Raw genomic sequence first — 57,671 nt, 5'->3', positions numbered from 1 at the left:
CTTCGACGTCTCCGTGTGGGAGCTGTTCTGGCCGCTCCTGGAGGGCGCGGCGGTGGTGCTCGCCAGGCCGGACGGGCACCGTGACCCGGCGTATCTGGCGGAGCTGATCCGGGCGGAGCGGATCACCACCCTGCATTTCGTCCCCTCCATGCTGGAGGGTTTCCTGCTGTCGGACGAGGTGACCGCCGACCCGTCCTGGGCGGCGGGCCTGCGCCGGGCCTTCAGCAGCGGCGAGGCGCTGACCGGCGCCGCCGCGGCGGGCTGGCATGCGCTGACCGGGGTGCCGCTGCACAATTTGTACGGTCCCACCGAGGCAGCCGTCGATGTCACCCATCACACCTGTGACGAGGCGGACCGGAGCGCGCTCACCGTGCCGATCGGACGCCCGGTGTGGAACACCGGGCTCCGGGTGCTGGACGGGGCGCTGCGGCCGGTCCCGCCGGGGGTCCCGGGCGAGCTCCATCTCTGTGGTGTCCAGCTGGCCCGGGGCTATCACGGCCGTCCGGGGCTGACCGCCGAGAGGTTCACCGCCGATCCGTACGGGCCGCCCGGCAGCCGGATGTACCGCACCGGCGACCTGGTGCGGCAGCGCGCCGACGGGGATATCGAGTATCTCGGCCGCACCGACCGGCAGATCAAGCTGCGCGGCAACCGGATCGAACTCGGTGAGATCGAGGCGGCGCTGCTGCGGCTGCCGCAGGTGGCCCAGTCGGCCGTCACCGTGCGGGAGAACGCCCTGGTGGCGTATGTGGTGGCCCGGGAAACCCCGGAAGCCCCGGACACCGCCGGCACCGCGGACACCGGGGACACCGCCCCGGAGCCGGACGCGCTGCGCGCCGCACTCGCCGGGAGCCTTCCCGCGCCGATGGTGCCCACGTCCTTCGTCCTTCTCGACGCGCTGCCGCTGACCCCGAGCGGCAAGCTAGACCGGTCCGCTCTCCCGGCGCCGGAGGCGGTACGGGCGCGGGCCCGCGCGCCGCGGACCGCCCGCGAGCGGGTGCTCACCGAGATCTTCGCCGCCGTGCTGAAGACCGGTGACATCTCGGCCGATGACGACTTCTTCCTGCTCGGCGGCGACAGCATCAGCTCCATCGGGGTCTCCGGCCGGGCGCGCCGCGCCGGTCTCGTGCTGAGCCCGCGCGATGTCTTCGAGCACCGCACCCCGGCGGCGCTGGCCGCCGTCGCGGCGGAGCCGGCGGCGCCGGAGCGGAGCGAGCCGGACGCCGGCTTCCGGCTCACCCCGGAGGAGCGGGCCCGGGTGGAGCGGTTCGCCCCCGGCCGGGTGGAGGACATCTGGCCGCTCGCCCCGCTCCAGGAGGGCCTGTTCTTCCACTCCACGTACGACAGCGGTGCGCTGGATGTCTACACGGTCCACGAGTCGTTCGACTTCTCGGACCGGGTGGACACCGGACGGCTGCGCGACGCGGTGCGGGTGCTGCTGGAGCGGCACACCGGGCTGCGGGCCGGATTCACCAGTGAAGGGCTCAGCCGGCCCGTGCAGTTCATCGTCCGCGATCCGGAGATCCCGCTCGACGAGGTCGACCTCTCCGCTCTCGCGGCCGGCGAGCAGGACGAACGTCTGCGGGAGCTGATGGACGCGGAGCGCTCGCGGCGCTTCGACCTGACCCGGCCGCTGCTCTTCCGGATGCTGCTGGTCCGGCTCGGCCGGGAGCGCGGCGACCGGCTGGTCATCGGCCGTCATCTGATTCTGTGGGACGGCTGGTCGGCCTGGCTCTTCCTGGACCAGCTCTTCGCGCTCTACGAGAACGGGGGCGACCCGTCGGCGCTGGAGCGGCCCGGTTCGTACCGCGACTATCTGAGCTGGCTGGAGCGGCAGGACGACGGCGAGGCCACCGGTGTGTGGCGGGCCGCGCTCGACGGTCTGGAGGAGCCGACCCTGCTGGTGCCGGCCGCCGGTGACCGGGGTCTTGAGCCCGTCATCCCGGAGCGGCTCGACGCCGTGCTGACGGCGGAGACGGGAGAGCTGCTGCGGGAGGCCGCGCGCGGTCACGGTCTGACCCTCAACACCCTGCTGACCGCGGCCTGGGGGCTGACCCTGGCGAGTGCCACCGGGCGCACCGATGTGGTCTTCGGCACGACGGTGGCGGGCCGGCCGAGCGAGGTGCCGGATGTCGAGAGTGTGATCGGCATGTTCCTCAACACGGTGCCGACCCGGATCGCCTTCGATCCGGCGGAGCCCCTGCCGGAACTGCTGCACCGGATCCAGGCCGAGCGCATGGAGCTGATGGCCCATGACCACCTGAGTCTGGGTGTGCTCCAGGCGGAGACGGGCCACCGCAGGCTCTTCGACACCCTGTTCGTCCTGCGCAACGCGGACACCGGGGAACGCCTCGCCGAACTGGAGGAGAAGCACGGCGCCCGCGCGGTGGCCAATGTGGACGCCACGCACTATCCGGTGAATCTGATCATCACCCCGGGGCACCGGATCGCCGTCACCCTCGCCCATCGGCCGGATGTGATCACCGAGGCGTACGCGACCGGCCTGTTGGAGCGCTTCGTTCTGCTGCTGGAACAGCTGGCGGCGGATCCGCGGGCGCGGGTCGGGTCGCTGGACCCGCTGCTTCCGGCGGAGCGCGAGACCCTGCGCCGCCGGGACACCGAGGGCCGGGCGGATGTTCCACGTGAAACCGTGGCGGACATGCTGGCCGCGCAGGCCGCCCGCACCCCGGACGCCACGGCGCTCGTCTTCGGCGAACAGACCCTCACCTATGCCGAACTGGACGCCCGGTGCGACCGGTTCGCACATCTGCTGCTGGCCCGGGGGGCGGCACCGGAGACGGTGATCGCGCTCGGCCTGCCGCGCTCGGTGGACATGGTGGTGGCGCTCTTCGCGGTGCTGCGCACGGGGGCGGCGTATCTGCCGCTGGAGCTGGACCACCCGGCCGACCGGCTCTCCCTGATGCTGGCCGACGCCCGGCCGCTGCTGCTGCTCTCCACCACGGCGGTCTCGGCGACACTGGAGTGCGCGGCTCCCCGGGTGCTGCTGGACGATCCGGCGGTCGCGGCGGAGCTGGCGGGCCTGCCGGCGGAGCCGGTGCGGGTGGAGTTCAGCCTGGATCACCCGGCGTATGTCATCTACACCTCGGGCTCCACCGGCCGCCCCAAGGGGGTGGTCACGCCCTATCTGGGCCTGACGAATATGCAGCTCAACCACCAGAAGGAGATCTTCGCCCCGGCCATCGCCTCGGCGGGCGGCCGGCGGCTGCGGATCGCCCACACGGTCTCCTTCGCCTTCGACATGTCCTGGGAGGAGCTGCTCTGGCTCGTCGAGGGCCATGAGGTGCACATCTGCGACGAGGAGCTGCGCCGCGACGCCACCGCGCTGGTGGCGTACTGCGAGGCCCACCGGGTCGATGTGGTCAATGTGACGCCCACCTACGCCCATCTGCTGATCGAGGAGGGGCTGCTGGAGGGGCACCGTCCGCCGCTGGTGCTGCTGGGCGGCGAGGCGGTGACCGAGGCGGTCTGGAACCGGCTGCGGGACACCGAGGGCACCTACGGTTACAACCTGTACGGCCCGACCGAGTACACCATCAACACCCTCGGCGGCGGTACGCACGACAGCGCCACCCCGACCGTGGGCCGGCCGATCCGGGGAACCCGGGCCCATGTCCTGGACACCTGGCTGCGGCCGGTGCCGGACGGGGTGCCGGGTGAGCTCTACATCGCGGGTGTCGGTCTCGCCCGGGGCTATCTCGACCGGTACGGGCTGACCGCCGGGCGGTTCACGGCCGATCCCTTCGGGCGGCCGGGTGAGCGGATGTACCGCACCGGCGACCTGGTGCGGCGGCGCCCGGACGGCATTCTCGACTTCCTGGGCCGGACCGACGACCAGGTGAAGATCCGGGGCCACCGGGTGGAGCCGGGCGAGATCGAGACCGTGCTCGCCCAGCATCCGCGGGTGGCGCAGGCGGCCGTCGTCCCCCGTGACGACACCTCGGCGCCGGGCACCCAGCGGCTGGTGGGGTATGTCGTGCCCGCCGAAGCCGACGAGGAGACCCGGGACGCGGCCGAGCGGGAGCAGATCGGGGAGTGGCGGGAGATCTACTCGGCGGAGTACGCCGAGATCCCGACCGCCGTCTTCACCGAGGACTTCGCTGGCTGGGACAGCTCGTACGACGGCTCCCCCATTCCGGTGGAGGAGATGCGCGAGTGGCGGGCGGCGACCGTCGCCCGGATCCGGGAGCTGCGTCCCCGGCGGATTCTGGAGATCGGTGTGGGGTCGGGGCTGCTGCTGTCGCAGCTGGCCCCGGAGGCCGAGGCGTACTGGGCGACGGACTTCGCCGAGCCGGTGATCCGGAAGATCGGGGAGGATCTGCGGCGCGATCCCGGGCTCGCCGCCCGGGTCGAACTGCGCTGCCGGGCAGCCCATGAGACGGAGGGGCTGCCGGCCGGGTCGTTCGACACGGTCGTCATCAACTCGGTGGTCCAGTACTTCCCGAGCCTGGACTATCTGCGGCAGGTGGTCACCGGCGCGATGGAGCTGCTGGCTCCCGGGGGCGCGCTCTTCGTGGGCGATGTGCGCAATCTGCGGCTGGCGCGGGCCTTCCAGACCGGTATTCAGCTGGCCAGGGCGGGTGCGGACGCGGAACCGGCGGCGATCCGCCGGGCGGTGGACCGGGGCATCGCGCTGGAGAAGGAACTGCTGGTCGACCCGGACTGGTTCGGCACGCTGGGCTTCGGTCTCGATCTGCGGACGAAGGAGGGCCGGTTCCACAATGAGCTGACCCGGCACCGCTATGACGCGGTGCTCTACCGGGACGCGGCCGGCGCGGCGGATGTCGCGGACGCTCCCGTGACCCCGTGGGCGGGGACGGCCGCGCTCGCGGAACTGCTGGCGGCGGGCCCGGAGACGGTCCGTCTGGTGCGGGTCCCCGATCCCCGTGCCTCGGGTGAGCTGGCCGCGGTGCGGGACCTCGCCGCGGGGCGGCTGCCGCAGGGGGATCCGGGCGGAGTGGAGCCCGAGGATCTGCGGGAGCTCGGAGCGGCCCGGGGATACCGGCTGCTGACCACCTGGTCGGCCGAGCCGGGGTCGTACGAGGCGGTGTTCGTGCGCGGCGGGTCGTTCCGGTTCACCTCCGGTCTGCACCGGGCGGCGGGGACGTCCTCGTACGCCAACACACCGACGCTCAACCGCGGTGCCGGGGATCTGGTGCGCACGCTCCGGGAGGATCTGGGGCGGCGGCTGCCCGGCTACATGGTGCCCGGCGCCTTCGTCGTGGTGCCCCGGCTGCCGATGAACGCCAATGGCAAGCTCGATGTGAGCGCGCTGCCCGAGCCCGATCCGGCGGTGGCGCTCTCCTCGGGGCGCGGCCCGGCGAACCGGCGGGAGGAGATTCTCTGCGGGCTCTTCGCCGAGGTGCTGGGGCTCCCCCGGACGGGTGCCGAGGACAACTTCTTCGATCTGGGCGGGCATTCGCTGCTGGCCACCCGGCTGATCAGCCGGGCGCGCACCGAGCTCGGCGCCGAACTGGCGATCCGCGATCTCTTCGAGGCGCCGACGCCGGAGCTGCTGGCGGTGCGCGCGGAGTCGGGCGCACCGGCGCGGCCCGCGCTGACGGCCGCCGCGGTGCGCCCCGAGCGGGTCCCGCTGTCGGCGGCGCAGCGGCGGCTCTGGCTGGTGGAGCGGATCACCGGCGGCGGTGTGGCGTACAACTTCCCGCTGGTGTTCCGGCTGCGCGGCGGGCTCGACACCGGGGCGCTGCGGGCCGCGCTGCGCGATGTGGCCGGGCGGCACGAATCACTGCGGACCCTGGTCGGTGAGGCCGGGGGCGAGCCGTATCAGCGGATCGTCCCGGCCGGTGAGGCCGACCCCGGGTTCACGGTGCGGGAGTGCGCCGAGGACGAGCTCGCGGCGCTGATCGAGGAGGCGCAGCGGCGTCCGTTCGATCTGTCGGCGCGGCTGCCGCTGCGGGCCGAGGTGCTGCGGCTGGGACCGGACGATCATGTGGTGGCGGTGGTGCTGCACCACATCACCACCGACGAGTGGTCGGACCGGCCCTTCCTGGCCGATCTGAACACGGCGTACGCGGCGCGTTCGGCGGGCCGGGCACCGGAGTGGGAGCCGCTGCCGGTGCAGTACGCCGACTACACGCTCTGGCAGGAGCGGCTGCTGGATCAGGTGGGCGAGCGGCAGCTCGGGTACTGGTCCCGGGCGCTGCACGGACTGCCGGAGGAGGTGCCGCTGCCGCTGGACCGGACGCGTTCGCGGGGCACCACCCCGGCCACCGGGCGCAGCGGCATGGTGCGGGCGGAGGTGCCGGCCGGGACGGGCGGTGCGCTGCGGGCGCTCTGCGCCGAGCGCGGGGTGAGTATGTTCATGCTCTTCCAGGCGGTGACGGCGACGCTGCTGCACCGGATGGGGGCCGGGGACGACATCCCGCTGGGCGCGCCGATCGCGGGCCGCACCGACGCGGCGGCCGATGATCTGGTCGGCTTCTTCGTCAATACGCTGGTGCTGCGGACGGATCTGTCGGGCGACCCCTCCTTCGGTGAGCTGCTGTCCCGGGTCCGGGAGTCGGCGCTGGCCGCCTTCGAGCACCAGGACGTGCCGTTCGACCGGGTGGTGGAGGCGGTCAATCCGGTGCGGGTGGCGGACCGCAATCCGCTCTTCCAGGTGATGCTGGGATACCACCTGCGCCCGGACGGTGATCCGGAGCTGCTGGGGCTGGCCACCGAGTGGTTCGAGATGGACACCGGGATGGCCAAGTTCGATCTCGACTTCACCTTTGTCGACCACGGTGAGGGGCGGCCCCTGGCGCTGTTGCTGGAGTACGCGGCGGATCTCGCCGACGCGGGGACGGCGCAGGCGCTGGCCTCCCGGATGGTGTCGCTGCTGGAGCAGATCGCGGCCGGACCGGATCGCCGGGTCGGCGCGCTGCGGGTGCTCACGCCCGCGGAGGAGTCCGCGGCGGCGGAGTGGAACGACACCGCGCGGCCGGGCGGAGACCGCTCCGTGCCGGAGCTCTTCGCGGACGCGGTACGGAGCCGGCCCGGCGCGGTGGCCCTGGTCACCGGGGACGGCGCGCGGCTGACCTTCGCGGAGCTGGCGGCCCGGGCCGGGTCGGTCGCCGCGCTGCTGCGGGAGCGCGGGGCCGGTCCGGAGACGGTGGTGGCGCTGGCGCTGCCCCGCCGGGAGATGGTGCCGGCGATTCTGGGGGTGCTGGCGTCGGGGGCGGCCTATCTGCCGCTGGATCCGGAGTATCCGCCGGACCGGCTGGAGTTCATGCTGGAGGACGCGGCGCCGCTCTGTGTGCTGACGACGCGGGCACTGGCGCCGGAACTGCCGGGGACGGGGCATGCGCGGGTGCTCCTCGACGCGGTACCGGAGGAGGGCGCGGTACCGGAGACGTATCCGGTGCCGGAGGACGGGGCCGCCCCGTGGACGTACCCGGCGCCGGACAGCGCCGCGTATGTCATCTTCACCTCGGGTTCCACCGGCCGCCCCAAGGGAGTGATCGGCACCCATCGCGGGCTGGGCAATCTCTTCGGCTCGCACTTGGCGGATCTCATCGAGCCCGCCGAACGCGCCGGTGACGGATCGCCCCTGCGGGCCGTGCACGCGGCCTCGTTCAGCTTCGACGGCTCCTGGGAGCCGCTGCTCTGGCTGCTCGCCGGGCACGAACTCCATGTCACCGACGAGGCCACCATGGCCGATCCGGCCGCGGTGCTCGGATATCTGGAGCGGGAGCGGATCGACTTCGCCGATGTCACCCCGACCTATCTGCGGGAACTGATCCACCACGGCTTCCTCGATCCGGGCCGGCACCTGCCGGGGACCATCGCGGTCGGCGGCGAGGCCACTCCCGCGCCCCTGTGGGAGCGGCTGTGCGCCCTGCCCGGCGTCCGGGCGCACGATCTCTACGGGCCGACCGAGTGCGCGGTCGACGCGTACGGCTGGCACGGCGGTACGGAGTCGGAGCGCGGCCGGTGGGCCGCGCCGGTCGGCAACATCCGCGCGCATGTGCTGGACGGGCGGCTGCGGCCGGTCCCCGCCGGGGTGGCCGGTGAGCTGTATCTGGCCGGGGCCGGTCTGGCCCGGGGCTATCTGGGCAGGCCGGGACTTACCGCCGAGCGGTTCACGGCCGATCCCTCCGGGGCGCCGGGTGAGCGGATGTACCGCACCGGCGACCTGGTGCGGCGGCGCGCGGACGGTGTCCTGGAGTTCCTGGGCCGGGCCGACGACCAGGTGAAGATCCGGGGCTTCCGGATCGAGCGGGGCGAGATCGAGTCGCTGCTGGCGGCCCACCCCGATGTGGCGTCGGCCGCGGTGGTGGTGCGGGAGGACACCCCCGGGATCAGCCGGCTGGTGGCGTACACCGTGCCGGTGCCGGGGCGGGTTCCCGATCCGGCCGTGCTGCGGAGCCACGCCGCGGCCGCGCTGCCCGCGCCGATGGTCCCGGGCGCCTTCGTGGTGGTGGACGCACTGCCGAGGTCGGTGAGCGGCAAGCTCGACCAGGCGGCGCTCCCGGCACCGGACTTCGCCGCGGCGGCGGGCGGGCGGGCGCCGCGCACGCCCCGTGAGGAGCTGCTGTGCGCGGAGTTCGCCGCGGTGCTCGGGGTGGAACGGGTCGGGGTCGACGACGACTTCTTCGCGCTCGGCGGTCATTCGCTGCTGGCGATGCGGCTGGTGGCCCGGATCCGTGCGGCGCTGTCGGCGGAGGTGTCGCTGCGGGAGGTGTTCGACTCCCCCACGGCCGCCCGGCTGGCCGGCCGGCTGGAGGGGGCGGCCCGTGCGGCGCGGCCCGCGCTGACGGAGCGGGTGCGCCCGGAGCGGCTGCCGCTCTCCTCGGCGCAGCGGCGCCTGTGGGTCCTCCACCAGGTGGAGGGGCCGAGTTCCACGTACAACATTCCCTCGGCCTGGCGGCTGTCGGGCGATCTCGACCTCGGGGCGCTGCGGGCGGCCGTGCGGGATGTGGCGGAGCGGCACGAGACGCTGCGCACGGTCTTCCCGGACGAGAACGGGCAGGCGTACCAGCTGATCCTGAGCCCCGAGACGGCCGCGATCCCGGTGGTGGTGACGGACGCCGGGCCGGACACGGAGGACGAGCTCGCGGCGCGGCTGGGCCGGGCGGCGGAGTACGGCTTCGCGCTGGACCGGGAGGCGCCGCTGCGGGTGGAGGTCTTCCGGCGCGGTGCCGGGGAGTGGGTGCTGCTGGTACTGCTGCATCACATCGCCGGTGACGAGTGGTCGGACCTGCCGCTCCAGCGCGACTTGGCGGAGGCGTACGCGGCGCGCTCGGCGGGCCGGGCACCGGAGTGGGAGCCGCTGCCGGTGCAGTACGCCGACTACACGCTCTGGCACCGCGAGGTGCTGGGCGACGAGAGCGATCCGGAGAGCCTGCTCGCCCGGCAGATCGCCTTCTGGCGGGATGCCCTGGCGGGACTCCCGGAGGAGCTGGCGCTGCCGGTGGACCGGCAGCGTCCGCTGGAGTCCACCTATGGGGGCGGCACCGCCGATCTCTCGCTCGACGCCGAACTGACCGCCGGGCTGCGGCGGGTGGCGCGCTCCTGTGATGTCTCGATGTTCATGGTGATGCAGGCGGCGGTGGCCACGCTGCTGACCCGGCTCGGCGCGGGGAGCGACATCCCGATCGGCAGCCCGATCTCGGGGCGCACGGACGAGGCGCTGGAGGATCTGGTCGGTTTCTTCCTCAATACGCTGGTGCTGCGGACGGACACCTCGGGCGATCCGGCCTTCCATGAGCTGCTGGCCCGGGTCCGGGAGGCAGATCTGGCCGCCTTCGACCATCAGGAGGTGCCGTTCGAGCGGCTGGTGGAGGTGATCAATCCGGCGCGTTCGCTCGCCCGCCATCCGCTGTTCCAGGTGATGGTGGTCCATCTGGCCGCCGGCGGTGAGGAGATCGGGCTGCCCGGACTCGCGGCCGGGCGGATGGACACCGGCCAGACCACCGCGAAGTTCGATCTCTCCTTCGACTTCGCGGAGCGGGCGGACGGATCGGGGGTGGACGGGGTGCTGGAGTACAGCACCGATCTCTTCGACCACACCACCGCGGTCTCCTTCGCCGCCCGGCTGCGGCAGATCCTGCGGGCCGTGGCGGCTGATCCGGGTGTGCGGATCGGCCGGATCGAGATCCTCGGCGAAGAGGAGCGCGAGCGGATTCTCGGGGAGTGGAACGCCCGGGGGCGGATCGCCGGACCCACCACCGTACCGGCGCTGTTCGAGCGGCAGGTGCGGCTCACTCCGGACGCTCCCGCCGTCGCGTCCGACGGTCTGGCGCTGTCGTTCGCCGAGCTCAACACGGCGGCGAACCGGCTGGCCCGGCTGCTGATGGCCGAGGGCGCGGGTCCGGAGGGGATCGTGGCGCTGGCGCTGCCGCGTTCGGCGCGCACGCTGCTGGCGATCCTCGCGGTGCAGAAGGCCGGGGCCGCCTATCTGCCGCTCGACCCGGACGGGCCGGGCGGGCGGACGGCCGACATGCTGCTCGACGCGCGGCCGGTGGCCGTGCTGACCACCGCGGAGCTGGCGGGGACGCTGCCGGCGGGGGTTCCGGTGCTGCTCATCGACGATCCCCGGATCGCGGGGATGGACGGCGCGGACCCGGTGGACGCCGAGCGGAGCGCACCGCTCACCCCGGGACACCCCGCGCATGTCATCTACACCTCCGGCTCCACGGGGCGGCCGAAGGGGGTGGTGGTCACCCATGAGAGCGTCGGCCATCTCTTCCACAGCCACCGCGAGACGCTGTACGGGCCGGCGAGGGCCGCCGCCGGGCGGGAGCGGCTGACGGCCGGTCACGCCTGGTCGTTCTCCTTCGACGCCTCCTGGCAGCCGCAGCTGTGGCTGCTGGACGGGCACTGTGTGCATGTGGTGTCCGAGGAGACCCGGCGCGACCCGGAGCTGCTGGCGGCCGAGGTCGTGACGCACGGTTTCGACTTCCTGGAGGTCACTCCGTCGTTCTTCGCGCAGATGGCCGGGGCCGGTCTGGTACGGGACGGGCACTGCCCGCTCACGGTGGTCGGTGTCGGCGGCGAGGCGGTGCCCCTGGCCCTGTGGGAGCTGCTGGGATCGCTGCGCGGAACGGAGGCGTTCAATCTCTACGGTCCGACGGAATCGACCGTGGACGCCCTGGTGGCGCGGGTGCGGGACAGCGAACGGCCGCTGGTCGGCCGGCCGGTGGCGGGTACCCGGGCGTATGTGCTCGACGATCTGCTGCGGCCGGTGCCGCCGGGTGTCACGGGTGAGCTGTATCTGGCGGGCGACGGCCTGGCGCGCGGCTATCTCGGCGCTCCGGCGCTGACGGCCGGGCGGTTTGTCGCCGACCCGTTCGGTCCGCCGGGCGGCCGGCTCTACCGGACCGGCGATCTGGCCCGCTGGACCGCCGAGGGGTGGCTCGACTATCTGGGCCGGGCCGACGACCAGGTCAAGATCCGCGGCTTCCGGATCGAGCCGGCCGAGATCGAGTCGGCGCTGGGATCGCATCCCTCGGTCGGCCAGTGTGTGGTGACGGTCCGCCGCGACGGCGCGCTCACCCGGCTGGTGGCCCACGCGGTCCCGGTCGCGGGCGGCTCGGCGGACCCGGCCGAGCTCCGTGCCCATCTCGCCGCCGGGCTGCCGGACTACATGGTCCCCGCCGCGGTGGTGGTGCTGGAGCGCCTGCCCCGGCTCGCCAACGGCAAGCTGGACCGGGCCGCCCTGCCCGAGCCCGACTTCGCGGCCATCGCCGCGGGCCGGGAGCCGGCGACCCCGCTGGAGCGGACGCTCTGCGCGGTCATCGGCGAGGTGCTGGGGCTGCCGCGGGTCGGCGCGGACGACGACTTCTTCGCCCTCGGCGGGGACAGCATCGTGGCGATGCAAGTGGTCGCCCGGGCGCGGGCGGCGGGCGTGCGGATCACTCCGCGCCTGGTCTTCCGGCACCGCAGCGCCGCCGGGCTGGCCGCGGTGGCGACCGCCGCGGACACCGTGCGGATCTCCGACGACGGCACGGGCACGGTGCCGCTGACCCCGGTGATGCACTGGCTGCGCGAGCTGGGCGGCCCGATCGGCGGCTACCACCAGGCGGCTCTGGTGCGGACCCCGGCCGCGCTGGACCGGGCCGGGCTGGCCGCGGTGCTCCAGGCCCTGGCCGACCGGCACGATCTGCTCCGGGCCACCCTGGTGCGGACATCGGACGAGGAGTGGTCGCTCAGGGTCCCGGCGGCCGGTGCGGTGGACGCGGCCGGCTGGATCGACCGGGTGGACGCGCGCGGGCTGAACTCCGGTGCGCTGCGCACGGTGATCGCCGACGAGGCGCGCCGGGCCCGGGCGGTGCTGGATCCGGACGCCGGTGAGATGGTCCGGGCGGTGTGGTTCGACGCCGGACCGGAGCCGGGGCGGCTGCTGCTGATGGCCCACCACCTGGTGGTGGACGGTGTCTCCTGGCGGATCCTGCTGCCGGATCTCGCGGCGGCCTGGCAGGATGTGTCGGCCGGCCGGCCGGCGTCGCTCGAACCGGTGGAGACGTCCTTCGCCCGCTGGTCCCGGAATCTGGCCGAGCTGGCGCTGGATCCGGCCCGGGAGGCGGAACTGCCGGTGTGGACGGCCGTGCTCGACGGCGGTTCGGAACCCTTCCCGCTGGCCCGGCCGCTGGATCCGGACCGGGACACCGCCGGCACCCTGCGTGAACTGGCACTCAGGATGGAGCCGGAGCGGACCGGTCCGCTGCTCTCGGCCGTGCCCGCCGCGCTCGGTGCGAACGTCAATGAGGTACTGCTCGCGGGGCTCGCCGTGGCGGTGGCCGACTGGCGGAGGCGGCACGGCGGCAGTGACAGCTCGGTCCTGGTCGATCTGGAGGGCCACGGCCGCGAGGAGGAGCTGGCCGGGGCGAGCGCCGATCTCTCCCGTACGGTGGGCTGGTTCACCAGCGTCCATCCGGTACGGCTGGACCCGGGCCCGGTCGATCCGGCGGAGGCGTTCGCGGGCGGTCCGGCGGCCGCCGAGGCGGTGCGGCGGGTCAGGGAGCATCTGGCGTCGCTGCCCGCGAACGGCGTCGGCTACGGCATGCTGCGGTATCTCAACCCGCGTACCCGTGAGGTGCTGGCCGCGCGGGAGGCGCCCCGGATCGAGTTCAACTATCTGGGACGTTTCTCCATCCCGGACGCGACCGACTGGTCGTACGCCCCCGAGGAGGATGTCGCCGACATCGGCGCGGAGGACGCGATGCGGGAGGGCCATGCGCTGGGCATCAGTGTGGTGACCGAGGACCGGGCGGACGGGCCGGTGCTGGCCGCCCACTGGTCCTGGCCGGAGGGGCTGCTCCCCCGGGACGCCGTGCAGGATCTCGCGGAGACCTGGTTCCGTGCCCTGGAGGGCCTGGTGAAGCGGGCCGGCGGCTGAGCGGCGGAAACGGGCGGGTGACCGGGGGTGTTCCCGGTCACCCGCCCGTTCGCGGCGGTGTGCGGTCAGGGGGCGGGCTGCTCCACCTTGGTCGCCGGCTTGCCGTCGACGGCGGCGGCGAGCTGGGGCACCAGGCGCTCGACGACATAGGGGATGCTGAGGACGGAGGTCATGGAGGTGGCGTTGCCGTAGTCGCTGGTCTCGTGGATGAAGACCTCGCGGCCCTCACCGACCACCTTCAGATCACCGTACGAGGCGTCCTTGTGGAGCTTCGCGGAGTCCTTGGCGACATCGCCGACCATCCACACGACGGCGTCCTGGTCGAGCAGATCGGTGCGCTCCTTGCTGATGTTGGCGCCGAACTTGTCGCCGATCGACTGGTCGAGATCCTTGGGGAGCTCGAATCCGAGCTGGGCCAGCAGGCGGGAGCGCGGGTCCTGGCTGCCGAAGACGAACATGCCCTCGTACGGGGTGGCCATCAGCGCGCCCCGGCCCTTGAACTCGGGCTTGGCCGCGGCCGCGATCTGCCCCTCCACCTCGGCGATGAGCTTCTCGGCCTCGGGCTGCTTGCCCAGGACGGCGCCGACCTTGGTCGTCAGCTCCTGCCAGGGGATGCCGTAGTCGTTGTACTCCTTGGGGTGGGCGACGACCTTGGCGACCGCGGAGAGGGACTTGTACTGCTCCTTGGTGAGGCCGCCGTAGAGCGCCAGGATCAGGTCCGGCTTGAGCGCGGCGATGCGCTCCACCTGCGGTCCGGTGCCGGTGTCCTTGAGCACGGTGGGCACGGCGGCACCGCCGAGCCGGTCCTTCGCCCAGGGGCCGATGGCGCCCTTGTACCCGCCGAGCCATTCGGTGGTGCCGACCGGGACGGTGCCGAGCGCGAGCACGGCGTCGTGGTCGGTGAGGCCGACGGTGACGATCCGCTTGGGCGCGGAGGTGATCTCGGTGGTGCCGTACTTGTGCGGGATCTCCACCGGGAAGGCGGAGCCCGCGGCGGAGTCCTTGCCGGATTCCGGCTTCTCGCCGCCGTCGCCGGCGCCGTCGTTGCCGCCGCAGGCCGCGGTGGCGAGGAGCAGGAGTGCGGATGCGAGCGCGGTGGCGAGTCGTGAAGCTCGCGATGAGCGGGCCATCGGTGGTCCTTCTGTCGGTTACCTGTGCGTGATGAGGCTGTGGGGGGTGGAGTCGTGAGGGACGCGGTCAGGACGTGGTGTCCCCCGGGCCGGCGGCCGTCGCGGGTGACGTGCTGTCGCGGGTGTCCGCCGGGCCGGCCGCGGGCGGGGGCGGGGCGCTGTCACGGTTGTCCGCCGGATCGGCCGCCGTCACGGACGGGGCGCTGTCGCGGTGGTCCGACCAGGCGTCCCAGAGGGCGGCGTACGGACCCTTGGCGGTGCGGAGTTCGTCGTGGGTGCCGCTCTCGGCGATCCGCCCGGCCTCCATCACCACGACCCGGTCGGCGCCGGCCGCCTGGGTGAGCCGGTGCGCGACGATCAGTACGGTGCGGCCCTCCACCGCCCGGTCGACCGCCTTCTCCAGCGCGCGGGCGCCCGCCGAACCGGCTTCGGCGGTGGCCTCGTCGAGGATGACGACGGGCGGATCCGCGAGGATCAGCCGTGCCAGGGCGAGGGCCTGGACCCGGTCGCCGCTGAGCCGGTGGCCGCCGTCGCCGACGACGGTCGCGAGGCCCTCGGGCAGTGCCTCGGCCCAGCCGAGCGCGTCGACCCGGTCGAGCGCGGCGCGCAGTTCCGCGTCGGTGGCGCCGGGTCCGGCGAGGCGGAGGTCATCGGCGAGCGGTCCGGCGAAGACATGGGTCTCCTGGGTGATGAGGGCGACCGTGCGGCGGAGTGCGGCGGGGCCGAGCTCGTCCGGCCGGGCGCCCCCGACGCGCAGTTCACCGGCGGACGGTGTGTGGATGCCGGCGATCAGTTTGGCGAGTGTGGTCTTGCCGGCACCGCTGGCGCCGACGAGGGCGACCCGCTCGCCGGGCCGGAGGGTGAGCGCGACCTCGTGCAGTACGGGCTTCCCGCCCGGGTAGGTGTGGCTCAGTCCGGTGACGGTGACGGACGCGTCGCGCGGCTCGGCGGCGTGTTCCGGTTCCCGCTCCGGCGGCTGGTCGGCGACGCCGATGATCCGGGCGAGGCTCGCGATCGCGGACTGGGCGTCGTCCAGGAGCACCAGCGCGGAGTTGACCGGGGTGAAGAGGCTGTGGAAGTAGAGGGCGGCGGCGGTCGCCGTGCCGAGGGACGCGGAGCCGGACCGCACCAGCAGGAATCCGGTGGTCAGCACCGCGGCGAGACCGATGAACTCGGCGATGTGGAGTCTGCTGTAGAAGCCGAGGACCAGCCGGACGCCGCGCATGGTGAGCTCGACCATGGACCGGGAGCGCTCGGCGACCCGCTCGGTGTGCTCGCGCTCCAGCCGGAAGGCGCGGACGGTCGCGCCGCCGCCGATGGTGTCCAGGAGCTGCTGCTGCTGTGCGCCGCCGGCGACCCGCTGCCGGGCGTAGAGCGGCACGGCCTGCCGGACGTACCAGCGGGCGGTGTGGGCCTGTACGGGTACGGCGAGCAGGGCGGCCAGCAGGAACCGCCAGTCGAGCAGGGCGAGCGCGCCGAGGGTGAGGAGGATGGCGAGAAGCGAACGGGCCAGCTCGGGGAGGGCGTTGCGGACGGCGTCGGCGACGAGGGAGACATCGCCGGTGACGCGTACGGTCAGATCGCCCGATCCGGCCTGTTCCACGCGTTCCAGCGGCAGCCCGAGGGCGCGCTCCACGAACCGTTCGCGCAGCCGGGCGAGGACGGTCTCGCCGAGCCGGGAGATCAGGCTGAGCCCGAGGCCGGTGGTGAGGCCCTGGGCGACGGCGACGGCCACCAGCAGCAGGATGACGGTGGTGATGGTGTCAACGGGCCGCCGGCCGGCGGCGAGGTCGACGATGCGGCCGAGGAGCGGCTGGGTGAGGAGTCCGATGGCGGTGGCCGCGACCATGACGGTGAAGCCGGTGAGGGCGAGCCGCCGGTGGGGGCGGAGGAGCTCGGCGACGGCCGCCCGGGTGCGGGCGCCCGTGGCGATGGGCAGCAGGACGCGGCGCGGTTCCTCCGCACCGGCGCCCGTGCCGGTGTCAGGGAAGCCGGTGCCGGTGTCCGGAAGGCCGGTGCCGGTGTCCGGGAAGCCCGTGCCGGTGTCCTTCCCCGCGCCGGTGTCCTTGTTTCCGTCCGCTCCGGTCATGAGAGCACCGCCGTCCGGTAGTCGGCCCGGTCTCGTACCAGCCGGGCGTGCGGGGCGTCCGCGGTCACGCGGCCGTTCTCGACGAGGACGACCCGGTCGGCCACCGCGAGCAGGGCGGGGCTCGCGGTGACCACGATGGTGGTACGCCCCCGGCGGATCTCGCGGATTCCCGCGGCGATCCGGGCCTCGGTGACGGCGTCGACGGCGGTGGCGGGGTCGTGCAGTACGAGGACCGGGGGGTCCGCCGCGAGAGCCCGGGCGAGGGCGACGCGCTGGCGCTGCCCGCCGGAGAGCGAACGTCCGCGTTCGGTGATCACCGTGGCGGCGCCGCGGGGCAGGGCCCGCGCCACGTCGTCCGCTCCCGACGCGGCCATCGCGGGACCGGTGCCCGCGGAGCCGGGCGCCGCGGAGACATTGGACTCCAGGGTGCCCTCGAAGAGATCGGCGTCGTGCTCGGCGACGAGGATCGCGGTGCGGATGTCGGCCGGGTCGAGGGTGTCGAGCGGCAGTCCGTCCAGTTCGGCCGTGCCGCTCTCCGGGTCGTGCCGCCGGCCGAGGCAGTTGAGCAGGGCCGCGGCGTCGGCGGGGTCGGTGGTGACGACACCGACGAGCTGGCCGGGTGCGATGTCGAGATCGATGCCCTTGAGCCCGGCGAGGGAGAGGCGGTTCAGCCGCACCCGGCCCGCGACGGGCCGGGGCAGGGTGCCCGAACCGGGGAGCACGGTCTCCTCGGCGGCCAGGACCTGGGCGATCCGTCCGGCGGAGGCGCGGCCCTGGGCGAGTTCGGCGGTGACCCAGGAGACCTCGGAGAGCGGTCCGATGAGGAAGAGGGCGAGGCCGACGGCGGAGACGAGTTCGCCGATGCTGATGTCCCCCCGGGTGGCGAGACGTCCGCCGATCAGGGCAACCACGGCGATGAACACACCGGTGAGGGCGAGCACGATCCCGTTCTGCCATGCCTGGGCGCGGGCGGCGCGGAGGGTGGCGGTCAGGGAGGCGCGGCTGGTGGCGCGGTAGCGGGAGACGGCGGCCGGTTCGGCGCCGATGCCCTTCAGGACGCGGAGTCCGGTGACCAGGTCGGCGGCGATGCCGGAGGCATGCGCGGCGCGTTCCTGTTCGGCCTCGCTGCGCCGCTCCAGCGGCTTGCTGAGGAGGTGGCCCAGCCACAGGAGCAGCGGGGTGCCGAGGAGGACGAGCAGTCCGAGTACGAGGGAGATGCGCAGCAGCACGACGGCGCTGACCAGGAGGCCCATGAGGGAGGCGACCCCGACGATCAGGGCCATGGTGACCGCGCCGACCCGCTTGGCGTCCTGGGTGGCGATGCTGGTCAGTTCGCCGGGCAGCCGTCCGTCGCCGGCGCCGCCGCCGGGTGCCAGGACCCGGGTGACGAGCTCGCACCGGAGCCGGTGGGCGGCGGTCTCGGCGGCGCGTTCCCCGGCCCGGGCGCTGAAGCGGAAACTGAAGGAGAGTCCGATGTAGACGGCGGCGAGGGCGGCGAGGCCGAGCAGCAGTCCGGAGGTGTCGCCCCGGGCGACTCCCCGGTCGATCACCACGCCGATGAGTACCGGGACCGCGACCTCACCGGCCTGATGACCCGCGCCCAGCACGGAGCCGATGACGACATCGCGGCGCTGCCCCGTGACCGAGCGTCGGAGCACCTGTTGTCCCGACAGGGCTTCCGACCCCATGCACACCCCTTCGGACCTGCCCGCAGCGCCCGGAGAAGCGGGCACGAGAATCAGGTAAGGCTAGACTAACTTCGGGTCATTGGACCACCCCGGCAACGGTGTTGGCCATCCGGGGAGGCCGGGGGCCGCGATGTGGCCGCCGTACGGGGGAGGTTGAGCAGCCGGGGCCGCACACCGCGCGGGCCGGCCGGCGGTCGCGGGGCCGGTGTGTACGGGAGGCGTCCGCGCGGGCCCGGCCGGCGCCCATGCGGCGGGAGACGAACATCCTTGTGCGGTGCGGCGCTTGAGGGGCCGGGCTCCGCGGCTTGTGCCGTACGGGGACTCGGTGGGGGGTGCTCGCGTCGCCGGGGAGGCACACCGAGCACACGGGGGCGGGCCGGCCTCCGGGCTGTCCGCCGGACGGACTGGAGGCGCGGATCCCTCCCCGGGCGGGGGGAGGAGGCACACCCCGGCCGTACTCCCCCGCCGGCGCCGCGCGGATCACCGGACCGGGCCCGGGCGCACCCGCGCCTGCCGGCGTTCGGGTCAGTCCGACGCCGCGCGGTCCGGGGGCGGCGGAACAGGACCCGGGGCCGGGTCCGCCGGCGGTACGGGGCAGGGCGCGGCGGGCGGCGGGGATGTGTCGACGCGCACGAGCCGGTAGCGCCAGTGCTCTTCGTGGCCCGGCCGGCCGCGCCGGCCGGACTTCTTCGGACGGGAGCGCCTGGCCGCCGCCACCAGTGCGGCGATCTCCGGGCTGTCCCGGCGGAGCCGGTAGAACGCCCGGCCGGACATCCCGATCAGCGCGGCGGCCGAGCCGTGGAGGGCGCCGCCGCGGACCGCTCTCAGCAGGACCCGCAGGGCGAGAGGGCTGAGCGGCGGCCGGCCGTTCTCACCGGCCGGAGCGAGCTCCGCGGCGGCGGCCATGGCTGCCGCGAACGCGGCGTCCTGCCGCTGCCAGTTGAGGAGCAGCCGCTCGGAGACCCTGGCCGCGACCGCGCAGCCCGCCGGCCCGAGGCCGAGCGCGGCGGCCCGCAGCGCGTCCGCCATCCGCGCGGTGGTCTCCTCGCGCAGGGTCGGTTCTCTCGGCAGGGCGTGAAGCAGGGAGCGATCGGCTTCCTCTTGCGCGTCGAGGCGTCCGAGCACACCATCGGCCCACGCCTCCAACCGGTTCGCGGAGATCGCCCCTCGTTCGTCCACGCATCAACACCACCTTAGGCTAGCCTCACCTAAGCATAGTCCGGGCTGTGATGACATCGATCCGGGGCGCGGGAGTTCCCCGCGTGAAGGAGCCGGCGGGGGGCGATCCCAGCCATCGCCGAAGGGACGCCTGTGCTCTGCACCAGATTCACCAACGCCAACATCATCACCATGGACCCGGCCCGGCCCGCCGCCCGTCAACTGGGCATCTGGCGGGGTCTGATCGTCGGAGTCGACGATCAGGTGTCCGGACTCCCGGCGCGCCGGACCGTCGATCTCGGCGGTGCGACCGTGCTGCCGGGGTTCATCGACAGCCATGTGCACACCGTCTGGACGGGTCTGAAGGCGCGGACACCCTCGGTGGCGCCGTCCGCGCGGGCGGCCGGCATCCTCGCGGCGGTGGCGGGCGCCGTCGCGGCGTCGGCCCCGGGAGCCTGGGTGGATCTGGCGGGATACGACCAGCGTCCGCTCGGCCGGCATCTCACCGCCGCGGAGCTGGATTCGGTGAGCGCGGGCCGCAGGGTGTTCCTCGCACACGACTCGGGCCACGGCTGTGTGGTCAACACCGCCGTGCTCGACGCGCTGCCCGCCGGGATCCGCACCGAGGGGTTCCTCGCGGAGGAGGCGATGAGCGAGGCCCGGCGGCTGCGGCCCGCGCGCACCCTGGAGGAGCTGGCGGACGCCATCGGCGAGGCCGGGCGGCAGTGCCGCCGCGAGGGGGTGACCGGCTGCGCCGAAGCGGGCATCGGCAGTGAACTACTCGTCCACAGCCCCATCGAGGCGGCCGGCCATCAGCTCGCCCTGGAGACGGGGCGGCTCCCCGTGCGCCTCCAGCTGATGGTGGCGGCCGACGCGCTGCGCCCGGTCGGGGCGGCTCCGGAGGACACCACCCCGTACGCCTTCGGTCTCGGGCTGCGGACCGGCTTCGGCGCCGGGTCCGGACGGCTCTCGCTCGGGGCGCTCAAGATCTTCCTGGACGGCGGCATGATGGCCCGTACCGCCGCGCTGAGCAGCCCCTACGAGGGAACGGAGAGTGCCGGACAACTCCAGCGGCCGGCACGGCCGGCGGCGGAGACCATCATCGCGGGCCATCTCGCGGGGTGGCAGCTCGCGGTGCATGCCATCGGGGACCGCGCGGTGGACATCGCCCTGGACGCGCTGGAGGAAGCCCAGCGGATACGCCCGAGGCCCGACGCCCGGCACCGGATCGAGCATGCGGGACTGGTCCGGCCCGACCAGCTGCCCCGGTTCGCCTCGGTGGGCGCCATCGCGGTGATACAGCCGTCCTTCCTGCGGTACTTCGGGGACGACTACGCCGGGATCATGGGTGCGCACCGGGCGCCGTGGCTCTACCGGGGCCGGGGCTTTCTCGACCACGGGATCCGGGTGGCCGGCAGTTCGGACCGGCCGGTCACCGAGGGGTCACCGCTGCGGGCGATCCAGTTCATGGTGGAGCGGGCCTCGGTGTCGGGGCGGATCATCGGCCCGGCCGAGGGAATCACGGTGGACGAGGCGCTGCGCGCGTACACGGCGGACGCGGCGTACGCCTGCCGCTGGGAGGAGAGCGCGGGGAGCGTCACCGCGGGCAAGCGGGCCGACCTGGTGGTGCTCGGCGACGATCCGCGGCGGGTGGAGACCGGCCGGATCGGGGAGATCGAGGTGGTGCGGACCTTCCTGGAGGGCGACGACACCCTCTGACGCCGTCTTCCGACGTCCCCGCCCGGCGACTTCCTCTGACGCCGGGACCGTCCGGGCGGTCCACGCGGGGCCCGCGCCGCCGGTGACCGGGATGACCCGGTGGCTCCCGCACCCCCGTGACGGGGGCCACCGGGCACCCCCGGCCCGGGGCTCAGCGGCCGGGCGCGGATTCGCGGGGCAGCGCGGCCCAGACCGTCTTGCCGCGCGGCGGGGTCAGCGACCAGGACCAGTTGCGGCTCACCGCCTGGATGAGGGCGAGCCCCCGGCCGCCGAGGGCGGAGAACTCGGCGTCGCGCGGGCGCGGGGGCACCGGGCTGGGATCGGTGACCGCACAGACGACGTCATGGGGGTGGAGGAAGATCCCCAGCCAGACCGGGTACTCGCCGTTGTCGGGCGCGGCCGGGTCCACGGCGTGCTGGACCGCGTTGGTGACCAGCTCGCTGACGACCAGCCCGGCGTCGTCGGCGAGCCCGCGCAGCGCCCATCCGTCGAGGGTGGCGGCGACGAACCGCCGCGCCTGGGGGGCGTTCCGCAGATTCCCGTCCAGACCGCAGGCGGCGAACCCCGTCGCGCCGAGGCCCTGACCGGCGCCCCACGGCGGCCGGATCGCTTCGGCGGCGCGCAGCGGCCATCCGGCGACCGGGCCGGGGACGGCGGCACGGCCGCCGCTGCCCTCCCTGACACTCGTGCTCGATGAGGCTGACACATGGGTCGTCACGGGTCATGTCCCCCTGGAGGATTCGGAGTTCGACGCTGCCGCAGCTGCCTGGGAACGAGTATGGTCGAGCATCCCGCGAGAATGCAATTGCATCTGGGATTGCAAATGGGATTGCATACGCCGGAGTCGAGGCGATCGACCGGACACCACGAGAGGCAAGGGGCTGTTGCAGTGAAGCGATTCTTCAACGGCATGGGCGCGGACACCGTCGGCTCGGTGACGTGGACCAAGAGCAGTCACAGCAATGCGACGGGCAACTGCGTGGAACTGGCCGAACTGCCCGACGGATCCGTGGCGATCCGCAACTCCCGCGATCCGCTGGGCCCGGCGCTGGTCTACACACGCGACGAGATAGCGGCATTCGTCGCCGGGGCCCGCAGTGGCGACTTCGATGCTGTCATTGGCTGAAATCCGCTGAACCGGCTGTCCACCCCTGTGCCCGGTGTGGACGACTGGTGAATACTGGCACTTCCCCAGCGTCCGCGAGGAGCGCCCGATGGCTGCGACCGACCCGCACGAGTCGTTGTTTCCGCGACCGCTGGGGGCAGTGGAGAACAACCCCACGGCACTGAAGCTGATCCTCGGCGGCAAGCTGCGCGAACTGCGCGTCGCCGCCGGGCTCGACCCCGCCCATGTGGACGGCCGGCTCGGTTTCTCACGATCCAAAACGAGCCGAATCGAACTGGGGCGCCATGGCTGCAAGCGGGACGACGCTCTCGCGCTGCTGGCGCTCTACGGCGTCGGGAGCGAGGAGCGGGTCGAGGAGTTCCTGCGGCTGGTGGACCAGTCCCGGCGCTCCGACTGGTGGCGCTCGTTCAGCGATGTGCTCTCGGACTTCTTCACCCCGCTGGTCGCGCTGGAGAGCGCGGCCGAGCGGATCCGCACCTACGAGCCGTTCTATGTGCCGGGGCTGCTCCAGACTCCCGCCTACACCCGCGCCGTGATCAAGGCCGGGCCCGGGCAGCTGCTCCAGCACGATGTCATGCGGCGGGTGGAGCTGCGGCAGGAGCGGCAGCGCCATCTCGACGAGCCCGGCGCGCCGCATCTGTGGGCGATGATCGACGAGTCCGTACTGCTGCGGACGGTCGGCGGCCGGGATGTGATGCGCGCTCAGCTGGAGCATCTGATCGCCATGATGGAGCGCCCCCGGGTCACCCTCCAGATCGCGCCGCTCGATGTGTCGGCGGCGGTGGGGGTCGGTACCGGTGTCACCTATCTGCGGTTCGCGCTCGGTGATCTCAAGGACGCCGTCTACATCGAGCATCTGACGGATTCGACGTTCAGTCAGAAGCCGCAGATCGTGGAGGAGTACCGGAACATGCTCGACCGGATGGGCGCCTGCGCGCTCACCCCGGCGGAGTCGATGACGGTGCTGCGGAAGCGGCTGGCGGAGTTCTGACGCGGTCCCGGCCACGCCCGGGACCGCGTTACGCACGGCGGAGAAGCCCGGCCGGAGCGCGTCCGCTGAGATGCGCTCCGGCCGGGCTTCTCCGTCTCCGCAGGCCGGCGCGGAAGGCCCGCGAAAACGGTCCGGCCCGGGCGGGGAACGTCTCCCCGCCCGGGCCGGCGGCCGTCGCGGCTACCTCAGCCGGGCCACGCCGCCCCACTCGATCCACTCGTCGGTCTGCTGCACCGGGGCCAGCTCGGTGTCCGGACGCCAGGTCGACACCTCCACCAGACCGGGCTCCAGGATCTCCAGGCCCTCGAAGTACTCGGTGACCTCGCGCTCCTCCCGCACCCTGCCCCAGTGGCCGCCGGTGGCCTCGGCCATGAAGTCGGTGACGAACTTCCGGATCTCCGGACGCTCGCTGACCAGCTGGCACACCACCAGGAAGCTCCCCGGGGCGAGCCGCCCGGCGACCGTGCGGATCAGGCCCGCCGGGTCGCTCTCGTCCGGGATGCAGTGCAGCACGGAGACGAAGAGCGCCGCGACCGGCTGATCGAAGTCGATGAGCCTGGTGGTCTCGGCGTGCCCGAAGATGTGGTCGGTGTCGCGCATGTCGGCCTGGATGACCGCCGTGCGGTCGTTCTCCTCCAGCAGCGCCCGGCCGTGCGCCAGCACGATGGGGTCGTTGTCCACATAGACCACCCGCGAGGAGGGGTCGATCGCCTGGGCGACCTGGTGGACATTGTCCTGCGTCGGCAGACCTGAACCATGGTCGATGAACTGGCGTATGCCGTACTCGCTGGCCAGCAGCCGCACCACCCGCTGAAGGAACCGGCGGTTGTTGACCGCCAGCACCTTGGTGCTGGGAACCTGCTTCAGCAGCTCGTCACATGCCAGCCGGTCCGACTCGTAGTTGTCGTTCCCTCCGAGGAAAAAGTCGTACATCCGCGCCACGCTGGGCACGGTTGTGTCGATGGCGTCCGGGCGCCACGACTCCTCTTGCATCCCTTGCTCACCCGCGTTCATGAAAACAGGGTCCGATAAGACGACCATGCTAGGGAGCGGGCGGCCCCCGGCATAGGACAAGGGAACGACCCGGTCACCCATAGGGTTGAGTTTCGGCCACCTTCGAACGAATTCCCCATTCCGGTAAGCCGAATGGCAGTGCCGGAGCTGGGAGAACACCGGTGGCGGGGAGCCCGGGCCCATGGATATCCGCCAGCACGGAACCATCCGGTCCGGCATCACCCTTCCAGGGGCTGTCCTCCTTGGGCGACCCGCGTGATCGCCTCCCGCGACGGCACGGGGTAACTTCGGTTCCCTATGAGACGTCCTGTGCGGTCCCGCGCGGGAGCGGCGCCCGGGCAGTGGCTGGTGCCGTTCCTGATCGCGACCATGCTCACCCTGCTGGTCGGTGTCTGCGACTCGGCGGGGCACCATCTGCTCACCGGCGCCCCGCAGAACGCCCCCGCCGCCCGATCGGCTCCGGCGGCATCGGCGGCTCCCGCGGCGTCGGCCGGCGGGTGGAGCGCGGAGCCGCTGGACGACACCTGTCACACCGGTTCCCCCGGTACCGAGCAGCATCTCGCGTCCCCGTCCGGCGGCGCGGAGCGCGTACCGCCCGAGGCGGGTGTGCCCGGCTCCGGGCAGACGCGTACGGCCGGTCCCGCGCGGGAGCGGCCCGCCGGGGCACCTCCCGGCACCGCGGACGGCCGGGATCTGCCCACCCTGTTGTGCGTCGACCGCAGATGACGGGGGCCGTCGCCCCGCCCCGGACCTGAGCCTTCCGGTCCGGCGGCCGGGCCGGCGCCTCACGATTCCCCTCTCCTTTCCCGGCGTCATCCCGCCCTCTGCGGCATGCACGGACGATTCCGGCCGGGCACCCCGGGCCGGCGGCTCGCGCGGCGGTGACGGCGGCGGTGACCGGACGGCGGCTCGCACCTCGCGGCCGTCGCCGTCGCTCCGCCCGTCACCGCGCCGCCGCCGCGCCCGACCGCTCCGTCGCCACCGCCCGGGCGTGCCGTTCCGCGCGGCACGCCCCCGTGCGCGCCCCCGGAGCCCGGCGGCGGGACGCCTCGTACGCGAAGGACGCACTCACCATGGACTGTCCCGCTCCGACCACCGCATTCCCCTCCCGCCGCGGCCGGCCGGCCGGCGTCGGGGACACCCCGCTGCTGCGCATCGGGAAACCCTTCACCGGCTCACCCGGCGGATTCTGGGCGAAGCTCGAGGGATTCAACCCCGGCGGCGTCAAGGACCGCGCCGCACTCCGTCTCGTCGCCTGCGCCAGGGAGCGGGGCGATCTGCGGCCGGGTGCCCCGATCGTGGAATCCGCCTCGGGCGCGCGGGCGCTCGCTCTCGCCCTGGCCGGCGCGGTCCACGGGCACCCGGTCCATCTCGTCACCGGATCCGCCCCGGACCCGGCGACGGGCCGGCTGCTCGGGGCGTACGGCGCGATCGTCCACCGGGTGGACGGTCCCCGGTCGCCCGGCGGCGGGGAGCGCGCCCGCCGCACCCGGGTCGCCGGGCTGCTGGCCGAACTCCCCGGGGCCTGGTGTCCCGACCGGTACCGCCATCCCGGTCTCGCGACCGCCTACGCCCCGCTCGCGGCGGAGTTGGCCGGGCGGCTGGAGCGGATCGATGTCCTGGTGTGCGCGGTGGGCACGGGCGGTCACGCCACCGGCATCGCCCGCGCGCTGCGGCTCTCCATGCCGGGACTGCGTCTGGCCGGTGTCGACTCCATCGGCTCCGCCGTCTTCGGGCAGCCGGCCCGGCTCCGGCTGATGCGCGGACTCGGCTCCTCGGTCCGCCCGGACGGCTTCGATCACGCCGCCTTCGACGAGGTCCACTGGGTCGCGCCGGGCGAGGCGGTCCGGACGGCCCGCCGGCTGGCCGAGCTGCGGTACGCCACCGGGGGCTGGAGTGTGGGCGCGGTGGCGCTGGCGGCCGGGTGGCTCGCCCGTACAGAACCGCCGGGCACCCGGATCGCGGCGGTCTTCCCCGACGGACCGCACCGGTACGCCGACACCGTGTTCAGTGATGCCCATTGCCGGGCGCACGGGCTGCTGGACCGCACGCCCCCGTCCCGGCCGGAGACCATCGGCACCCCCGGGGAGCGCGAGGCCGTCCGGTGGACCCGGTGGGTGCGGTGAGCCCCGGGACCCCGGAGCGGCGAAGGCGCGGCCCGCGCCGGTGACTCAGGACCTCCCGCGGCGTCCCGCGCGCCGGACGCCGCGGGAGCCCGGGGCGCCGCGGCTCCCGGCACGGATGTGCCGGGGGTCTCCCCGGGGATGGTTGAACGTTTCTCCAGTCGTAGCTTAGCCTTGCCTAAGTCGATCAGTGCCGTGTGTCGCCGTGCCCATCGTGGCGGGACGAGGGGGAGACCTTCCCCGAACACGCCCCGGCCGACCGCTTCACACGCCGACTCTTGAGGAACATCCATGCTCGGGTTCACTCGTGCGCGCCGCCGCGCGCTCGCCGCCGCGGCCACCGCAACCGCCGCCGTCCTGACCATCGGCGGCTGCTCGTCGTCCGGTGACGGTGACACGAAGTCCGAGGGCGGCGCCGCGAAGGGCGGCGGAGCGTTCCCGGTCTCCATCAAGAGCGCGCTCGGCACCGCGGAGATCCCCGCGCAGCCGAAGCGGGTCGTCACCCTCGGCCAGGGCTCCGCCGAGACCGCGATCGCGCTCGGCCACACGCCGGTGGGCATCGAGTCGTACGCCTGGGGCAGCGACAAGACCGGCTATCTGCCGTGGATCCACGAGGCCGTGACCAAGTCGGGCGAGAAGCTGCCCGAGCAGTTCGCGGGCGGCGAGGAACTCGACATCGAGACGATCACCGAGCTGGACCCGGATGTGATCCTCGCTCCCTGGTCGGGCGTCACACAGAAGCAGTACGACCTCCTGGAGAAGATCGCCCCCACGGTCGCCTACCCGGATCTGCCCTGGAGCACCAACTGGGACCAGCAGATCGACATCGTCTCCAAGGCGCTGGGCAAGCCCGCCGAGGCGCCGAAGCTGAAGGCGAGGATCGAGGAGCAGCTGGCCGCCGCCGCGAAGACCCGGCCGGACTACAAGAACCACACGTTCTCCTACATCTACAACACCGGCCCCGGCACGCTCGGCGTCTTCAAGCCCGACGAGCAGCGGGTCAAGATGGTCTCCTCGCTCGGTCTGACCGTCGACCCGGTGGTGAACGGCTTCAAGGAGACCGAGGGCACCGACTCGGCGCTCATCGGACTGGAGAACGCCGAGAAGCTCAAGGACAGCGATCTGGTCTTCACGTTCTACAGCGACGAGAAGAACCGCGAGGAGATCGAGGCCCAGCCGCTGTACGGCAGCATCCCGGCGGTGAAGAAGGGTGCCGTGGTCGTCGGTGACAACAACTCCTTCGTGACCGCGTCCTCGATCATCAACCCGCTGACCGTGCCGTGGACGATCGACCGGTATCTGCCGCTGATCGACAAGGCCGTCGCCGCCGCGGCCAAGTAAGCGGGGCACACCACCCCGCGATGGCCACCATCACTCGTGAACCGCCGGGCAGTGCCGCCGCCAAGGGCACTGCCCGGCGGTTGTGCGCCCTCCTCGCCGGCCTCGCCGTACTCGCGCTCGCGCTGGTCGCCAGTGTGGTGTTCGGCAGCCGGACCACCTCGCTGGGCGATGTCGCCGATGTGCTGACGGGCAGTGCCGGCCCCACGGTCACCACCGTCATCGAGAGCCGCTATCCGCGGACCGCGCTCGGTGTGCTGGCCGGTCTCTGTCTCGCGGTCGCGGGCACCCTGATGCAGGGAGTGACCCGCAACCAGCTGGCCGAGCCCGGGCTGCTCGGGATCAACGCCGGTGCCGCGGCCGGCATCGTCACGGCCACCGCCTTCTGGGGTGCGAGCGGCAGCACCGCCGCCATGTGGTGGGCACTGCCCGGCGCGCTCCTGGCCGGAGTCCTCGTCCAGATCATCGGCTCCTCCGGATCCGGCCGGAGCCAGGTCCGGCTGGTGCTGGCCGGCGCCGTGCTCTCGGCGATGCTCTTCGCGTACATCCAGGCGGTGTCGCTCAGCAAACCGGAGGTCTTCGACAGCTACCGGTACTGGGTGGTGGGAGCGCTCGGCGGCCGGAGTTTCGAGGTCTTCACCGCGATGCTGCCCTTCGCGGCGGCCGGTCTGCTGATCGCGCTGCTGCTCGGCCGCGGGCTCAACGCGCTGGCGCTCGGCGACTCGACGGCGGCGGCGCTCGGCGCCCGCCCCTGGCTGGTGCGCGGCGCCGGTCTGGTCGCCGCCACCCTGCTGAGCGCGGCGGCGACGGCCGCGGTCGGCCCGATCGCCTTCGTCGGACTGGCGGTCCCGCACATCGTCCGGGCCGTCATCGGGGTCGACTTCCGCTTCCAGATCCTCCTCTCGGCGATCATCGGCCCGTCGCTGCTGCTGGCCGCCGATGTGATCGGACGGGTGGTGATGCGCCCCCAGGAACTGATGGTCGGCGTCGTCACCGCCTTCGTCGGCGCGCCCGCGCTGCTCATCGCCGTACGCAGGATGAGGGGGAACGCATGACGCCGCCGGCGGCCGGGGCCGTGAAGCGCGCCGCTCCCCGCACCCGTTCCGCGCGGACCCGTCTCACCGCGGGCCGCCATGTCGCGATTCCGGTGCGGCGGATCTCCGTACTCGTCGCACTGGCGCTGCTGGTGCTGATCGCCGGCGCGGCGACCGCCACCCTCTCGCTCGGCCGGCTCGGCATTCCGGTCGCCGAGCTGGGCGAGGCGCTCGGCGGCGCGGCGCAGGGCAAGAACGCCTTCGTCCTGGCGGAGCTGCGCGGGCCCCGGCTGGTCACCGCACTCGGCACCGGCTGTGCGCTGGGGCTCTCCGGGGCGCTGTTCCAGTCGGCCACGCGCAATCCGCTGGGCAGCCCCGATGTGATCGGACTGGCCGCCGGAGCGGGCGCGGGGGCGGCGCTGGCCGCGCTGATGCTGCCCGGCACGGTCTCCGTGCCGCTGGGCGCGCTCGCCGGCTCCGTGCTCGCGATGGCGCTCGTGTACGTCTCCACCGGAACGGGTTTCCGCAACCCCGCCCGGCTGGTGGTCGCCGGTATCGGTGTCGCCGCCATCTGCACGGCGGTGACCCAGTACGTCGTGTACGCGATGAAGCGGGACAGCGCCTCGGCGCTCACCGCCTATGTCAACGGCAGCCTGTCGGCCCGCTCCTGGGACGACGCCACGACCATCGGTCTGGTGCTGCTGGTGACGGCCCCGCTCACCGCGCTGATCGGCAGGCGGCTGGAGATCGGTGAGATGGGCGACGACATCGCCGAAGGGCTCGGGGCCGGGCCCGGGCGCACCAAGACCTTCGCGGTGGTGCTGGCGATCGTGCTCTCGGCGGGGGCGGTGAGCGTCGCCGGGCCGATCGCCTTCATCTCGCTGACCGCGCCGCAGATCGCCCGGCGGCTCACCCGGGTGCCCGGCCCGCATCTGATGCTCTCCGCGCTGACCGGGGCGCTGCTGCTGGTGCTGGCGGATCTGTGCGCACAGCAGCTGGAGCTCTTCGACGATCTGCCGGTCGGTCTCTACACCATGGCGCTCGGCGGGGCCTATCTCGGATATCTGCTGATGCGGGAGCGGCGCAGGGGAGCTCTCTGAGCGGGTTTCCCCCCCGTCCGCGCGCCTCCGGGGCCGTCACCGCTGATCGCGGTGACGGCCCCGGTGGTTTCCCCCGTGCCTCGGGGGCGGGGAGCCGGGCGCGTACCGCCCCCGCCCGGCCGCGTACGGCTCCCCGGTCCATGGGTCCCGCGCGGGCGGTCAGTCCCGCCCGAGCACCCGGTCCGCGCCGGCGAGCTGCCGCCGGATGTCCTGTGCGACGGCGGCCAGCTCCCGCCTGTGGTCCCCCATCGCCCGCCGCTGGTACGCCGCGTCGACCGAGAACCAGACGCCGATGACATTGGTCTCCCACTTGCACCGCACATCGGCACGGGCGAGGGCCAGCTCGGCGGCGCCGGCCTCGGGCCCGCCGAATTCGGGGGCGGTGCCCGGCACCCGGGTCGGGTCCGGGTAGTCGTGGCCGTGTCCGGCCATACACCGCGACCAGGCGCGGAAGACCTCGCGCACCCGGGGATCGCGCTGCGACCGCTGATAGCTGCCGATGTTGACGGCACCCACGAGCTCCCGGTTGCCGATCTTCTCCGGATCCCCCGAGAGTGCGGCGGTGGCCTCGCCGAGGCATCCGCCGGGCGGAAGGGTCCGGCCCCGCCGGTCGGTGCGCACCGGGGTCCCTCCCGCGTCGAGGCCGGTCAGGGCCGCCATCTGCTCCGGGCCCGGCGACGGACCGGAGCTCTTCTCCGGTTTCCCGGCCGGGTGGGCGTCCGGCGCGGCCGGGTGGTAGCCGACCCGGGCCGCGACGGACATGCTGCTCAGCCCGTATCGGTGGGCGGTGTTGGCCGGGTTCAGCGTGCCGGTCCCGCGGGATCGCGCGGGGGGCTCGGGCCAGTCGTGCCCGTACCGCCGCATACAGCGCGCGGTCAGGATCCCCCGGGCCCGGAGCAGCCGCGTGACCTGGCGGTCCGTGAAGAGATAGGGCTCGATGGGGAGCACCAGCGCATCGGCCGTGCGCAGCCGCGGCACCGTGTGCACCGGCGGCAGCGGCTCCGGGGCGGGAGCGCCTCCCGGTCCGCCGGACGGCTGCGGCGCGCAGCCCGCCAGGGCGGCGAGCAGCAGAAGCAGTGCGGCCGTCCGGCGTCTCCCCCGCGATGTCCCGTACGCCCTTCCCGCCGTCCGGCCGGCCGGACGGCCGCCCCCGGACCTGCCGGGTGTCTTCCCTCCGGTTCCGCCGACCGCCTTCACCCCGCTCCTGCCGGGTGCCTCCGCTCCGGTCCTGCCGGGTGTCCTTCCCGGTGCCCCGCCCGCGGTCTTTCCCGCTGTCTTCCCGCCCGGTTCCATCCCCGGGTTCCCTTCTGCCTCGGTGCCGCGCCGGGGCCCGCCCGCGGTGGGGTGCGGACGGGCCCGGTGATGTGTCAGTTCCACCAGCCGAGCGAGGCGTTGTTGTTGCGCACCCCGCTGTTCAGCGCGCGGGCGTTGCCGGGGTAGAAGTCGTCGTACGGCGCCGGGCCGCTCGCGTTCTGGTTCTCGTTGTAGTAGATACGGGCGGTCCAGTTCGCGTCGTTGTTCCAGGCGCGGTTGACGTTGTTCTTCACCCGCAGGCCGTGGCCCTCACCGCCGGCGGCGAAGGTGTGGCCCGCGAAGTCGTCCACGGCTCCGTCGTACTTGCTCCAGGAGCTGTTGGCGGACGCGCTGTAGTAGAGGTAGATGTTGCCGTCCCAGGCCGCCGCCCGCTGCTGCGGCGCGGCCGGTGCCGCCCGCCCGGCGGAGGGGGCGGACGCGGTGGCCGGCCCGATGGCCAGTGCCGTGGTGGTGGCCATCATGGCCGCCGCGATGGTGAGAATGCCCGCCGTGCGTCGTACGGATGTCATGTGGTTCCTCTCATCGCCCGGGGCGGTACCGGAATCCGTCGGCGGATTCCGGTGCCCGTCTCCCGGTGTCTGCTGAGAAACCTAGGCCGGTCCGACGGTTAAGCGGAATCTTCTTCGGTCCTGGCCGAAGGTCATCTAATGGCGGATTACGGACTACCGCCGAGGGGCAGGGAGGGGAAGAGTAGGACCCCTGGGGCAGCAGCTTTTCACGGGGGTACGTTCGTGCTGCGCATCCATTTCAGTACAGAGGACCTCGGGCGGATTCAGCTGGCCCCGGGGCCGGATCCCGCTTGGGAAACTCTTCTCAGCCTGCATGTTCTCGGAAGCGATGACGATGACGTCGGGATGCGCGGCTGGCGTGGCCGGCTGCGCGGAACACTCGCCCCGGCGGCCCGGCCGCTGCTGCTGCTCGCACCGCCGCGCGGCTATTCGCCGGACTTCCTCACTCCTGCCGAGGGTGTCGCCTGTGCCGAAAGCGGAATCGAAGCGATCCTCTCGGTTCCTCGCACACGACTGCGAATGGATATGGCCACGCTCGGGCGGGAACAGCAGCTGCCGTCCTGGGCCCGGGTGCTCGCGGACGGCCGGCCGGAGGCACTGCGGGGCCTGGGCAGCGCGCTCCGCCAGTACCACCGGCAGGCGCTCCGGCCCCACTGGCGGCAGATCGCGGCGACCGTCGACGCCGACCGGGCGGCGCGCGCCGGGGCGTTTCTGGCCGGGGGGACGGACGGTCTGCTCGCGAGTCTCCACCCGGCGATCACCTGGGAGCCGCCGGTGCTGCGGGTCCGCTATCCGGTCGACCGCGATCTGCACCTTCAGGGGCGCGGGCTGCGGCTCGTGCCGTCCTTCTTCTGCCGGGGGAAGCCGATCTGTCTGCGGGACGCCGAACTGACACCCGTTCTGGTGTATCCGGTGGTCCGCACCCTGGGCGCGCTGGACCAGATCGCGGCCACTCCGGGCACCGACACCCTCGCCCGGCTGCTCGGCCGCACCCGGGCGGCGACGCTGTGCATGATCGCCGGCTCGGAGCACACCACCGGCCACGAGATCGCCCGCCGGCTGGAGATCTCCCCGGCGTCGGCGAGCGAACACGCCACCGTACTGCGGGACGCCGGCCTGATCCGCAGCCTGCGGGTGCGCAACACCATCCGCCACGCGCTCACGCCGCTGGGCATGGAGCTGCTGGAGGGGCGGACCCTGCCCGCGGTCCCGGATGTGCTGTCGCCGCCCGCCGCCGCTCCGGACGTGTGGTCGCGGACGGCGGCCGGCCGGACCCGGGCGGAGGCGCACTGCGGCTGAGGACGCCGGACCGGCGGCCGGCCGGATCGGGTGTCCGGCCGGATCGGGTGTCCGGCTCATCTCCCTTCTCTGCGAAGCTTTCTGACACATAATCACCACCGTCGCACCGATGATTCGCCCCCACCGCCGGGGCCACCGCGGCATAGAGTGGGGCGCCGACGGCGAGGTGTCCATCTCGGCCGGGCCCGGCTTTGCCCACAGCAGTGTCATCACCACCGGGTGCCACCGGCACGGCCACGGCTTCTGGTAGGCGGTACGGGCCTTGAGCAGGCATGACTTCACTTTCTGCGGGACCGAGTCAGCAGCTGTCTATGTGCTGTCCGAGGAGGGCGACAGCCTCGATCTGGCCGAGGCGGTGGACGGCACGGAGGCCGCGTACGCGTTGCCGGCCGTCGTCCAGCTCGCGGGCCGCTCCCCCGTCGCCGACACCTTCCGCACCGGGCGTCCGCTGTGGCTCGGGCCCGAGGAGCTGGCGCGGTTCGCCGCCGACGGCTCCCGGCCCGTCCGGGACACCGCTCTGCGGGACCACCTCAAGACCTGGCCGCCCGGGGCGGCGCTGGGAGTGCTCCCGCTCGGCGGGCATGCCAACCGGCTGGGCTGTCTGGCGGTCATGGGCGGTCTGCCCGGCGGCTTCGACTCCGACCGCCGCCATCTGCTGGAGCTGTACGCGGACCAGGTGACCGCCGGGGTGGAGGCCGTGGTCTCCCCGCTGGTCCGGCGGCCCCGCGGGACCGGGGAGAAGGTCCGGGGGCTGGTGCCGCTGCGCAGCGGGGCTCTCACCCTGGCGACCGCCGCCGGGGAGATGACGGCGGACGCGCGGGTACTGGAGCTGCTCGGACTGTCCGCCGGGGGTTTCGACGGACGGGTCGAGACCCTGCTGGCCTGTGCGGTGCCCGACGATGTGCCGGCCCTGATGTCGGTGGTGGAGCCGGGCCGTTCCTCGCCGGCCGATCATCAGCTGACCTTCCGCATCCGCCGGTCCAACGGCGAGCTGCGCTGGCTGGGGCTGCGCTGCCGCACCCTGCTCGCGCCGGACGGCACCCCCGAGCGCGTCCTGGGTGTGATGGCCGACGCCTCGTCGCTGCGGCCCGGCGCCGACGAGGTGTCCATGGTGCGCCGGCTCTCCGCGAGACTGGCCGGGGCGAGCACCGTCCGCGAGGTCGGCGAGGTGACCGTCGGGGCTCTGCGGGGGCCGCTCGGCGCCGACCGGATAGCGGTGGCGGAGCTGACGGCCGACCGGCTGGTGGTCACCGTGCTCGACCCGCCGCAGCGGGACGCCTGGCCGGAGGTCTGGCGTTCCGAGTGGCGTTCGGAGTGGCCCGACGCGCCGAGCGGTGCGCTGCCGACCCTGCGGGGCGCGCTGCGCGAGGGCACGGTGGCGATCTGGCTGCCGGGCTCCGATCTCGAACCGGGGCTCGCCGGCATAGGCCCCGGCGGCCTCGCGGTGCTGCCCCTCCAGGCGGAGGGCAGGACGGTGGGGGCGGCGCTGGTGGGCTGGGACCGGGAGCGCGCCTTCGGGCAGGAGGAGCGCTCCCTGCTGACGGCGACGGCGAGCCTGGTGGGGCAGGCACTGATGCGCGCCCATGCCCTGGACGCCCGGCACGAGCTGGCCCGGACACTCCAGCGCAGTCTGCTGCCCCGGAAGCTGCCGGTACTGGCGGGCGGCAAGGCGGTCGCCCGCTATCTGCCCGCGACGGCCGGGCTGGAGGTCGGCGGGGACTGGTACGACGTGATACCCCTGCCGGACAGTCATGTGGCCCTGGTCATCGGCGATGTCCAGGGCCACAGTGCGGAGGCGGCCACCATCATGGGCCAGATGCGTACCGCGATCCGTGCGTACGCGGTGGAGGGGCATCCGCCGGATGTGGTGGTCAGCCATGCGAACCGGCTGCTCATGGGCATGGAGACCGATCTCTTCGCCACCTGCTGCTATGTGGATCTGGACATGGAGGAGGGGGTGGCCCGCACGGTCCGGGCGGGGCATCCGCCCCCGCTGCTGCGCCACCCCGACGGCTCCACGGAGGAGCTCTGTGTCCAGGGCGGGCCGCCGCTGGGCGTGACGACGGACGCGCAGTACCCCATGACGGAGTTCGGGCTGGCCCCGGGCTCGCTGCTCACCCTGCTGACGGACGGTCTGGTGGAGTCGGCGCGGCTGCCGCTGGAGGAGGGGATGAAGCGGCTCCGCGCACTGCTGGGGGCGGCCGATCCGGCCGACACCGGCGGCACCGCCGACGCGCTCCTCGGGCATCCGGAGCGGCGGGACGACGATGTGGCGGTGCTGCTGCTGCGGTACGACGGGGTGGCCACCCGGCCGGTCCGGGAGCGGTGGCCCGTCTGGCGGCTGCCGGACGCCATCGTCCATGCCCGGCGCTTCACCGCCCGTACGCTCCGCTCCTGGGAGGCGGCGGGCGATGTGGACATCGCGCTGCTGATCGTCTCCGAGCTGGTGACCAACGCCATCGCTCACACGGAGGGCCGGGTGCGGCTGGATCTGACCCTGATACAGGACCGGCTGCGGATCGCGGTCAACGACTCCTCGCCGCGCTCCCCGGGCAGACCGCCCTCGGTCGATCCGGACGCGACCGGGGGACGGGGGCTGCTCATCGTGGAGGCGCTGTCGTCGGCCTGGGGATGGGTGCCCTTCGCCGGGGGCAAGCAGGTGTGGGCCGAGGTCTCGCTGACGCGGTAGGCGAAGCGGAGCGGGCCGGGCGGCGGCGGGGCCGATACGGGCCGGGCGGGGCCGCCGGGCCCGTAAAAGCGGTCGCGGATCGGCGGCGCGTCACCGATCATCGGGAGATGTCCGAGAACAGCGGCCGGAAACGGCCCGAGAACACCCCCGAAGATCCCGCCGAGACCGCCGCAGAACCGGCCGGAGAGGCGGACACGGGCCTTCCGGAGCGCCGCTTCGGCTGGCAGGACATGATCGTGAACCCTGATGACGACCCGCGCGGCGACGGCGGCCTCACGGGCGAGCGGGAGACCCTGGCCGGTTTCCTCCGGGATCAGCGCCTCACCCTGGAGCTGAAGTGCGCCGGTCTCGACGCCGCCGCGCTGGCGAGCCGTTCGGTGCCGCCGTCCGATCTCTCGCTGCTCGGGCTGGTGCGTCATCTGGCGGATGTGGAGCGGGCCTGGTTCCGGCAGATCCTGGACGGGCAGGACGTGCCGCGCCGCTATCGCACGGCGGACGACCGCGACGGCGCCTTCACCGGCGCGGTGGCGGATCCCGCGGTGGTCGCCGAGGCGTGGGAGAGCTGGCGCGAGGAGGTCGCCTTCGCGGAGGAGTGGGTCAGCCGTGCGCCCGGTCTCGACAGCACCGTGCTGCACGACGGGGAGCCGGTCTCCGTCCGTGAGGTCGTGGTGCACATGATCGAGGAGTACGCCCGGCACAATGGCCACGCGGACTTTCTGCGGGAGCGGATCGACGGACTGGTCGGCCAGTAGCGGCACAACGCGAGCCGGGGGCGGTGTCCGGGCCGCGCGGGCCGTCGGGCCGTTTCTCACGGATCGGCCCGGATCGGTGAGATGGTGGCGCGCGGGGGAGGCTCCGGTGCGCGCGGTCGCGAGGCGGAGGACGGAGTCCACGCGGAGCGCCGGCGACGGACACCGACGCGGCGTGGGGCACCACCCGGACCGCCGGGCCCGGAGGAAGAGCGGTGCCCGGGGGTACGGGTACCCCCGGCGGTACCCGGCGCAGGCACGCGAGCCCGGGAAGGTCGTCAGCGAGGGCCAAATCGCTGGACACCCGTCCCCCGCCCTCCCTATTCTCCGATCATGTCCAGCCCCGAGTCCGACAGACTCCGGCCACCGGCCGCCCGGTGGCCTTTCCCGCTGTCGCTCTGACACCCCGCGCCCGGGGAGACCCCGAGGCGCCCGGGTGCATGCCCCGGCACCGGTACGAGAGCCGCCCGCGGCCCACGCCGCCCTGTTGCACTCTGTCGTGGCTGTGGAGTCTCTCTGTGCCTCTCGTTCTTCTTCTGCTCGGACTGGCCGTCTTCGCCCAGGGAACATCCGAGTTCATGCTCGCCGGTCTGATCCCGGACATCTCCCGTGATCTTCAGGTGTCGATTCCGGCCGCCGGTGCTCTGACCTCTGCCTTCGCCGTGGGGATGGTGGTCGGGGCGCCGCTGATGGCGCTGCTCGGCATGCGCTGGTCGCAGCGGCGCGCGCTGCTGACCTTCCTCGTCGTCTTTCTTCTCGTCCATGTCGTGGGCGCGCTGGCCACCGATTACGCCGTGCTGCTGGCCACCCGGCTGGTGGCGGCACCGGCCTATGCCGGCTTCCTGGCGGTCGCGCTGGCGACGGCGGCCGGGCTGGTCCCGCCCGGCGCCCGGGGCCGTGCCGCCTCGGTGCTGCTCGGCGGGGTCACCCTGGCCTGTGTCGTGGGCGTGCCCGGGGGTGCGCTCCTCGGCCGGATCTGGGGGTGGCGCGCGGTGTTCTGGGCGGTGGCGCTGCTCTCGCTGCCCGCCGTCGCCGCCATTGTGAAGTGGGTGCCGGAGAGCACTCCGGACCGGGCGTCCGGCGCGCGGCGCGCACAGCTGCGCGCTCTGCGCCGCACCCCGGGGCTCGGGACGCTCCTGCTGCTGAGCGCGCTGGTGAACGGCGCGACCTTCTGCACCTTCACCTATCTGGCACCGCTGATCACCGAGGTCGGCGGGATCGGTCCGGACCGGGTGCCCGCGGTGCTGGCGCTGTTCGGTGCGGGATCCCTCATCGGTGTCACGGTCGCCGGCCGGTACGCCGACACCCATTCCCCGGCCCTGCTCAGGGTCTGCGGGGCGGCACTGCTCGCGGGCTGGATCGTGCTCGCGGTCTCGGCGGGGAACCCGGTGGCGGCGCTCGTGCTCGTACTCGTCCAGGGGGCGCTGTCCTTCGCGGTCGGCTCGGTCCTGGTCTCCCGGGTGCTCCACACCGCCTCCGGCGCCCCGGATCTGGCCGGGGCGAGTGCCACCACCGCCTTCAACGCCGGCGCGGCCGTCGGCCCCTGGCTCGGCGGGGCCGCCATCACCGCCGAAGCGGGTTACCGCGCGCCGGTATGGGTGAGCGCGGGGCTGGTGGCCGCGGCCGGCGCGGTCGCCCTCGCGGCCGGGCTCCGGGCGCTTCGCAGGCGCGGAAAACCACTCGGGCCCGGGCGGGAGGGTTCCGTACAGTGAGGGCATGAGCCGACGACATTGATCCACCGCCGAGGTTCCGGCCGGTACGGGCGAAGCCGCCCGTACCGGTGGCCGCCGCGCGCGGTGCCGGGGCCGGTGGTGCCGGGGTCCGCCGGAGTGGGAGTGCGTTCCGCCGCCGTCCGCTCCGTCCGAAGGACCTGCCGTGCCCGTCTCCCCTTCCCTCCGCCCGTCCGCGCGCCCCGGAGTCCCGGTCCGGCGGCTGGAGCGCAGGCTGCTCGCCTGTGCGGGCTTCGAGGATCTGATTCTGCTGTATCCGCTCTACGCGGTGCTGTTCACCGAGCACGGTCTCGGCACCGCGCAGATCTCGTCCCTGTTCGCCATCGCGTCACTGACCGGACTGCTGATCGAGGTGCCGTCCGGTGTCTGGGCGGATCTGGTCTCCCGCCGGCTGGTGCTGATCTGCGGGCCGCTGCTGTCCGCGGCGGGTTTCGCGCTCTGGGTCGCCGTCCCGTCGTACGGGGCCTTCGCGCTCGGCTTCGTCCTGTGGGGCGCGGGCGGTTCACTGCGCTCCGGCGCGTTCGAGGCGCTGGCCCATGACGAGCTGGAGCGGCTGGGCGCGGGCGGGCGGTACACCCGGCTGATGGGCCGCTGCACGGCGGTGAGCGCGACCGCCACGGCGGTGGCGACGGCGGTCGCGGGGCCGGTTCACGCACTCGGCGGCTATCCGGTGCTGGGGATCGCCAGTGTGGCGGCCTGTCTGCTCTGCGCGGCGGCAGCGGCCGGCCTGCCCGAGCACCGGCACCGCTCCGGCGCCACGCGCGGGTGTTCCGACCCCGGTTCGGGCTCCGCCGCCGGTTGCGGCTCGGACCGCGGGTCCGGATCCGGCCCGGACCGCGGGTCCGCTTCGGATTCCGCAGCCGGGTCCGGTGCGGGCTCCGGTTCCGCTTCCGGTGCGGACCTTGGTTCCGGTTCCGGTTCCGCTTCCGGGGCGGCTGCCCGCCCGGGGCCGGTCGCCACGCTCCGGCTGGGCCTGGCCGAAGCCCGCGGGAGCGGATCCGTGCGGTACGCCCTGCTGATGGCGGTGGTCCTGACCGCGATCTGGGGAGCCCTGGACGAGTATGTGCCGCTGCTGGCGGCCGAATCCGGCGCGGCCGTGGAGCATATTCCGTTTCTCGTTCTGGCGGTCTGGGCCGGAGTGACCGCCGGCGGACTGCTCGCCGACCGCGCGGACCGGCTGTCGGGCGGCGCGGTGCGGCTGTCGGGGCTGTTCCCGGCCGGCGCGCTCACCGCCGCCGGCGCGCTGCTGGCGTCGGGTGCGCTGCTGGGCGGCGCGGCGGGGTTCCTTCTGCTCGGTCTGGCGTTTCTGGTGTTCCAGGCGGCCGATGTCGTCGCCGACGCGCGACTCCAGTCGGCGATCACCGGACCGAGCCGGGCGACGGTGACCTCGCTCGCCGGATTCGGCGGCAGCGCGGTGACTCTCCTGGTGTACGCGGTGTACGGCGCCGCCTCGGGGCTGCTGGGCCATGCGCAGCTCTTCGCGCTCTTCGCCCTCCCGTGCGCGGCCGTCGCGGCGGTGATGGCACACACCGGGCGCACCGCCGGGAGGGAGCGTTCCTGACGTCCGGTATCGGCCACCGGCCGACCATTTCGCGCCCTGCACAGGTTACTGATCGGCTATACAGTAAGCGGGCCGATCAGGCCAGGTCGACCCGGTCGGGGGGCCGGGCCGCCCGGCGCATCGGCACCGGCGGGCGCGTCTCCCGCGCCGGCGGGAAAGGGAATGACGGCGGTTGCGACGTCGAGCTCCGCGCCCGGCCGGCGAGGGACCCCGGGGCGGACCGGCGAGGTCCGGCGCCCGGTGACACCGCCTCCGGTGTCGAGGCACCGCGAGCGCCCGGGCTCAGGACGTCGCCAGGAGATACAGGATGAAGAGGCCGAGCGAGGCGAGCAGAGCGCCCATGGCCACCATCACCGCGGTGTTGAAGGAGTGGCTGAACGTCTTCGGCCGGGTGGCCAGGCCCGGGTTCTCCGGGTCGTAGGTGACGTCCACGGGCCCCTTGGGAGGCGCGGCCCACACGGAGACCACGGACCGGACCCCCTCATGAGACGTCCCGTCGAGCGCGGTGAAGGCGAGCAGCGGATAGCGCTGGATGCTGCCCTTCGAGCCGGCCGAGAGGGAGCCGGTGACCTGGCCGGTCACCGTGACCCCCCGGCGCCGCAGGACGCGCATCGGCCGGATGCGGCGGGTCACCGCGACCCCGGTCATGAAGGCGCCCAGCGGCGTCAGCCAGGAGACGAAGGCCAGGGTGCCCGGGCCGCCGATCGCCACAATGGCGATCAGCCAGACCAGGGCCGCCCCGACGGCGGTCTGCTCCCGCCGGAATTCGGCCGTCAGGAAGGGATGCCGGGCCCTGGGCCGGCTCTCCCTGACGACCAGGGAGTGACCGTCCGGGGCGGGCGGGACGGTGGCCAGCACGGCTCGTATCCGGTCACGGAACGCCTTGGCCACGATCACATTGGCGGCGGGCATCGAGAGGGCCGCGTCCAGGCCGCGGAGCGCGCCGGCCGGGTCCCCGCTCAGCTCGACCCGTACGGCGCTGCCCTCTGCCAGCTCCGCCGAGCGGATCGCTTCCACCGGTATGTTCCAGACGGCGCGGTCGCGCTCCACGGAGAGCCGCAGGCCGTCGAAGCGGGCCCTGGCGCCGCCGGAGGCGATCACCAGTTCGGGTGATGGGTTGCTGGACATGTCCGGAGCATAGGCGGAAGCGCCGGTGCGGCCACCATCCGGCCGCCCCGGAACCCGCCCGCGGCCCCTCCCCGCACGCCCGTGCCGCTCCCGCGATCCGGGCCCCGGCCGGCACCACCAGGGGCGTGACCCGGGCCGCCGGGGCACGGGTCCCCCTCCCCGGCGCCGCGGGCGGGCCCGGCACCGGGGAGGGACCGGGGCGCCCCGCCCGCCACCGGGCCGCGACCGCGGGTCAGCGCCGCAGACCGCGGTCCAGCGCGGAGATCAGCGAGCCCTGGGCGTCATCCCCGTCCAGGGACCAGACCATCACGCCGCCGAGGCCGTTCCGCTTGGTGTAGCGGGCCTTCTGGGCGGCGGTGGCCGGGGTGTCGTACGTCCAGAACTCGGTGCCGTCGTACTTCCAGGCCGCGCCGTGCCTGCGGTCGGTGTGCACGGTGCCCGGCAGGTCCTTGACGGCCTTGTAGGGGAGCTGGCCGCCGCCGCGCGGGGACATGCCGGTGGCGGGCTGGTAGAGGCCGTTCTTCGCCCCGGCGGGCACTCCCGTCCAGCCGTAGCCCCAGGACGGCACCCCGAGCACCGCCTTGTGGGCCGGCAGGCCGCCGGCCAGGTAGTGCCGCACCACCTTGTCCGCGCTGTAGCTGTAGTCGGCTCCGGAGGGGTCGGCCGGGTCGGTGTAGAGGTTCGCCTGGTGGTTGGTCGGGCCCTGCGGCTCCCAGGAGCCGTGCATGGTGTAGGTCATCAGGTTCAGGAAGTCCACTTGGCGGGCGACCTTCCGCAGCTCCAGCCGGTCCGCGACGGCGGTGTTGTTGGCCACGGCCGCCGTCAGCAGGTGGCGCCCCCGCCCGGTGCCGCCCACCGCGTCCAGCTGCCGCCGGAACTCGGTCAGCAGCAGGGTGAAGTTGCGGCCGTCCTCGGGGCGCACGTGGTTGTCCGGCAGACCGTCGCCGCCCGGGTGCTCCCAGTCGAGGTCGATGCCGTCGAAGACGCCCGCGCCGCTGCCCGGGCCGCCCCCCGGCGCGTCCAACTGCGGCAGGTTGCCCTTGATGTAGAGGTCGACGCAGGAGGCCACGAACTTCTTGCGGGCGGCGTCGGTGGCGGCCACGTCCGAGAAGTACTTGGACCAGCCCCAGCCGCCGATCGAGATGACGACCTTCAGGTGGGGGTTCTTCGCCTTCAGCTTCCGCAACTGGTTGAAGCTGCCCTTCAGCGGCTGGTCCCAGTTGTCGGCGACGCCGTCCACCGAGTCGGCGGCGTCGATCGGGCGCTGGTAGTCGGCCCAGGCGTCGGCCTGGTCGGCCTGGTTGTCCTCGAAGCAGGTGCCCTCGGGGGAGATGTTGCCGAAGGCGTAGTTGATCACGGACAGCTTCGACGCCTGGCCCGAGTCCTGGACCTTCTTGGCGGAGAAGCCGCTGTAGACGCTCCACCCGGTGAAGTAGGCCACGCGGTGGCCGGGCAGCCGGCGGCTGTCGTCGTCATCGGCTTGAGCGGTCGTGGGGACCGCGACGAGCGAGGCGAGCAGAGCCGTCGCCAGGAACGCGGAGGTGCGTCTGAACATACTGGTGGCCTTGTCTGAGGGGGGTAGGTGGTCTGTACCAATCGCGAGAAGAGATCTAGCCCATGCCGGGGGGTGCACACAAGAGGCCGGGCATCATGAAGTGGCCCGGCCTTATTGCCAGTTGATGGAGTGTCAGCAGATCCGGCCGCAGCGGCACGTCCTGCGGAATGCCGCCGTCGCGGCAGTGGTCCGCCTCACCGGGCGCGCCGACGCGTGCCACCGCGTCGAACCCGGCCGCGCCCGCGGCGACCTTGACGGCCTTCAGGGCGCGGCCCCCGTGCGGTTCGGTGACACCGGTGCGGGAGAGACCGGCTCCCGCTCGGCAGCGGAAAGTTCATGACGCCGTAACACCACACCACACCCCGCGATCCGCCAATGGTGATGGTCCGAGGACACCACCCGGGAGCGGCGGCCGTCCCCCTCGACATCGTCCGCCACTCCCGGCTCCTCCCGGAGCTCGTGGCACCGGACGGCACCGTCCACGAACTCGAGCACCCGGACGACACGGCACCGCTCGCCGCCACTCACACCGCGGGCCTCTCCCCGGAGGCGCCGAACGGCACCCGACGACCGCGGGCACGGGACACCGCCCCCGGCGCGGGAGCCGGATCAGCGTCTGGAGGACGAGCGCCCGCGCCCCCCGGACGGCCTAGGCACCCAGCAGCGGCAGCAACTGCTCCTCCTCGTGGCGCAGATGGGCCTCCAGTTCGCCGGTGAGGCGTTCGACCTCGGCGATGGCGGTGTCCCGGTCGGCCTTCTCGTCGGAGATGACCCGCTCCAGATCGGCGAGGAGCGCGGCGATCGTCCGGTGCTCCTCCCGCAGCCGGGCGAGCACCGGGGCCAGTGCCGGATGTCCGGCGCCCAGCATCGGGAACATCATCGTGTCCTCTCCCGTGTGGTGGTTGTGCAGCCCCTGGCAGAAGGTCAGGCAGTTCACGCGGAGCTGCGCACCGATTCCGGGGCCCGAGGCGGCCATCTCGTCCCGGATCAGGGCGAGTTCGCGGCGGAGTCCGTTGTGGACGAGGCGGATGGCCTCAGCCGCGGAGGCGGCGGCCACCTTCGGCGGTCCGGGGATCTCCTTCAGCGCCACCACGGGAATGATCCGCTCCGTGCGCTCCTGGTACTCCGCCCATCCCGGGTCGGACTCCACGGCACGGGCGAAGGCGCGGTCGCGCTCCGGGCCGGTGAGTGTCTCCGCCTCCGCCTCATAGGTGAAGACCCCGCTCTCGACCGTGACCCGGGGGGTGGCGCGCAGATTGTGGTACCAGGCCGGATGCCGGGGCGCGCCCCCGGCGGAGGCGATCACGAGCACCCGCGCGCCGCCGTCGGGGAGGTAGCCCACGGGGGTCGTACGGGGCCTGCCCGACCGGGCGCCGGTCGTGGTCAGCAGGAGCAGCCGCGCTCCTTCGAAGTGTCCCCCGACCCGGCCCTCATTGGCCCGGAACTCCTCGATGATCCGCTGATTGAAATCGTTCGGCATTCGCTGCTTTCTCTGTCGGTGGCACCGCGCCCGGGTCTCTTCCCGGGCATGGCGAATAGCCGCCCCGGCGGGGCGGAGGGAATGGCGCTGTGACACCACACGGAATTCGCCGTGACGAAGGTGTGGTGGAGGTGTGGTTCGGTGGCAGGCAAAGGGGTCCGTGCCGCTCGGGGCGGACATGGGGACCCATGAGAAAACACTGCCGGAAGCCGGAGGAGCGCGTCAGAACGCGGAGAAGTCACGCGCAGCGCGCTTGTACAAAGCAGAAGGCGGGGCTCTCACCCGCCTCGGAGTCACTCCGAGGCCGGGAACCCAACTCGATTCTGGCCCATGGCCGACCCGGCAGTCACAGAGAAAACCCTATCCCCGCGAACTGTTCTTTGGCAACGCCGAATTCGACCGGCCGTGGTGCGAAGGCTTGGATTTCCGCCGGGGAATCGGTCCGGGCGCCCGGAACCGGGCGGGCCCGCCGCGTCCGGTGCCGTCACCCCCCCCTACCGGTCACCCCCTTACCGGTCGTCCCCGCCCCGCCGGCTCCGGCACCACGCGGGCGATGGCGGACGGAAGGGCTCCGGGGTTCGAGCGGCGCTTTCGAGCCATCCCGGGCCCGGGGGCCGGGCGGATGCGCCGGAGTGCCCGGGGAGGCCGGGAAAAGCCCCGCCGGGAGCGGCGGGGGGCAGGGGAGGGACCGCGGGTGCCCGGTGTCACACCGGCGCGCGGCCGGGCCGGGAACACAGCGGGCCCGCCGGCCGTTGAACGGTATGCGGCTGCGGAGGGGACAGTGTCCCCGGGCCCACCCATTGCCCATGGGGAAGATCGTTCGGCTGATACCCCATGGAGCGTTTCGCCGAGAGGCGACCGCCCTCCGTGTCCGTGCCATACCGCCCCGGCTGGTCTCCCCCCGTCCAGTCGGGGCTTCCCCTTGTCCGGGCGGCGCCCGCCGAGATCCACCGGCGCGTTTTTCCGCCGGGCGCCCTGGGGGATCCAGGGTCGCGAAGAGGCGGGCCGCACCCTCCGTGACCGCGCGATTCACCTCTCACGCGCTCCCGAGCGCCCCTTGATCACTCCTCCACTCCCCTCGGAATCCGCCCCTCCGCAGGAACCGGGCATGACTCGATTCATGTCTGCTGTGGGGAGCGCCGGTGGGCTACCGTGCGGCAGTCGTGTCCCGACCGCCGTGCCGCGGAGCACCCGGCGCGGACCGGAAGAGGGAGCCCGAGGAGGGCGGCGGGATGAACGACAGATGGGCAGTGCCCGGTTACGCGGAGTCCCGGGAGCTGGGGTCCGGTGCGAGCGGCCGGGTGGTGCTGGCCGTCCACGAGGCGACCGGTGTGCCCGTGGCGGTCAAGTATCTCGCCGCACGGCTGCGGACCAATGCCGCCTTCGTGCGGGGTTTCCGCGCCGAGGCCCGGTTACTCGGGGAGCTCAGCACTCCGTATGTGGTCCGGCTGTACGAGTACGTCGAGGGGCCGCACGGCGCCGCCATCGTGATGGAGGCCGTGGACGGCGTCGCGCTGCGCGCACTGCTCCGCGAGGAGGGCTCGACGGGCCCGGAGGCGGCGCTGGTGGTGCTCAAGGGTTCGCTGCTGGGACTGGCGGCGGCCCACCGGGCGGGCGTGGTGCACCGGGACTACAAGCCCGAGAACGTCCTCGTCTCGGCGGACGGCTCCTCCAAACTGGTCGACTTCGGCATCGCCGTGCCGGACGGGTCCGGGGCCGAGGTCGCCGGTACACCCTCGTACATGGCACCGGAGCAGTGGCAGGGCGAGCCCGCCTCCCCCGCGGCCGATGTCTATGCCGCGACGGCCACCTTCCACGAGTGTCTGACCGGCCGCAAGCCGTACTCGGCGGAGAGCCTGCCCGAACTGGCGCTCCGTCATATCGAGGCCCCCATCCCCGAGGAGGGGATTCCGGACGCACTGCGTCCGCTGATCGCGCGGGGGCTGGCGAAGTCCCCGGCCGACCGGCCCGCCGACGCCATGGCGTTCGTGGCGGAGCTGGAGACGATCGCCGGGAGCGCCTACGGGGCCGGGTGGGAGGAGCGGGGCCGGCGCGGGCTCGCCGCGCTCGCCGCCCTGCTGCCGCTGCTCTTCCCGTCGGCGGGTGAGTCCGCGGGCACCGCGGACTCGGCCACGACGGTACTGGGCGGCTCGCACGGCGCCGACGGGCCGGTCCCCGAAGCGGGCGCGGCGGCCTCGGCCGCCGGCGGGACGGCTCCGGGCGTCCGGCGGCGCGGGGTGCTGCGCCAGTCGGTCTCCGCCGCGGTCGCGGCGGCGCTGGCGGCCGGGCTGTTCGCGCTGGTGGTCGCGGCCGAGGGGGAGGACCCGCCCTCCCGTACCTCGGCGCAGTCACTCGCCACCACCAGTGCGGAACCCTCCGGGGAGAGCCCGCCGCCGGACGCGCCCGGGCCCTCCCCCGGCCCCTCACCCGGCGCGTCCGCCGTGCCGTCGCCGTCCGGATCCCTCTCCCCCGGAGGCCCGGCCTCCGTCCCGCCCCCGCCCGTGTCCGGCGGACCGCCGACCGGGCCGGCCCCGGGAACCTCCCCGCCGTCCGCGCGCCCGCCGTCGCCGCCCGCCGGCACGAGCCCGCCCGCGAGTCCCTCCACCGGCCGGCCGCCGAGCCCCTCACCGACCCGGACGACCCCGCCGCCGGTGACGGTGCGGTCCGTGACCGTGAGCGGGCTCCAGGACTCCTCCTTCAGGGCGGCCGGCGCGAGTGCCACGGTCGAGGTCACCACGGACGGCACGGGCCCGATCACCGTCACCGTCACCTGGTACAGCGGCAACACCCAGGGCGAACTCGGCACCGCGCAGGGTTCGGAGACCTTCCGCCGCAGCGGTGCCCGGCAGTACACCCTCACCCCGACCCACACCTTCCAGGGCGAGGGCTGCTATCTGGCGGTCCGGGCCACGACCGAGCCCGCGGCGCCGGGCGGCGGCGCATCGCAGCAGATCAGCCGGGGGTGCGGTCTCGGATGACCGAGCGTCCGATGTCCGCCGGGCCCGGGGCCGACCAGCCGGGAGACGACGACGGCTACAGCGCCACCGCGCTGGGGAGCCACTGGTTCGAGCGGCCGGGGAGTGCGGAGGGAACGGAGGAGCGGACGGATCCGGCGCCGGTCCGGGACGGCCTGCCCGCCGACGCGCCGGCCGACCGGCCGGGCGGCGCCGCGGCCACCGTCCCCCTCCCCCTCCCCCGGACCGATCGCACCGGGAGCCCCGCCCCGGCCGGCCGCACCCGGGGATACACCGCGGGCGCTCTGCCGGTGACCCACGAGCCGGCCGGTGCGGCACCGGACCGAGTGGAGGACGGGCTGCTGCGCTTCGGCCCCGGGGTACGGGCTCCGGCACCGGTCCGGCCCCCCGAGCCCGGCACCCTCGTGGCGGTGTGGCGCGGGGCCGCCCCGGGGCCCGCCCGGCGCGGTCCGCGCCGCTACGGCCTGGCCGCCGCCGTGCTGCTGCTGGTGCTGGCGGTGCTGCTGTGGCAGCGATACGGCAGGCCGATCGAGGTGGAGCAGATCGCCGTGCGCGCCGCCGCCCAGTCCATCGGCTGCGGGGGCACCGCCGATGTGGTCGCCGAGATCGGCACCAACGGCCGGCCGGGCACGCTGGTCTACCGCTGGATCCGCAGCGACGGCACCGTGTCGGGCCGGCTGCGGGAGGAGCTGCGGCGGGGGCAGAAACAGGCCCGCGTCCATCTGCTCTGGTCTATCCGCGGACGGGGCGACTTCCGCGCGGAGGCCGAGCTGCGCATTCTGTCCCCGACGCAGCACCGGGCCGGCACGGCTTTCGACTACCGGTGCGACTGACCGGTCTCCCGGCCCGCGCCCGCGCGGTCACCGGCGGTCCGGTCACCGCTCTCCCCGCCGCCGCGCGCGCCGGGCAGATGGATCACCAGCAGGACGAAGGCCGCCATCATCACATTGCGTCCCGCCGGCTCCAGTCCGTTCCAGTCGGAGGACTGCCACATCTGGAACCACTCGCCGCCGATGGCGATGAAGCCGAGCCCGAAGAGCAGCAGCACCATCGTCAGCCCGAGGGTGGTGGCACGGCGGGCCCGGAGGCCGTCGCCGCCGCGCAGGGCGCCGCCCCACAGCCAGGTGGCGAAGAGCAGTACGGCCGCCGCGGCGGTCTCCCAGACGATGATGGCCACATAGGCGATGTCGCTCACGGTCCGGGATTCGATCGCCCGCCACATCACGTCCTCGTCCCGGAACGTGGTGTCCATGGCGAGGACATGGCGGACGAATTCCCGGTTGGTGCCGAAGTCGGTGATGTTGCCGAACGCCACCAGCGCCATATAGACGGCGATGGTCGCCGTGAGCGCGGTCGCGGCGACCGGCAGCGTACCGAGAGCGAGCAGCCCCGACCCGCCGCCCGTGCCCCGTTGTTTCTCCCCTGTCACTGACACTCCTTCCGGCCTCATGCGCCACCGTGGACACAGGCCCCGGGCATCGTGCCACGTGGGGCGGGCGGCTGAACACCCGTACCGGAACTCCCCCTTGCGCCCCGCCGACCCATCTCGTCCCATTGACGATAAACGGGTGACTCCACTATCGTCAGAAGGACGAAAAAGGGGGATCGTCATGGCGGACATCATCAGGCGGCTCGGCTGGCGTCATCTGCGTTCCGCGCCCACCGCGCACATCCGTCACCACCGGCGCGGCAGACTCGTCCACGACGGGCCGGGGCTGAGTTTCTGGTACCGCGCGCTGAGCGCCGCCCTGGCCGAGGTCCCGGTCGACGACCGGGAGGAATCGATGGCCTTCCACGCCCGTACCGCCGACTTCCAGGATGTGACGGTCCAGGCGACCGTGACCTACCGGATCGGCGACCCCGCCGTCGCGGCGGCCCGGCTGGACTTCTCCGTCGACCCCGACAGCGGAGCCTGGCGCGGCGCCCCGCTGGAGCAGATCTCCACCCTGCTGACCGAGACCGCGCAGCAGCATGCGCTCGATGTGCTGGCCCGTACACCGCTGGCCGGGGCGCTCGCCGACGGAGTGGCGGCGGTACGGGAACGGATCACCGGCGGGCTCGCCGGGGAACCGCGGCTCGGCGCCACCGGCATCGAGGTGGTGGCCGTGCGGGTGGTCGCGATCCGCCCCGAACCCGAGGTGGAGCGCGCACTGCGGACCCCGGCGCGCGAGCAGATCCAGCAGGAGGCGGACCGCGCCACCTACGAGCGGCGCGCGGTGGCCGTGGAGCGGGAGCGGGCCATCGCCGAGAACGAGCTCGCCAGCAGGATCGAACTCGCGCGCCGGGAGGAGCGGCTGGTCGAGCAGCGCGGCACCAACGCGCGGCGGGAGGCCGAGGAGGAATCCGCCGCCGACGCGGTACGGGCCCGGGCCGAGGCGGCGCGCACGGTACTGCTGGCGCGGGCGGAGGCCGAGGCGGCCCGGGAGACCGGCGAGGCGCGGGCACAGGCGCGGGCGGCCTGGCTGCGGGTGCATGCCGAGGTGGATCCGGCGACGCTGCATGCGCTGACCGGCGCCCGGCTGGCGGAGAATCTGCCGCGCATCGACAGCCTCACCGTCTCGCCCGACGTACTGACCGGGCTGCTCGCCCGGCTGGGCGGACCGGGCGCCGGAGTGCGGGAGTGAGCCTCGCCCCGCGCGCGGTACTGGTGCACCGGACCAGTGAGTACGAGGAGTTGCTGGCCCGGCACGGCACGCACGGCCAGGCGGGGTTCTTCCTCTCCTCGCGGGGCCGCGCCATCGAGGAGCCGGCGGCGCGGCACCTCCGGGCGCGGCGGACGCTCGCCGAGGTGGCCGCCGCCGTTCCGCTGAACTGGCGTCAGGCACGGGTGGAGCGCGCCGATCTCGACCGGTTCCTCTTCGGCCCCGAGGACGTGGTCGTGGTGGTGGGGACCGATGGCCTGGTGGCCAACGCGGCGAAGTATCTGTCGGGACAGCCGGTGGTGGGGATCGACACGGAGCCGGGCCGGGGGCTGGGTGTCCTGGTGCGCCACCGGCCGGAGGAGACCGCCCGGCTGCTGGCGGCGGCGGTGAGCGGGAGCGCGGTCCTCGACGAACTCACCATGGTGGAGGCGGTCGCCGACAACACCGAACGGATCCGCGCGCTCAATGAGATCTATCTGGGCCGCTCCGGCCACCAGAGCGCCCGGTACCGGCTGACCGCCGGCGCCGGGACCGGGCGGGGCGGCCCGGGCGCGGACCCCGGGGCGACGGAGGGCGCCGGCCGGGAGCGGACCCCGGTCTCCGAGACCCAGGCGTCTTCCGGAGTGCTGGTCGGCACCGGAACCGGCGCCACCGGGTGGCTGCGGTCGCTCTGGCGGGAGCGGTCGAGCGGGCTGCCGCTCCCCGGCCCCGCCGACCCGCGTCTGCTCTGGTTCGTCCGCGAGGCATGGCCGTCACCGGCCACCGGCGCCTCCCTGGTGGCCGGGGTGCTGGAGCGGACGGACGTACTGCGGCTGACGGTCGAGTCGGACCGGCTGGTGGCCTTCGGCGACGGGGTCGAGAGCGACGCCCTGGAACTGACCTGGGGCCAGTCCATCCGGCTGGGAGTGGCCGAGACCCGGCTGCGGCTGCTGATCTGAGGCTTCCGGGAGGCCGCGGGGGCGGAACGGAGGGACCGGCCGGGCGCCGGGGCATGCAGTTTCGGCCATGGGGGCAAAGCAGTTGAAGACCCCTGAGGCTCCGCATATCGGCGCGGGGTCACCGGACCCCGGACCCCGGCGGACATCGGGGGCGGCCCGGGCCGGGGGCGGACGGTACGTGCGGCGGTCAGATCGCGGGAGGAACGGTCGCGCGCGGATGCCCGGAGGCACCGGCGGGCCGGCCCCGTCCGTCCTGATCAGCACAGACGGGAGAATGCGTTCCGCTTGACCCGGCCCGGGGAGTACGGAGCCCGTCCCCCGCCGGCCACGGGCACGGGCCCGGCGACTGAGCGGCGGTCAAGGACCGCGCCGCCGCAGCCTCGCCGGGGCGGGCAGCGCCGTCGGGCGGGAACCGGCGGGCCGAAAGCCGATCTTGTCGCGAGACCATCCGGAGCCCAGGATTCCTATCGCATCGATTGACAGGCACATGACTGATGGCCGTACCGGCCGCCGTCGGGCCCGTCATCGGCGCTGTCCAGGCCCACACCCCAGGGGCCACGGATCCCCCCACCGGAGGATGCAGTGACGATCAAGCGCTTCTCCCCCCACCGCACCGCGGCCGGGCGCGCCCGGCTGATCGCGGTCGCGGCCGGCCTGCTGGCGGCCTCCGCGCTCGCCGCTCCCACCGCGGGCGCCGCCGAGCAGAGCGGCACCGAGGCCGCCACGGTCCAGTCGGTCCGGCTCGCCCAGGCCGGCGACGCCGTGCTGGGCGCCGATGTCGCCGGCACCGCCTGGTACACCGACCGGGCGACCGGCAAGGTCGTCGTCACCGCCGACCAGTCGGTGTCCGCCGCGGAGATAGCCGAGATCCGCGAGGCCGCGGGCAGCGCGGCCGGATCGCTGGAGATCAAGCGCACCCCGGGCACCTTCAGCAAGCTGATCGCCGGAGGCCAGGCGATCCACGCGGGCGGCGGACGCTGCTCGCTCGGTTTCAATGTCCGCAGCGGCAACACCTACTACGCGCTCACGGCGGGCCACTGCACCGAGATCGGCAGCACCTGGTACACGAACTCCTCCAACACCACCCTGCTGGGCACCCGGACCGGATCGAGCTTCCCGGTCAATGACTACGGCATCATCCGGCACTCCAGCGCCTCGGCCGCCGATGGCAGAGTCTGGCTCTACAACGGCAGTTACCGGGACATCACCTCGGCCGCCAACGCGACCGTGGGCCAGTCCGTACAGCGCAGCGGCAGCACCACCGGGCTCCGGAGCGGGCGCGTCACCGGGCTCAACGCCACCGTGAACTACGGCGGCGGAGACGTGGTGTACGGGATGATCCAGACCAACGTCTGCGCCGAGCCCGGCGACAGCGGCGGCTCGCTCTTCTCCGGCACCACCGCGCTGGGACTGACCTCCGGCGGCAGCGGCAACTGCTCCACGGGCGGCACGACCTTCTTCCAGCCGGTCACGGAGGCACTCAGCGCCTACGGCGTGAGCGTGTACTGACGGACCGGGACCGGGCCGCCCCCCACAGGCCCGGAGTGACCGCATGAGCCGTACGGCCGGCAGAGTCCGTACGGCTCATCGGCGGACGGCCGGTGGTCCCCGCTCCCGGCGGGGGCCACCGGTCCGGCCGTACGGGACCGGTCCCGCGCGACCGGTCCCGTACGCGAGCGCCTTGCGCGCGCCTCGCGGCGGGTCCCGTACGCCGGTCCCTTGCGCGAGTCACGGGCGGCGCGGTCAGCCGCCGGAGCGGGGGGACTTCCGCGAGCGGGGCGGCGGCCCGTCCGCCGGTGCGCCGGGGGCGGAGACGGACGGCCGGGTGCCGGCCGGGTCCAGCACCCGGTCGAGGAAGTTGCGCGTCCGCTCATGGCCCGGCGCGCCGATGACCCGCGCGGCCGGCCCCTCCTCCACGATCACCCCGTCGTCCATGAAGATCACCCGGTCGGCGACCTCGCGCGCGAAGCTCATCTCATGGGTGACGACCATCATGGTCATCCCGTCGGCGGCCAGCAGCCTCATCACGGAGAGCACCTCGCCGACGAGTTCCGGGTCGAGCGCCGAGGTCGGTTCGTCGAAGAGCATCACCTCCGGGTCCATCGACAGCGACCGGGCGATGGCCACCCGCTGCTGCTGGCCGCCGGAGAGCTGGGCCGGGTAGGCATGCGCCTTCTCGGCCAGCCCGACCCGTTCCAGATTCCGCCTGGCGACGGCCGCCGCCGCAGCCTTGTCCCGGCGCAGCACCCGGCGCTGCGGCAGGGTCAGATTCTCGGTCGCGGTGAGATGCGGGAACAGATTGAACTGCTGGAAGACCATGCCGATGCGGCGGCGCACCGCGTCGATGTCCACCTCGGGGTCGGTGACCTCCCGGCCGCCGACCAGGATCCGTCCCCGGGTCGGCTCCTCCAGCAGATTCACACAGCGCAGCAGGGTCGACTTGCCCGATCCGGACGGGCCGATCACACAGACGACCTCACCCCGGGCGACGTCCAGATCGATCCCCCGCAGCACCGCGTTCTCCCCGAAGGACTTGTGCAGCTCGCGGATCCGGATCTCCGGCCCGGGCGCCGGTTCCGTGTGCGGTGCCATGGTGGTCCTCACTTGGCGTCGTGGTCGTCACCTGGCGCTGTCGGCACGGGCCTCCAGGCGGCGCACCACCAGACTCAGCGGTACGGTCACCAGGAGGTAGCACAGGCCGGCGACCAGGATCGGGGTGGAGTTGGCGGTCTGGCTGGCGAGATCCCGGCCGAATTTGGTGAGCTCCCGCTCCTCCAGCGTGACACCGAGGAAGAGCACCAGCGAGGAGTCCTTGAACAGCAGGACCAGTTCGTTGGTGAGCGGCGGAATGATGATCCGGAACGCCTGGGGAATGATCACCGAGACCATGGCCCGGGTGTGGGAGAAACCGAGCGACCGGGCGGCCTCCATCTGCCCTCTGGGCACCGCCTGGATTCCGGCCCGGATCGTCTCCGCCATGTACGCGGCGGCGACCAGGCCGAGGCCGAGCGCGACCTTTCCATAGGTCCCCCCGGGAATCTCGGTTCCGGGAAAGGCCAGCGGCACCGCCACACCGACGAAGATGAAGATCAGCAGGGCGGGCAGGCCGCGGAAGAACTCGATGTAGACGGTGGCCGCCCAGCGGTAGGGCGCCACCGACGAGAGCCGCATCAGCGCGATGACCAGACCCAGCACCAGTCCGAAGACGAATCCGGAGAGGGTGTAGATCACCGTGTTGCGCAGGGCGATGGTGATGATCTCCGGGAAGAGCTCCCCGGCGAGATCGCCCTGGGCGAACTGATGCGCCAGCCGGCCCCAGTCGGCGCCGATGCCGACCAGGGCGATGACCAGCACGAAGAGGGCGTACTGAAGGCCGTGGAGAACCCGGCGGCGCTGCCGCCGGGTGAGACGAGAGGTCACGGGGTGGTCTTGGGCAGCGGGCCGATCCACTGCTCGAAGAGCTTGTCGTAGGTGCCGTCGGCACGGGCGTCCTTGATCACCTCGTTGATCGCGTCGAGGAGTTCGGTATTGCCCTTCTTGACCGAGAAGCCGTACTGCTCGCCGGTGTCGATGCTGTCGCCGAGTACGAACGCGGCGGAATTCGCCTTGTCCTTGAGCCAGCCCTGCACCACGGGATAGTCGATGACAATCGCGTCGACCTGTCCGGTGCGCAGTCCGTTGAGCACCGCGTCGGAACTCTCGAAGGCGACCGGGTCGAGCCCCTGCTCCTTGGCGTGGCTCTCCCCGGTGGTCTCCGCCTGCGCGCCGAGTTTCCCCTTCGCACCGCTCCCGGTCAGATCGGCGAGCGTCCTGACACCGCTCTTCCTGTCGACAAGGAGTGCCTGGGTGGCGTCGAAGTACGGGACGGAGAAGTCGACGTTCTTCTTGCGTTCATCGGTGATCGTCATTCCGGCCGCCGCGAGATCGCACTCGCCGGAATTGAGAAAGGCGCCGGTCTTGAAGTTCTCGAACGGCGTGTCCAGGATCTTCTGCTCGACGTCGAGCTTCTTCGCCACCAGATCGATCAGGGCCACGTCGAAGCCGACGACCTCGCCGTCCTTCTCGGACTGGAACGGCGGGTAGGGCAGATGGGTGCAGGTGGTGAGCTTGCCCTCGGCCACGACCGGTACGCCGCCCGCCGCCTCGGCCGCGCCCTCGCCGGAGGAGCAGCCCGCGGCCAGGAGCACGGCCGCGGCGGCACCGGCCGCCGTTCGGATGCCCTGCCCGGTGGTGCGACTGCGGTGTCCTGCGGCAGACCGGAACACGTGCGACCTCCATGGTGGGGAAGTGCGGGCACGGACGGTCATCTGTGCGAGACCGCCCGACGGAGATCGTAAGCACTGGGGCCACGAGGTGAGGGGCGTTCACGAGGCGTTCACAACTGACACGCGGGAGGGGACGCGAGCGGGACGGGACGGGGGACACGGAAGGGACGGGGACGGGACGCGGGCATGACGCGGACGTGGCCCGGACGGGACGGGGGACACGCTGACCCGGTCCTCCGGGTGGAGGTGCCGGGCGGCCCGGGGCACGCGGTCCGCCGCGTACCGGCTCCCGGGCCGGACGGCTCCGTACCGCGCCGGTCCGTCCCCACCCGGCGGGACGCGACGGCCGGGAACGGCTCGGACGGACATCGCGGGCCGGACCACACGGGGACGGCCCGCCCGTCCGGCCCGCCACAGCGCACCCCGCCCCCGGCGGCCCGCACCGCCGTGTCCCCGCGCGCCGCCGTCGCCTAGGCTGTGACGAACGGCCCGGGGCGGGACCGGCGGCCGACAGGGGAGGGGGACGTATGCGACCACGCGCACGCCTCCTCGTCGCGGGTGCTCTCTCCCCCATGCTGCTGGGTCTGTGGGCGGCCTTCGTGCTGTTCCTCGGAGCTCCGCCGGCCGCCTCCGGCGGTACCGGCGTCTCGGCCCCCGCCGCCGCTGCGGCGTCGTCCTCACCCGCTCGCGCGGAGACCGCGCACCGCGCCTCGTCCGTCCGGGCCGAGGTGCGCCGCGCGCCCGTCGCGGCCGTGGCGGAGGTCATCCCGGCCGAACCGGCCGGTCTTCCGCCCGCACCCCTCCCGGCGCCGCCGGCCGAGGCCGTGTCCCACCAGCCCCCGGCCGGCGGCGAGTCGGCGGACCCCCGGCGGGAACGCGCGCCGCCGCAGCCCGCCCCTTTCTCCCGGCACAGCAGAGCACCGCCCTCCACACCGAGCAGCTGACCTTCTGTCCGCACCCGCCGTCCCCGCCTGTGGCATGTCCAGGTCCGGGAGACGGGTGCGCCCGGTCCCCCACCCATTTCCGCGGACGCCCTCCGGGCGCTCCGCGTGCTGCCCGTGGAGTACGTCTTGTCATCCCGTGCCACACTCTGGCGCGCGCTCTTCGCGCTCGCCGTCATCGCCGTATCGGTGTTCACCGCGCTGACCGTCCCGCCCAAACTGGGGCTGGATCTGCGCGGGGGCACCCGCATCGTCCTGGAGACCCGGGACTCCCCCACCGTCCGCGCCGACGCCGCCGCGACCGATCGGGCGCTGGAGGTGCTGCGGCAGCGCGTCGACGCGCTGGGGGTCGCCGAGCCGTCGCTGGCCCGCTCCGGTGAGCGCCGTATCGTCGTCGAACTGCCGGGAGTCCGCGACCCGCGCGAGGCCGCCGAGGTCATCGGCCGGACCGCGCAGCTGACCTTCCACCCCGTGAAGGAGGCGACGGCGGGGCCCGCGAGCACCGCCGCCGCCGACGGTTCGCGGGTGCTGGCCGATCCGGACACCGCCGGGGGCTTTCTCTCCCTCGCGCCGCCCGCGCTGACCGGTGAGGAGGTGAAGGACGCCGAGGCGGTGCTGGACACGCAGGGCGGCCTCGGCTGGACGGTCGATCTCACCTTCCGGGGGGACGGCGACAAGTGGGCCGGCGTCACCGGTGCGGCGGCCTGCGCCCAGCCGGGCGATCCCGCGCGCCGGGTCGCCATCGTGCTCGACGGAGCGATTGTCTCGGCGCCCGGTATGGAGGGTTCGGTGCCGTGCGGGGCCGGGATCACCGGGGGATCGGCCCGGATCACCGGTGATTTCGGCGGCGACGAGGCACGCGATCTGGCGGCGCTGGTCAAGGGCGGCGCGCTGCCCGTGCCGGTGACGGCGATCGAGCAGGATGTGGTGGGACCCACCCTCGGCAAGGACGCCATCAGGGCGAGCGCGCTGGCCGCCGTCATCGGGCTGGTGTGCACGGGGGCGTTCGTCATCGCCGTCTACCGGCTGGCAGGAGTGCTCGCGACGGTCGCCCTGCTGCTGTACGGGCTGATCTCCTACGCCGCCGTGGTGGCGCTCAACGCCACACTGACGCTCCCCGGGCTGGCCGGATTCGTGCTCGCCATCGGCATCGCGATCGACGCCAATGTGCTGGTCTTCGAACGCGCCCGGGAGGAGTACCGCCCGGGGGTGGATCCGCGCCGTCCGCTGCGGACCGGTTTCCGCAAGGCGTGGAGCGCGGTCACCGACTCGCATGTGACCACACTGCTCGCGGCGGGGCTGCTCTTCGTCTTCGCGACCGGCCCCGTCAAGGGTTTCGGAGTGACCCTCGCCATCGGCGTACTGGCGTCGCTGGTCTCCGCGATGGTGATCACCCGGCTGCTCACCGACCTGACCATGGGCCGCAAGGCGGTACTGCGGCGGCCGGCGCTGACCGGCATCACCTCGGTGGGGCGGGTACGGCGATGGCTGGAGCGGCGGCCGCCCCGGCTGATGCGGCACCGGCGGCGCTGGCTCGCGACCTGTGCGGGGCTGCTGCTGCTCGCGCTGAGCGGGATCGGTTTCCGGGGCCTGGAGTTCGGTGTGGAGTTCACCGGCGGACGGCAGGTGCAGTACGCCGCCGAGCGGCCGGTGGACGCGGACACGGCGCGGGCCGCGGTCGCGGACGCCGGATTCCCCAGGGCGGTGGTCCAGAAGACCGGCGGGAACGGCATCACCGTGCGCACGGGTGAGCTGAGCAACACGGAGGAGCGGGAGATCCGGGAGGCGCTCACCGGGGCGGCCGGGAAGGTGACGGTGGAGCGCGATGAGCGGATCGGGCCGAGCCTCGGCAGTGAGCTGCGCACCCATGCGCTGATCGCGCTGTCGGTGGCGGTCGCCGCGCAGCTGCTCTATCTGACGGTGCGGTTCCGCTGGACCTTCGCCACGGCCGCGGTCGCGGCGATGGTCCAGGACGTGCTGCTGGTCGTGGGGCTCTTCGCCTGGCTGGGCAAACCGGTCGACAGTGTCT

The 57,671-nt window shown here is 73.5% G+C and carries 36 protein-coding genes (2 of these 36 running past the window's edge); 21 read left to right on the top strand and 15 right to left on the bottom strand.

Translation table 11 applies throughout. From position 1 onward, the window contains the following. A protein-coding gene (locus AAFN69_RS29450) for an amino acid adenylation domain-containing protein (protein WP_347731910.1) crosses the window boundary here: on the top strand, positions 1-13,357 show its 3' portion. It extends 5,732 nt beyond the left edge of the window; 13,357 of the gene's 19,089 nt are visible here — the last part of the coding sequence; its start codon lies beyond the left edge, outside the window; its stop codon occupies positions 13,355-13,357. Positions 13,358-13,422: 65 nt separating this feature from the next. Here the strand turns inward: AAFN69_RS29450 and AAFN69_RS29445 are convergent, their stop codons facing one another. From AAFN69_RS29445 to AAFN69_RS29430, 4 genes are all read right to left on the bottom strand, one after another. Then, the gene (locus AAFN69_RS29445) at positions 13,423-14,487 is read right to left on the bottom strand and encodes an iron-siderophore ABC transporter substrate-binding protein (protein WP_347731909.1); all 1,065 of its coding nucleotides are present in this window, start codon (positions 14,485-14,487) and stop codon (positions 13,423-13,425) included. A gap of 67 nt (positions 14,488-14,554) precedes the next feature. Then, positions 14,555-16,576: an ABC transporter ATP-binding protein gene (locus AAFN69_RS29440; protein WP_347731908.1), complete on the bottom strand. Its 2,022-nt coding sequence runs from the start codon at positions 16,574-16,576 to the stop codon at positions 14,555-14,557. Then, the gene (locus tag AAFN69_RS29435; protein WP_347731907.1) at positions 16,573-18,264 is read right to left on the bottom strand and encodes an ABC transporter ATP-binding protein; all 1,692 of its coding nucleotides are present in this window, start codon (positions 18,262-18,264) and stop codon (positions 16,573-16,575) included. Before AAFN69_RS29435 ends, AAFN69_RS29440 begins: the two co-directional genes overlap by 4 nt. A gap of 525 nt (positions 18,265-18,789) precedes the next feature. After that, positions 18,790-19,443 carry a hypothetical protein gene (locus AAFN69_RS29430; protein WP_347731906.1) on the bottom strand — a complete coding sequence of 218 codons (654 nt, stop codon included), beginning with the start codon at positions 19,441-19,443 and terminating at the stop codon, positions 18,790-18,792. A gap of 132 nt (positions 19,444-19,575) precedes the next feature. On the opposite strand from AAFN69_RS29430, the gene AAFN69_RS29425 reads away from it, so the two are divergent. Continuing rightward, a complete protein-coding gene (locus AAFN69_RS29425) occupies positions 19,576-21,141 on the top strand; it encodes an amidohydrolase (protein ID WP_347731905.1) in 1,566 nt (521 codons plus the stop codon). Positions 21,142-21,292: 151 nt separating this feature from the next. Here the strand turns inward: AAFN69_RS29425 and AAFN69_RS29420 are convergent, their stop codons facing one another. Further along, positions 21,293-21,859 (bottom strand): ATP-binding protein, encoded by a 567-nt coding sequence (locus tag AAFN69_RS29420; protein ID WP_347731904.1) that lies wholly within the window; start codon positions 21,857-21,859, stop codon positions 21,293-21,295. 171 nt (positions 21,860-22,030) lie between these two features. Here AAFN69_RS29420 and AAFN69_RS29415 point away from each other — a divergent pair, with 171 nt between their 5' ends. Together AAFN69_RS29415 and AAFN69_RS29410 are read left to right on the top strand one after the other, a co-directional pair. Continuing rightward, entirely contained in the window at positions 22,031-22,267 is a 237-nt protein-coding gene (locus AAFN69_RS29415; protein WP_347731903.1) for a DUF397 domain-containing protein, read from the top strand. A gap of 88 nt (positions 22,268-22,355) precedes the next feature. Then, entirely contained in the window at positions 22,356-23,258 is a 903-nt protein-coding gene (locus AAFN69_RS29410) for a helix-turn-helix transcriptional regulator (protein ID WP_347731902.1), read from the top strand. A gap of 180 nt (positions 23,259-23,438) precedes the next feature. Here AAFN69_RS29410 and AAFN69_RS29405 read toward each other — a convergent pair whose 3' ends face one another. Continuing rightward, positions 23,439-24,251, bottom strand: a complete 813-nt coding sequence (locus AAFN69_RS29405; protein WP_347731920.1) for an SAM-dependent methyltransferase — start codon at positions 24,249-24,251, stop codon at positions 23,439-23,441. Positions 24,252-24,569: 318 nt separating this feature from the next. Between AAFN69_RS29405 and AAFN69_RS29400 the strand changes: the two genes are divergently transcribed. The 5 genes from AAFN69_RS29400 to AAFN69_RS29380 all read left to right on the top strand — a co-directional run bounded on the left by AAFN69_RS29400 (position 24,570) and on the right by AAFN69_RS29380 (position 29,867). After that, positions 24,570-24,998: a hypothetical protein gene (locus AAFN69_RS29400; protein ID WP_347731901.1), complete on the top strand. Its 429-nt coding sequence runs from the start codon at positions 24,570-24,572 to the stop codon at positions 24,996-24,998. Positions 24,999-25,345: 347 nt separating this feature from the next. Further along, positions 25,346-26,398: a pyridoxal-phosphate dependent enzyme gene (locus tag AAFN69_RS29395; RefSeq protein WP_347731900.1), complete on the top strand. Its 1,053-nt coding sequence runs from the start codon at positions 25,346-25,348 to the stop codon at positions 26,396-26,398. Between the two features lie 288 nt (positions 26,399-26,686). Further along, entirely contained in the window at positions 26,687-27,736 is a 1,050-nt protein-coding gene (locus AAFN69_RS29390) for an iron-siderophore ABC transporter substrate-binding protein (RefSeq protein ID WP_347731899.1), read from the top strand. Between the two features lie 20 nt (positions 27,737-27,756). After that, a complete protein-coding gene (locus AAFN69_RS29385) occupies positions 27,757-28,788 on the top strand; it encodes an iron ABC transporter permease (protein ID WP_347731898.1) in 1,032 nt (343 codons plus the stop codon). Continuing rightward, complete coding sequence (locus AAFN69_RS29380) at positions 28,785-29,867, top strand: iron chelate uptake ABC transporter family permease subunit (RefSeq protein ID WP_347731897.1); 1,083 nt, start codon at positions 28,785-28,787, stop codon at positions 29,865-29,867. The genes AAFN69_RS29385 and AAFN69_RS29380 overlap by 4 nt, the downstream gene beginning before the upstream one ends. Positions 29,868-30,026: 159 nt before the next feature. Here the strand turns inward: AAFN69_RS29380 and AAFN69_RS29375 are convergent, their stop codons facing one another. Then, the gene (locus AAFN69_RS29375; protein WP_347731896.1) at positions 30,027-30,854 is read right to left on the bottom strand and encodes a hypothetical protein; all 828 of its coding nucleotides are present in this window, start codon (positions 30,852-30,854) and stop codon (positions 30,027-30,029) included. Positions 30,855-31,234: 380 nt separating this feature from the next. After that, positions 31,235-31,690 carry a hypothetical protein gene (locus AAFN69_RS29370; protein ID WP_347731895.1) on the bottom strand — a complete coding sequence of 152 codons (456 nt, stop codon included), beginning with the start codon at positions 31,688-31,690 and terminating at the stop codon, positions 31,235-31,237. Positions 31,691-32,035: 345 nt separating this feature from the next. On the opposite strand from AAFN69_RS29370, the gene AAFN69_RS29365 reads away from it, so the two are divergent. The 5 genes from AAFN69_RS29365 (at position 32,036) to AAFN69_RS29345 (ending at position 39,718) form a co-directional block, all read left to right on the top strand. Further along, positions 32,036-32,989 (top strand): helix-turn-helix domain-containing protein, encoded by a 954-nt coding sequence (locus AAFN69_RS29365; protein WP_347731894.1) that lies wholly within the window; start codon positions 32,036-32,038, stop codon positions 32,987-32,989. Between the two features lie 262 nt (positions 32,990-33,251). Then, the gene (locus tag AAFN69_RS29360; protein ID WP_347731893.1) at positions 33,252-35,678 is read left to right on the top strand and encodes a SpoIIE family protein phosphatase; all 2,427 of its coding nucleotides are present in this window, start codon (positions 33,252-33,254) and stop codon (positions 35,676-35,678) included. A gap of 230 nt (positions 35,679-35,908) precedes the next feature. Further along, positions 35,909-36,430 carry a DinB family protein gene (locus AAFN69_RS29355; protein ID WP_347731919.1) on the top strand — a complete coding sequence of 174 codons (522 nt, stop codon included), beginning with the start codon at positions 35,909-35,911 and terminating at the stop codon, positions 36,428-36,430. Positions 36,431-36,945: 515 nt separating this feature from the next. Next, positions 36,946-38,139: a Cmx/CmrA family chloramphenicol efflux MFS transporter gene (locus AAFN69_RS29350; protein WP_347731892.1), complete on the top strand. Its 1,194-nt coding sequence runs from the start codon at positions 36,946-36,948 to the stop codon at positions 38,137-38,139. A 163-nt stretch (positions 38,140-38,302) separates the two neighbouring features. Next, on the top strand, positions 38,303-39,718 hold the full coding sequence (locus tag AAFN69_RS29345) for an MFS transporter (protein WP_347731891.1): 1,416 nt from the start codon (positions 38,303-38,305) through the stop codon (positions 39,716-39,718). A gap of 282 nt (positions 39,719-40,000) precedes the next feature. On the opposite strand, the gene AAFN69_RS29340 is transcribed toward AAFN69_RS29345, so the two are convergent. The 3 genes from AAFN69_RS29340 to AAFN69_RS29330 all read right to left on the bottom strand — a co-directional run bounded on the left by AAFN69_RS29340 (position 40,001) and on the right by AAFN69_RS29330 (position 43,881). Continuing rightward, complete coding sequence (locus AAFN69_RS29340; protein WP_347731890.1) at positions 40,001-40,846, bottom strand: DUF3592 domain-containing protein; 846 nt, start codon at positions 40,844-40,846, stop codon at positions 40,001-40,003. Positions 40,847-41,078: 232 nt separating this feature from the next. Further along, positions 41,079-42,401 (bottom strand): glycoside hydrolase family 18 protein, encoded by a 1,323-nt coding sequence (locus tag AAFN69_RS29335; protein ID WP_347731889.1) that lies wholly within the window; start codon positions 42,399-42,401, stop codon positions 41,079-41,081. A gap of 649 nt (positions 42,402-43,050) precedes the next feature. Then, a complete protein-coding gene (locus tag AAFN69_RS29330; RefSeq protein ID WP_347731888.1) occupies positions 43,051-43,881 on the bottom strand; it encodes a nitroreductase/quinone reductase family protein in 831 nt (276 codons plus the stop codon). Positions 43,882-45,113: 1,232 nt separating this feature from the next. Here AAFN69_RS29330 and AAFN69_RS29325 point away from each other — a divergent pair. Then, positions 45,114-46,859, top strand: a complete 1,746-nt coding sequence (locus AAFN69_RS29325) for a serine/threonine-protein kinase (RefSeq protein WP_347731887.1) — start codon at positions 45,114-45,116, stop codon at positions 46,857-46,859. Next, complete coding sequence (locus AAFN69_RS29320) at positions 46,856-47,689, top strand: hypothetical protein (RefSeq protein ID WP_347731886.1); 834 nt, start codon at positions 46,856-46,858, stop codon at positions 47,687-47,689. Before AAFN69_RS29325 ends, AAFN69_RS29320 begins: the two co-directional genes overlap by 4 nt. Here the strand turns inward: AAFN69_RS29320 and AAFN69_RS29315 are convergent. Beyond that, a complete protein-coding gene (locus AAFN69_RS29315; RefSeq protein WP_347731885.1) occupies positions 47,674-48,285 on the bottom strand; it encodes a DUF2165 domain-containing protein in 612 nt (203 codons plus the stop codon). The two genes, AAFN69_RS29320 and AAFN69_RS29315, sit on opposite strands and share 16 nt — an antisense overlap. A 181-nt stretch (positions 48,286-48,466) precedes the next feature. Here AAFN69_RS29315 and AAFN69_RS29310 point away from each other — a divergent pair, with 181 nt between their 5' ends. From AAFN69_RS29310 to AAFN69_RS29300, 3 genes are all read left to right on the top strand, one after another. Then, the gene (locus tag AAFN69_RS29310) at positions 48,467-49,480 is read left to right on the top strand and encodes an SPFH domain-containing protein (RefSeq protein WP_347731884.1); all 1,014 of its coding nucleotides are present in this window, start codon (positions 48,467-48,469) and stop codon (positions 49,478-49,480) included. Further along, on the top strand, positions 49,477-50,436 hold the full coding sequence (locus tag AAFN69_RS29305) for a hypothetical protein (RefSeq protein ID WP_347731883.1): 960 nt from the start codon (positions 49,477-49,479) through the stop codon (positions 50,434-50,436). Before AAFN69_RS29310 ends, AAFN69_RS29305 begins: the two co-directional genes overlap by 4 nt. Positions 50,437-51,018: 582 nt before the next feature. Then, complete coding sequence (locus AAFN69_RS29300; RefSeq protein ID WP_347731882.1) at positions 51,019-51,945, top strand: S1 family peptidase; 927 nt, start codon at positions 51,019-51,021, stop codon at positions 51,943-51,945. Between the two features lie 234 nt (positions 51,946-52,179). Here AAFN69_RS29300 and AAFN69_RS29295 read toward each other — a convergent pair whose 3' ends face one another. From AAFN69_RS29295 to AAFN69_RS29285, 3 genes are read right to left on the bottom strand one after another with little or no spacing between them, the layout of a single operon-like run. Then, a complete protein-coding gene (locus AAFN69_RS29295; protein WP_347731881.1) occupies positions 52,180-53,028 on the bottom strand; it encodes an amino acid ABC transporter ATP-binding protein in 849 nt (282 codons plus the stop codon). 27 nt (positions 53,029-53,055) lie between these two features. Further along, complete coding sequence (locus tag AAFN69_RS29290) at positions 53,056-53,886, bottom strand: amino acid ABC transporter permease (RefSeq protein WP_347731880.1); 831 nt, start codon at positions 53,884-53,886, stop codon at positions 53,056-53,058. Then, positions 53,853-54,653, bottom strand: coding sequence for an ABC transporter substrate-binding protein (locus AAFN69_RS29285; protein WP_347731918.1), 801 nt, complete (start codon positions 54,651-54,653; stop codon positions 53,853-53,855). The genes AAFN69_RS29290 and AAFN69_RS29285 overlap by 34 nt, the downstream gene beginning before the upstream one ends. Before the next feature lie 575 nt (positions 54,654-55,228). Between AAFN69_RS29285 and AAFN69_RS29280 the strand changes: the two genes are divergently transcribed. Together AAFN69_RS29280 and secD are read left to right on the top strand one after the other, a co-directional pair. Next, on the top strand, positions 55,229-55,645 hold the full coding sequence (locus AAFN69_RS29280; protein ID WP_347731879.1) for a hypothetical protein: 417 nt from the start codon (positions 55,229-55,231) through the stop codon (positions 55,643-55,645). 126 nt (positions 55,646-55,771) lie between these two features. Next, positions 55,772-57,671, top strand: partial view of a protein translocase subunit SecD gene (gene secD, locus AAFN69_RS29275; RefSeq protein ID WP_347731878.1) — the 5' portion only. It continues 380 nt past the right edge of the window; only the first 1,900 of its 2,280 coding nucleotides appear in the window; the start codon lies at positions 55,772-55,774; its stop codon lies beyond the right edge, outside the window.

Origin of the sequence: Streptomyces sp. CAU 1734, assembly GCF_039888735.1 — a bacterium.
Lineage (GTDB): Bacteria > Actinomycetota > Actinomycetes > Streptomycetales > Streptomycetaceae > Streptomyces.
Note: the sequence above shows the minus strand (reverse complement) of the source record. Positions and strands in the feature narration are given on the sequence as shown.

Excerpts from the sequence above, each read along its gene's own strand:
- AAFN69_RS29445 (WP_347731909.1), bottom strand. The coding sequence starts at position 14,487 with ATGGCCCGCTCATCGCGAGCTTCACGACTCGCCACCGCGCTCGCATCC.
- AAFN69_RS29440 (WP_347731908.1), bottom strand. The coding sequence starts at position 16,576 with ATGACCGGAGCGGACGGAAACAAGGACACCGGCGCGGGGAAGGACACC.
- AAFN69_RS29435 (WP_347731907.1), bottom strand. The coding sequence starts at position 18,264 with ATGGGGTCGGAAGCCCTGTCGGGACAACAGGTGCTCCGACGCTCGGTC.
- AAFN69_RS29410 (WP_347731902.1), top strand. The coding sequence starts at position 22,356 with ATGGCTGCGACCGACCCGCACGAGTCGTTGTTTCCGCGACCGCTGGGG.
- AAFN69_RS29405 (WP_347731920.1), bottom strand. The coding sequence starts at position 24,251 with ATGCAAGAGGAGTCGTGGCGCCCGGACGCCATCGACACAACCGTGCCC.
- AAFN69_RS29400 (WP_347731901.1), top strand. The coding sequence starts at position 24,570 with ATGAGACGTCCTGTGCGGTCCCGCGCGGGAGCGGCGCCCGGGCAGTGG.
- AAFN69_RS29395 (WP_347731900.1), top strand. The coding sequence starts at position 25,346 with ATGGACTGTCCCGCTCCGACCACCGCATTCCCCTCCCGCCGCGGCCGG.
- AAFN69_RS29390 (WP_347731899.1), top strand. The coding sequence starts at position 26,687 with ATGCTCGGGTTCACTCGTGCGCGCCGCCGCGCGCTCGCCGCCGCGGCC.
- AAFN69_RS29385 (WP_347731898.1), top strand. The coding sequence starts at position 27,757 with ATGGCCACCATCACTCGTGAACCGCCGGGCAGTGCCGCCGCCAAGGGC.
- AAFN69_RS29380 (WP_347731897.1), top strand. The coding sequence starts at position 28,785 with ATGACGCCGCCGGCGGCCGGGGCCGTGAAGCGCGCCGCTCCCCGCACC.
- AAFN69_RS29370 (WP_347731895.1), bottom strand. The coding sequence starts at position 31,690 with ATGACATCCGTACGACGCACGGCGGGCATTCTCACCATCGCGGCGGCC.
- AAFN69_RS29365 (WP_347731894.1), top strand. The coding sequence starts at position 32,036 with ATGCGCGGCTGGCGTGGCCGGCTGCGCGGAACACTCGCCCCGGCGGCC.
- AAFN69_RS29355 (WP_347731919.1), top strand. The coding sequence starts at position 35,909 with ATGATCGTGAACCCTGATGACGACCCGCGCGGCGACGGCGGCCTCACG.
- AAFN69_RS29340 (WP_347731890.1), bottom strand. The coding sequence starts at position 40,846 with ATGTCCAGCAACCCATCACCCGAACTGGTGATCGCCTCCGGCGGCGCC.
- AAFN69_RS29335 (WP_347731889.1), bottom strand. The coding sequence starts at position 42,401 with ATGTTCAGACGCACCTCCGCGTTCCTGGCGACGGCTCTGCTCGCCTCG.
- AAFN69_RS29330 (WP_347731888.1), bottom strand. The coding sequence starts at position 43,881 with ATGCCGAACGATTTCAATCAGCGGATCATCGAGGAGTTCCGGGCCAAT.
- AAFN69_RS29325 (WP_347731887.1), top strand. The coding sequence starts at position 45,114 with ATGAACGACAGATGGGCAGTGCCCGGTTACGCGGAGTCCCGGGAGCTG.
- AAFN69_RS29320 (WP_347731886.1), top strand. The coding sequence starts at position 46,856 with ATGACCGAGCGTCCGATGTCCGCCGGGCCCGGGGCCGACCAGCCGGGA.
- AAFN69_RS29310 (WP_347731884.1), top strand. The coding sequence starts at position 48,467 with ATGGCGGACATCATCAGGCGGCTCGGCTGGCGTCATCTGCGTTCCGCG.
- AAFN69_RS29295 (WP_347731881.1), bottom strand. The coding sequence starts at position 53,028 with ATGGCACCGCACACGGAACCGGCGCCCGGGCCGGAGATCCGGATCCGC.
- AAFN69_RS29280 (WP_347731879.1), top strand. The coding sequence starts at position 55,229 with ATGCGACCACGCGCACGCCTCCTCGTCGCGGGTGCTCTCTCCCCCATG.